Origin of the sequence: Nocardia sp. NPDC059236, from assembly GCF_042754085.1 — a bacterium.
In the GTDB taxonomy this organism is placed as follows: Bacteria; Actinomycetota; Actinomycetes; order Mycobacteriales; family Mycobacteriaceae; genus Nocardia.
The window spans coordinates 115,343-173,013 of the sequence record NZ_JBHZAF010000014.1 but is presented as its reverse complement, the minus strand read 5'-3'; the positions used below and the strand labels follow the sequence as shown (position 1 = coordinate 173,013).

The 57,671-nt window shown below is 69.3% G+C and carries 35 protein-coding genes (1 of these 35 cut by a window edge); 28 read left to right on the top strand and 7 right to left on the bottom strand.

What is annotated here, in order from left to right:
- The 11 genes from rpsH to ACFXIV_RS31795 all read left to right on the top strand — a co-directional run.
- Window positions 1-231, top strand: the 3' portion of a protein-coding gene (gene rpsH, locus ACFXIV_RS31845; protein ID WP_364605592.1) for a 30S ribosomal protein S8. Its footprint begins 168 nt before the window's first position; the window shows 231 of its 399 coding nt (coding positions 169-399); its start codon lies beyond the left edge, outside the window; its stop codon occupies window positions 229-231.
- Window positions 232-245: 14 nt separating this feature from the next.
- Window positions 246-785 (top strand): 50S ribosomal protein L6, encoded by a 540-nt coding sequence (gene rplF, locus ACFXIV_RS31840; RefSeq protein WP_379394497.1) that lies wholly within the window; start codon window positions 246-248, stop codon window positions 783-785.
- A gap of 3 nt (window positions 786-788) precedes the next feature.
- The gene (gene rplR / locus ACFXIV_RS31835; protein WP_040855278.1) at window positions 789-1,196 is read left to right on the top strand and encodes a 50S ribosomal protein L18; all 408 of its coding nucleotides are present in this window, start codon (window positions 789-791) and stop codon (window positions 1,194-1,196) included.
- Window positions 1,197-1,227: 31 nt separating this feature from the next.
- The gene (rpsE, locus tag ACFXIV_RS31830; protein ID WP_379394499.1) at window positions 1,228-1,872 is read left to right on the top strand and encodes a 30S ribosomal protein S5; all 645 of its coding nucleotides are present in this window, start codon (window positions 1,228-1,230) and stop codon (window positions 1,870-1,872) included.
- 1 nt (window position 1,873) lies between these two features.
- Complete coding sequence (gene rpmD, locus ACFXIV_RS31825) at window positions 1,874-2,059, top strand: 50S ribosomal protein L30 (protein WP_364605587.1); 186 nt, start codon at window positions 1,874-1,876, stop codon at window positions 2,057-2,059.
- Complete coding sequence (rplO, locus tag ACFXIV_RS31820) at window positions 2,056-2,499, top strand: 50S ribosomal protein L15 (protein ID WP_379394501.1); 444 nt, start codon at window positions 2,056-2,058, stop codon at window positions 2,497-2,499. The genes rpmD and rplO overlap by 4 nt, the downstream gene beginning before the upstream one ends.
- A gap of 168 nt (window positions 2,500-2,667) precedes the next feature.
- Complete coding sequence (gene secY / locus ACFXIV_RS31815) at window positions 2,668-3,990, top strand: preprotein translocase subunit SecY (protein WP_379394503.1); 1,323 nt, start codon at window positions 2,668-2,670, stop codon at window positions 3,988-3,990.
- Window positions 3,987-4,532: an adenylate kinase gene (locus tag ACFXIV_RS31810; RefSeq protein ID WP_356996993.1), complete on the top strand. Its 546-nt coding sequence runs from the start codon at window positions 3,987-3,989 to the stop codon at window positions 4,530-4,532. The genes secY and ACFXIV_RS31810 overlap by 4 nt, the downstream gene beginning before the upstream one ends.
- The gene (gene map / locus ACFXIV_RS31805) at window positions 4,533-5,333 is read left to right on the top strand and encodes a type I methionyl aminopeptidase (RefSeq protein ID WP_354830504.1); all 801 of its coding nucleotides are present in this window, start codon (window positions 4,533-4,535) and stop codon (window positions 5,331-5,333) included. It abuts the gene before it with no gap.
- A 263-nt stretch (window positions 5,334-5,596) separates the two neighbouring features.
- Window positions 5,597-6,010, top strand: a complete 414-nt coding sequence (locus tag ACFXIV_RS31800) for a nuclear transport factor 2 family protein (RefSeq protein ID WP_379394505.1) — start codon at window positions 5,597-5,599, stop codon at window positions 6,008-6,010.
- 52 nt (window positions 6,011-6,062) lie between these two features.
- A complete protein-coding gene (locus ACFXIV_RS31795) occupies window positions 6,063-6,881 on the top strand; it encodes an SDR family NAD(P)-dependent oxidoreductase (protein ID WP_379394507.1) in 819 nt (272 codons plus the stop codon).
- A 9-nt stretch (window positions 6,882-6,890) separates the two neighbouring features.
- Here ACFXIV_RS31795 and ACFXIV_RS31790 read toward each other — a convergent pair whose 3' ends face one another.
- Together ACFXIV_RS31790 and dtd are read right to left on the bottom strand one after the other, a co-directional pair.
- Complete coding sequence (locus ACFXIV_RS31790) at window positions 6,891-7,490, bottom strand: AAA family ATPase (RefSeq protein WP_379394509.1); 600 nt, start codon at window positions 7,488-7,490, stop codon at window positions 6,891-6,893.
- A 36-nt stretch (window positions 7,491-7,526) separates the two neighbouring features.
- Entirely contained in the window at window positions 7,527-7,970 is a 444-nt protein-coding gene (gene dtd, locus ACFXIV_RS31785; protein ID WP_379394511.1) for a D-aminoacyl-tRNA deacylase, read from the bottom strand.
- Window positions 7,971-8,127: 157 nt separating this feature from the next.
- On the opposite strand from dtd, the gene ACFXIV_RS31780 reads away from it, so the two are divergent.
- From ACFXIV_RS31780 to ACFXIV_RS31715, 14 genes are all read left to right on the top strand, one after another.
- The gene (locus ACFXIV_RS31780) at window positions 8,128-10,158 is read left to right on the top strand and encodes a hypothetical protein (RefSeq protein ID WP_379421368.1); all 2,031 of its coding nucleotides are present in this window, start codon (window positions 8,128-8,130) and stop codon (window positions 10,156-10,158) included.
- Window positions 10,155-10,943 (top strand): ESX secretion-associated protein EspG, encoded by a 789-nt coding sequence (locus tag ACFXIV_RS31775; protein ID WP_379394515.1) that lies wholly within the window; start codon window positions 10,155-10,157, stop codon window positions 10,941-10,943. The genes ACFXIV_RS31780 and ACFXIV_RS31775 overlap by 4 nt, the downstream gene beginning before the upstream one ends.
- The gene (locus ACFXIV_RS31770; RefSeq protein WP_379394517.1) at window positions 10,940-11,383 is read left to right on the top strand and encodes a hypothetical protein; all 444 of its coding nucleotides are present in this window, start codon (window positions 10,940-10,942) and stop codon (window positions 11,381-11,383) included. The genes ACFXIV_RS31775 and ACFXIV_RS31770 overlap by 4 nt, the downstream gene beginning before the upstream one ends.
- The gene (locus ACFXIV_RS31765; protein WP_379394519.1) at window positions 11,380-11,877 is read left to right on the top strand and encodes a YbaB/EbfC family nucleoid-associated protein; all 498 of its coding nucleotides are present in this window, start codon (window positions 11,380-11,382) and stop codon (window positions 11,875-11,877) included. Before ACFXIV_RS31770 ends, ACFXIV_RS31765 begins: the two co-directional genes overlap by 4 nt.
- A gap of 29 nt (window positions 11,878-11,906) precedes the next feature.
- Window positions 11,907-37,064: a toxin glutamine deamidase domain-containing protein gene (locus ACFXIV_RS31760; RefSeq protein WP_379394521.1), complete on the top strand. Its 25,158-nt coding sequence runs from the start codon at window positions 11,907-11,909 to the stop codon at window positions 37,062-37,064.
- 110 nt (window positions 37,065-37,174) lie between these two features.
- On the top strand, window positions 37,175-37,456 hold the full coding sequence (locus ACFXIV_RS31755) for a hypothetical protein (RefSeq protein WP_379394523.1): 282 nt from the start codon (window positions 37,175-37,177) through the stop codon (window positions 37,454-37,456).
- A gap of 22 nt (window positions 37,457-37,478) precedes the next feature.
- Window positions 37,479-39,020, top strand: a complete 1,542-nt coding sequence (locus ACFXIV_RS31750; RefSeq protein ID WP_379394525.1) for a hypothetical protein — start codon at window positions 37,479-37,481, stop codon at window positions 39,018-39,020.
- Between the two features lie 75 nt (window positions 39,021-39,095).
- Entirely contained in the window at window positions 39,096-40,955 is a 1,860-nt protein-coding gene (locus ACFXIV_RS31745; protein WP_379394527.1) for a hypothetical protein, read from the top strand.
- Window positions 40,956-40,959: 4 nt separating this feature from the next.
- Window positions 40,960-41,739, top strand: a complete 780-nt coding sequence (locus ACFXIV_RS31740; RefSeq protein ID WP_379394529.1) for an ESX secretion-associated protein EspG — start codon at window positions 40,960-40,962, stop codon at window positions 41,737-41,739.
- Window positions 41,732-42,094, top strand: a complete 363-nt coding sequence (locus ACFXIV_RS31735; protein WP_379394531.1) for a hypothetical protein — start codon at window positions 41,732-41,734, stop codon at window positions 42,092-42,094. Before ACFXIV_RS31740 ends, ACFXIV_RS31735 begins: the two co-directional genes overlap by 8 nt.
- A 94-nt stretch (window positions 42,095-42,188) precedes the next feature.
- The gene (locus ACFXIV_RS31730; RefSeq protein ID WP_379394533.1) at window positions 42,189-42,539 is read left to right on the top strand and encodes a toxin-antitoxin system YwqK family antitoxin; all 351 of its coding nucleotides are present in this window, start codon (window positions 42,189-42,191) and stop codon (window positions 42,537-42,539) included.
- A 161-nt stretch (window positions 42,540-42,700) separates the two neighbouring features.
- Window positions 42,701-43,018, top strand: coding sequence for a type VII secretion target (locus tag ACFXIV_RS31725; protein WP_379381609.1), 318 nt, complete (start codon window positions 42,701-42,703; stop codon window positions 43,016-43,018).
- Window positions 43,015-44,265: a hypothetical protein gene (locus ACFXIV_RS31720; protein ID WP_379394535.1), complete on the top strand. Its 1,251-nt coding sequence runs from the start codon at window positions 43,015-43,017 to the stop codon at window positions 44,263-44,265. The genes ACFXIV_RS31725 and ACFXIV_RS31720 overlap by 4 nt, the downstream gene beginning before the upstream one ends.
- A gap of 74 nt (window positions 44,266-44,339) precedes the next feature.
- Window positions 44,340-44,657 (top strand): PE family protein, encoded by a 318-nt coding sequence (locus ACFXIV_RS31715; protein ID WP_379394537.1) that lies wholly within the window; start codon window positions 44,340-44,342, stop codon window positions 44,655-44,657.
- Between the two features lie 127 nt (window positions 44,658-44,784).
- On the opposite strand, the gene ACFXIV_RS31710 is transcribed toward ACFXIV_RS31715, so the two are convergent.
- Together ACFXIV_RS31710 and ACFXIV_RS31705 are read right to left on the bottom strand one after the other, a co-directional pair.
- Window positions 44,785-45,243: a hypothetical protein gene (locus tag ACFXIV_RS31710; RefSeq protein WP_379394539.1), complete on the bottom strand. Its 459-nt coding sequence runs from the start codon at window positions 45,241-45,243 to the stop codon at window positions 44,785-44,787.
- A gap of 35 nt (window positions 45,244-45,278) precedes the next feature.
- On the bottom strand, window positions 45,279-53,351 hold the full coding sequence (locus tag ACFXIV_RS31705; protein ID WP_379394541.1) for an alpha/beta hydrolase: 8,073 nt from the start codon (window positions 53,349-53,351) through the stop codon (window positions 45,279-45,281).
- A gap of 238 nt (window positions 53,352-53,589) precedes the next feature.
- Between ACFXIV_RS31705 and ACFXIV_RS31700 the strand changes: the two genes are divergently transcribed.
- Window positions 53,590-54,258, top strand: coding sequence for a hypothetical protein (locus ACFXIV_RS31700; RefSeq protein ID WP_379394542.1), 669 nt, complete (start codon window positions 53,590-53,592; stop codon window positions 54,256-54,258).
- Window position 54,259: 1 nt separating this feature from the next.
- Here ACFXIV_RS31700 and ACFXIV_RS31695 read toward each other — a convergent pair whose 3' ends face one another.
- Both ACFXIV_RS31695 and ACFXIV_RS31690 read right to left on the bottom strand, forming a co-directional pair.
- Window positions 54,260-54,778, bottom strand: coding sequence for a YbaB/EbfC family nucleoid-associated protein (locus tag ACFXIV_RS31695; protein ID WP_379394544.1), 519 nt, complete (start codon window positions 54,776-54,778; stop codon window positions 54,260-54,262).
- 9 nt (window positions 54,779-54,787) lie between these two features.
- The gene (locus ACFXIV_RS31690; RefSeq protein ID WP_379394546.1) at window positions 54,788-55,102 is read right to left on the bottom strand and encodes a hypothetical protein; all 315 of its coding nucleotides are present in this window, start codon (window positions 55,100-55,102) and stop codon (window positions 54,788-54,790) included.
- A 107-nt stretch (window positions 55,103-55,209) separates the two neighbouring features.
- Between ACFXIV_RS31690 and ACFXIV_RS31685 the strand changes: the two genes are divergently transcribed.
- Both ACFXIV_RS31685 and ACFXIV_RS31680 read left to right on the top strand, forming a co-directional pair.
- Window positions 55,210-55,764: a hypothetical protein gene (locus ACFXIV_RS31685; RefSeq protein ID WP_379394548.1), complete on the top strand. Its 555-nt coding sequence runs from the start codon at window positions 55,210-55,212 to the stop codon at window positions 55,762-55,764.
- Window positions 55,765-55,811: 47 nt separating this feature from the next.
- The gene (locus tag ACFXIV_RS31680; protein ID WP_379394550.1) at window positions 55,812-56,159 is read left to right on the top strand and encodes a toxin-antitoxin system YwqK family antitoxin; all 348 of its coding nucleotides are present in this window, start codon (window positions 55,812-55,814) and stop codon (window positions 56,157-56,159) included.
- Between the two features lie 5 nt (window positions 56,160-56,164).
- Here ACFXIV_RS31680 and ACFXIV_RS31675 read toward each other — a convergent pair whose 3' ends face one another.
- Window positions 56,165-57,640, bottom strand: a complete 1,476-nt coding sequence (locus ACFXIV_RS31675) for a hypothetical protein (protein ID WP_379394552.1) — start codon at window positions 57,638-57,640, stop codon at window positions 56,165-56,167.
- Between the last annotated feature and the right edge of the window lie 31 nt (window positions 57,641-57,671).

Sequence of the window (57,671 nt, the reverse complement as noted above, 5' to 3'; positions counted from 1 at the left end):
GGCAAGACCCTGATCGTCGACCTGAAGTACGGCCCGAGCCGTGAGCGTTCCCTGCAGGGTGTGCGCCGCGTGTCGAAGCCGGGCCTCCGGGTCTACGCGAAGTCCACCAACCTGCCCAAGGTGCTCGGCGGCCTGGGCGTGGCGATCATCTCCACGTCCTCGGGTCTGCTCACTGACCGTCAGGCCAAGCAGCAGGGCGTGGGCGGCGAAGTCCTCGCCTACGTCTGGTAAGGGAGGTAGGAACAATGTCGCGTATCGGTAAGAAGCCGATCCCGGTTCCCGCCGGCGTCGAGGTGACGATCGACGGCCAGAGCATCACGGTGAAGGGTTCCAAGGGCACCCTCTCGCACGTGGTCGCCGAGCCGATCACCGTCGCCAAGGCCGAGTCCGGTGAGCTGGAGGTGGTTCGTCCCAACGACGAGCGCCAGAACCGCTCCCTGCACGGTCTGACCCGCACCCTGATCAGCAACATGATCGTGGGTGTGACGCAGGGCTACGAGAAGAAGATGGAAATCTTCGGCGTCGGTTACCGCGTGCAGGCCAAGGGCTCGAACCTCGAGTTCGCCCTGGGCTACAGCCACCCGGTTCCGGTCGACGCGCCCGAGGGCATCACCTTCGTGGTGGAGTCCCCGACCAAGTTCTCGGTGTCCGGCATCGACAAGCAGAAGGTCGGCCAGATCGCCGCGGTGATCCACGGCCTGCGTAAGCCCGATCCGTACAAGGGCAAGGGCATCCGCTACGCCGGCGAGGTCGTTCGCCGCAAGGTCGGAAAGACGGGTAAGTAAGCCATGGCACAAACCGAAAAGCAGAAGGCCGCTCGCAAGCCGATCGGCAAGGACGCCTCGACCGCGCGCCGCCTGTCCAAGACGCGTCGTCACTTCCGTCTGCGCAAGAAGGTCGTCGGCACCACCGCGCGTCCGCGCCTGGTGGTCAACCGCTCCTCGCGCCACATCCACGCCCAGCTGATCGACGACTCCGCCGGCAAGACCATTGCCGCCGCGTCGACCATCGAGGCCGATGTGCGTGCTCTCGAGGGTGACAAGTCCGCCAAGGGCGCCAAGGTCGGCGAGCTGATCGCCGCCCGCGCCAAGGCTGCCGGTGTCGAGGCGGTCGTGTTCGACCGTGGTGGTCACGACTACCACGGCCGTATCGCGGCTCTCGCTGACGCCGCCCGTGAAGGTGGGCTGAAGTTCTGATGATCAACACTGCGAACGGAAGGAACGTCTGATGCCGGGACGTCAGCGGCGCGACGGCGGAAACGGTCCCGCCGGACAGAATGGTGGCAGCGACAACCGCGATCAGCGCGGTGGCGGTCGCGACCGCCGCGGCGGTAGCGACCGTCGCGACAGTGCCGCCGAGAAGAACCAGCTCGAGCGCGTCGTCGCGATCAACCGCGTCTCCAAGGTCGTGAAGGGTGGTCGTCGCTTCAGCTTCACCGCCCTCGTGATCGTCGGTGACGGCAACGGTCTCGTCGGCGTCGGCTACGGCAAGGCCAAGGAAGTTCCTGCGGCCATCCAGAAGGGTGTCGAAGAGGCTCGCAAGAACTTCTTCCGCGTTCCGATGATCGGCTCCACCGTCACCCACCCGGTTCAGGGTGAGGCGGCTGCCGGTGTCGTCATGCTGCGTCCGGCTTCGCCCGGTACCGGTGTGATCGCCGGTGGCGCGTGCCGTGCCGTGCTCGAATGTGCCGGTATCCATGATGTTCTGGCCAAGTCGCTCGGTAGCGACAACGCCATCAACGTTGTGCATGCCACCGTTGCTGCCCTCAAGATGCTGCAGCGTCCCGAAGAGGTTGCCGCGCGCCGCGGTCTGCCGATCGAGGACGTGGCTCCGGCGGGCATGCTGCGTGCGCGTGCGGGACAGGGAGCCTGATATGGCACAGCTGAAAGTCACCCAGATCAAGTCCAGCATCGGCGCCAAGGCGAACCAGCGGGAGTCGCTGCGCACCCTCGGGCTGCGCGGTATCCGTCAGACCGTGGTGCGCGAGGACAACTCGCAGAACCGCGGCCTGATCAACGTCGTGCGCCACCTCGTTGTTGTTGAGGAGGTTTCCGCATGACCATCAAGTTGCACCACCTGCGTCCTGCCCCCGGTGCCAAGACCGAGAAGACCCGTGTGGGTCGCGGTGAGGGCTCGAAGGGCAAGACCGCGGGCCGCGGTACCAAGGGTACGAAGGCCCGCAAGAATGTCCCGGTCCGCTTCGAGGGCGGTCAGATGCCGATTCACATGCGTCTGCCCAAGCTCAAGGGCTTCACCAACCCGTTCCGCACCGAGTACCAGGTCGTGAACGTCGGTGACATCGCCCGCGTGTTCCCCGAGGGCGGCACCATCGGCAAGGCCGAGCTGGTCGCCAACGGCCTCGTTCGCAAGAACGAGCTCGTGAAGGTGCTCGGCGAGGGCGAAATCGCTGTGGCCGTTCAGGTCTCGGCCGACAAGTTCTCCGGCGCCGCCAAGGAGAAGATCACTGCGGCGGGTGGCACTGCCACCGAGCTGGCCTGACGGTAACCTGAAATAGCAATGGCACCGGGCGAGTCGCGAGCTCGCCCGGTGCCGCTGTTAGAGTTCAAGTGTTGTCTGCCAACACCGTCATGGTTCTCGGCGTTTTTCGGCTAAACCAGCCCATCGCTGAATCCGTGGCCTGACCCATGTCGTTAGCCAGGAGGATCTGTGCTTTCCGCCTTCGTGTCGGCTTTCCGGACCCCGGACTTACGGCGGAAGATTCTCTTCACGCTGGGACTGATCGCGCTCTACCGGCTCGGTGCGTCGCTGCCCTCGCCGGGCGTCAGTTACAAGAACGTTCAGGAATGCATCAACCTGGTCAACGGCGGCAATGACGCCGGTATCTACCAGCTGATCAACCTCTTCTCCGGCGGCGCGTTGCTGCAGCTGTCCGTGTTCGCGATCGGCATCATGCCGTACATCACGGCGAGCATCATCATCCAGCTGTTGACCGTCGTCATCCCGCGGTTCGAGGAACTGCGCAAAGAAGGCCAGTCGGGTCAGAACAAGATGACCCAGTACACGCGGTATCTGTCGATCGCGTTGGCCGTGCTGCAGTCGACCGGTCTGGTCGCGCTCGCCTCCCGCGGTCAGCTGCTGCGTGGCTGCCAGAAGGACATCCTGGACGACACCTCGATCTTCGGCATGATCATCATCGTGCTGGTCATGACCGCGGGCGCGGCCCTGGTCATGTGGTTCGGCGAGCAGATCACCGAGCGCGGCATCGGTAACGGCATGTCGCTGTTGATCTTTGCGGGTATCGCGGCGCGAGTTCCGTCGCAGGGCAAGCAGATCTACGACAGCCGTGGCCTGCTCACCACCATTCTGGTCGGTTTCGCCGCATTCGTGGTCATCGTCGGCGTCATCTTCGTCGAGCAGGGCCAGCGCCGGATTCCGGTGCAGTACGCCAAGCGCGTGGTCGGCCGGAAGATGTACGGCGGGTCCTCGACCTATCTGCCGTTGAAGGTGAACCAGGCGGGTGTCATCCCGGTCATCTTCGCCTCCTCGCTGCTGTATCTGCCGAACCTGTTGGCGCAGTTGACCCAGAAGAGTTCCGGTAACCCTGCCAAGTGGCAGGAGCTGATCCAGAAGTACCTGGTCAACCCGAGTAACCCGGTCTACGTGGCGATCTACTTCGCCCTGATCGTGTTCTTCACCTACTTCTATGTCGCGATCACCTTCAATCCGGAGGAGCGCGCGGACGAGATGAAGAAGTTCGGCGGCTTCATCCCCGGCTACCGCCCGGGCAGGCCGACCGCCGATTACCTGAACTTCGTCCTGAGCCGGATCACCCTGCCCGGCTCGCTCTACCTCGGCGCTGTTGCTGTGCTACCGAACCTGCTGCTGGGCATCGGCTCCGCAGGTGGAGGCGTGTCCAGCCTGCCGTTCGGTGGTACCTCCGTGCTGATCATTGTGAGCGTCGGCCTCGATACCGTGAAACAGATCGAGAGCCAGTTGATGAACCGAAACTACGAAGGGTTCCTGAAGTGAGACTCGTACTGCTCGGACCGCCCGGTGCCGGTAAAGGCACCCAGGCCGAACTGTTGTCGGAAAAGCTCGGTGTTCCGCACATCTCCACCGGGAACCTCTTCCGCACGAATATCGCGGAGCAGACTCCGCTGGGCCGCGAGGCGCAGCAGTACCTGGACGCCGGCAACCTGGTCCCGTCGGACGTGACCAACCGCATGGTCGAGGCGCGCATCGCCGAGCCGGACGCCGTCAACGGCTTCATCCTGGACGGCTACCCGCGCACCGTGGATCAGGCCGAGGCGCTGGAGAAGATGCTCAAGGAGGCCGGCAAGGAGCTCGACGCCGTCATCTCCTTCGTGGTCGACGAGGACGTGGTGGTCGAGCGCATGCTGGCCCGCGGCCGCGGCGACGACACCGAAGAGGTCATCCGCAACCGCATGCGCGTCTACCGCGAGGAGACCGAGCCGCTGCTGGAGCACTACGACGGGCAGGTCGTCTCGGTCGAGGGTGTCGGCGACGTCGCCGAGGTCAACGAACGGGCGCTGAAGGCCCTGGGTCGCTGAATGGTCTTCGGACGCAAGAGCAAGCGGGTGGTGCCCTTCCGCACCGCCGGTGAACTGGACGCCATGGCGGCGGCCGGCGCTATCGTCGGCCGGGCGCTGGTGGCGGTGCGAGCCGCCGCCGCGCCCGGTGTCTCCACCTGGGAGCTGGACGAGGTGGCCGAGCAGGTCATCCGTGAGGCCGGGGCGATCCCGTCCTTCAAGGGCTACCACGGTTTCCCGGGTTCCATCTGCTCGTCGGTGAACGACCGAGTGGTGCACGGCATCCCGTCCAAGGACGAGGTCCTCGCCGAGGGCGACCTGGTGTCCATCGACTGCGGCGCCATCCTCGAGGGCTGGCACGGCGATTCGGCGTGGACCTTCGGCGTCGGCACCATCATCGAGGCGGACCGCCTGCTCAGCGAGGCGACCCGGCTGTCCATGGAGGCCGGCATCGCCGCCATGCTCCCGGGCAACCGGCTCTCGGACGTCTCGCACGCCATCGAGCAGGGCACCTACGCCGCCGAGAAGCTGCACGACCGCAAGTACGGCATCGTCTCCGGTTACGGTGGCCACGCCATCGGTCGCGAAATGCACATGGACCCGTTCCTGCCCAACGAGGGCGCACCCGGCAAGGGCCCCGAACTCCGCGTCGGCTCCGTCCTCGCCATCGAGCCCATGCTCACCCTCGGCACCACGGAAACCCATGAGCTGGACGACAACTGGACCGTCGTCACCGACGACGGCACCAGAGCCGCCCACTGGGAGCACACGGTCGCGGTCACCGAGAACGGCCCGCGCATCCTGACCCTGCGCCCGGAGTAGGCTCCGCGCACCGCTTTTCCCGCACCCGCTTCAGCCCGGCTGAGGCGGGTGCGGTCGTTTCCGGCCCGCTCTGTCAGCCGGTATCCCCCGATGGTTCCCTCGAGATGACCGATTCGCGAAGTCTGCCAATGGTTTCCGCAATCGATCTGACCGAAGCGGATCTGCCGCAGGTGGTTTCCGCCTCCGGCCTATGCGAGTTCGTGATACCTGGTATGCGGGATTCTCGCTGTTCGCATGCCCGCACCGCTCGTAGCGTCGACCGTATGAGCAACACGGACAACCGAGAACTCATCCGGGCCGTCTTCGAGCAGCTGGCCCTGGGCAACGGTCGCGCCCTGACCGACGCGATGGCCGACGATTGCCGCTGGACCTTTCCCGGATCGTGGTCCTGGTCGGGCACCTGGGGGCCGAAAACCGCTGTGGTACAGGGTCTCCTGCGTCCCCTCATGGGCCAGTTCGCCGACGCCTACCGCATGGAGGCGGATCTGATCCTGGCCGACGGCGACCGAGTGGTGGTCCAGGCCCGCGGCTACGCCACCACTCTCGCCGGCGAGCCTTACCACCAGACCTACTGCTTGCTGTTCACCATGGCGGACGGCCTGATCACCGAGGTGGTGGAGCACTGCGACACGGCCCTGGTGGAGCGGGTCCTGAAGCTGCTCACGCCCACGTCTTGATCCGCCGGGCGTGGCGGCGGGGACCCGGGGCGGGTTCTGCTTCGATGGAGTGATGGCCGACAGGGTTGTTCTCATCACCGGGACCTCCAGCGGGATCGGGCTGGCGGTCGCCGCCGCGGCGGTGCGGGCGGGGTACAGGACCGTGGCGACACTGCGCAATCTGGACAAGGCCGGGCGGGTCCAGGAAACCGGGGCCGACGTGCGCCGCCTGGATGTCACCGACCCCGCCTCCATCGCCGAGTGCCTGGCGGGCGTGGTCGCCGACTACGGCCGGCTGGACGCCCTGGTCAACAATGCGGGCATCTCGGTGCTCGGCACCCTGGAGCACCTGCCGATGGCGGACATCCGCCGGGCCATGGAAGTCAACTACTTCGGAGTGGTGGAGGTGACCAAGGTTGCCATGCCGCATCTGCGCGCGTCGAAGGGCCGCGTGGTGACGGTGACGAGCGTCGGCGGCGCGGTCGGCCAGCCGTTCAACGAGGCGTACTGCGCGGCGAAATTCGCGGTCGAGGGGTTCATGCAGAGCCTGGAGCCGGTGGCCGCCACGGTCGGCGTCGGGGTGAGTGTCATCGAACCCGGAGCGGTGACAACGGAATTCGTCAACAACGCGCGACTCGACATCCCCGCCGCCATCGACGCCGCCGGTCCCTACGCCCCCGCGCTCCAGGCCTACATCAACCGCACCCGCGGCGCCTACAGCACCGCCCAAACCGCCGACCAGGTCGCCGAGGTGGTCCTGTCCGCCCTCATTGCCTACCCGGTCGTCTTCCGCTGGCAGACTTCGGACTTCGCTCGAGCCTTCGTCGCCGACAGCCTCTCGGACCTCGACGGTTCCATCGTCGCGGGCCTGACTTCGAAGTGGGTCCGCTGACAGCTGGGTTCAGAACAGTCGAATATGCCTGACCCCCACCAGGATCCGCCGTAGCTCGGTGAGCAGTCTGCTGTCGGTGTTCGGGGTCGGGGTAAGGCCGGAGGCGGCGGCGATGTGGTCGGCGACCTCACGCAGCGAGAGCTCGTCGGTGTGGATGTGTTCGGCGAATTCCGGTCGGGCCAGGGCATTCAGGCAATGATCCACCCGGTCGATGGCGAAGCTCTCGTGCCGCAGCCCGCCCAGCGCCCGTTCCCGCAGCCGCCGCACCACCGTCTCCGGACGCGCCATGAGCGCGAAATGCCGTACGTCGTGACCCTTTTCGCGCAACCGCCCGACTGTTTCCGCGAAGTAGACCGGCTCGACCACCGTCATCGGCGCGATCACCGGCCCGCCGTGCTTGCTCAACACCAGATCGAGTGTCTCGAAGACGCCCTGTCGCCAGGCCGGTAGATCCTGGAAGTCGGGCCGAAACTCCTTGGGGATGACCCGGTGCAGCCCGAATCCGACCTCCTCGGGATCGCACACCACACTCCCGGGCAACCGCCGATGCAACTCGAACGCGGTGTGCGTCTTCCCTCCGCCGAAGGGCCCATTGATCCACAGCAGCATGCCCGCCACCCTAGCCGCAGGCGTTGTTGTCCCTGGTCAGCTTTCGAGCAGGATGGTGACGGGGCCGTCGTTGACGAGCTCGACATGCATATGCGCCCCGAACCGTCCGGTGGCGACCGTCGCACCGAGTGCGCGCAGGGCGGCGGCGAAGGTGTCCACCAGCGGTTCCGCGACCGGCCCGGGAGCGGCGGCGTTCCACGAGGGGCGACGGCCCTTGGTGGTATCGGCGTAGAGGGTGAACTGACTGATCACCAGGATGGGCGCGGACAGATCGGCGGCGGAGCGTTCCCCGTCCAGAATCCGTAGTCGGAACAGTTTGTCGGCCAGCGTTTTCGCGGTGCTCTCGGTATCGGAGTGGGTAACCCCGACCAGCGCCACCAATCCCTGGGGCGCGCCGTGCGCGGCGGGATCGATCCGCCCGACGACCTCGCCGTCCACGCTCACCTGCGCCGATGTCACCCGCTGCACCAGTACCCGCATGACTGTCGATCTTCTCAGACTGCCCGTTCGCGCCCGCGGGGCTATCCTCGAGCAGCCACACATGCCCCGAATTTCCTTGTGCGCCATCGGGAGTTCACGACAGTAGGCTGTGCTGGCACGGATAGCGGAAAACTGGGCGGAGCGACAGTAGTTACCGATGGCAGACGATAACAAAGACAAGACAGCCTGGCCGGGACTCAGGAGTCAGGCCGATACCGGGGCCCTGAAATACGATCCGGGTTCCGCAGAGCAGGGCGCGCAGTACGTCGCCGGCATGATCGATCTGTTCCTTTATCTGAAGCAGCAAGCGGGCGGGGCGGGTCTCGAGTCGCTCGAGAAGATCGGCACGCTGACCTCGGGCGGTCTGATGACCAACGCGTTCAATGCCGCCGGTAAGACGCTGTTCGACGTCCTCGACACGCACGTGGCCATCCTCACCGACATGGGTAAGACCTTCGAGGCGGCCGGCCGTGCCTATCTGTCTGCCGACCATGCTTCGGCCGACAATTTCCGGTACCAGAACACGCCGATGCCGACGACGGCCCGCGACCTGGGCTTGAAGCCGCCGGGCAAGAAGAGCGCCGACGATGTCGATGACGACACCGACCTCCCCGACGATCTGAACAAGTTCAAGAAGGATACGGGGAAGGCCAAGCAGGGGGTCGACGTCAGCATCGAGCACAAGGAGTGGCTCGGCTGGAAGGACCTCTACGACCTCGGTCAGGCCATGAAGCCCGGTCCCTACGCCAGCGCCGGGGATATGTGGAAGTGGGTCGGGGATCAGATCGAGCGCCACGCCAGCGACTTCCACAACAACATCGTGGGGCTCAGCGGGTCGTGGTCGAGTCCCAACGACACCGGCGGCGTGCAAGCCGCTCAGAACGCGGTGAAGACATATGTCACCGATCTCGGCGCTATTGCCGACGTGGTCAAAACCACCGGCGAACTGCTGAACTACACGGCGAACTGGATGAAATGCACGGCGGAGTGCATGCCGCAGACGCCGAAAGAGCCCCCGCACTGCCGGAGTCAGATGGGTGACTACCGCGACGAGTGGCAGCAGACCTACCACGATCCCTTGCAGGACACCGCGGCGACGCTGCCGGTGATCTGCTCCCCGACGATGCTGCCACCGCAGAAGCCCAGCGATGACAAGGGCGGTAAGGACAACGGCGGTAAGGACAACGGCGGCAAAGATAACGGCGGCAAAGACAACGGCGGCAAAGACAACACCGGCGGAGACAACGGCGGCAAAGACAACACCGGCGGTGCCAACACTGGCGGTGCCAACACTGGCGGTGCCAATGCTGGTGGTGTCAACACCGGCGGTGCCAATACCGGTGGTGCCAACACCGGCAGCCAGTACAAGCCCCCGAACATTCCGCCTCTGCAGAACACGCCCGACCCGCATGCCGCCAACCCGGCCGGGTCGAATCCGAACGGCACCAACCCCAGCGGGCAGAATCCCAACGGCGCCAACCCATCCGGCACGAATCCGAATTCCGGTGTCCCCGTCACGTCCGTGCCGCAGGCGTCCAACACCTCGAGCGGCGGCAGTTCCGGGCAGGACGGGCTGTCGTCGATCGCCGGCATGCTGAGCTCGCTGGCGAGTGCGGGCTCGACCGGCCTGCAGGGTCTGTCGTCCCTGGGCACGACGCTGCAGCAGCTGCAATCCGCGCTCGGCACCGGTGATATCGCCAAACTGGCGGAGGCGCTGGGGGTTCCGCAGGACACGGTGACCAATGCGCTCACCGCGCTCGAGGGGTCGCCGGACAAGCTGAACGAGCTGAAGCAATTGCTCGGTCTGCCGACGGACACCGCGCAGCCCGCCGCCGCGCTGCCGGGCGATACCACGCCCGCCGGTGGCGCGGCGATCGCCCCCGCCTCCGGGCAAGTGGTGGCGACGCCGTCGATTCCGGGTGGCGTGCCGCCGTTGACACCGGGTGGCGTGCTGCCCTTGGCGCCGGGCGCGTTGCCGTTCGCGCCGGAGGAGCCGTCGTTCACCAACCTGTTCAGCCGTGCGGGCTTGGATGGTGAACTCGCCCAACCCGTTCTGGGTGTGGCGGCCGCACCCGCCGCGGCGGTGATGACCGAGGGCGTGACCGCCGGGGCCGAACCCGCGCCGGTGGACTTCGTCGATTCGCTGGCACACACCCTCGAGGCGCATGCGCCGGTGATCGAGTCGTGAAATGGGAGTTCACCGACCTCGAATTCAAGGTGTTGTGCAACCGCTTCGGTGACGGTCGGATGCCCTCGCCCTTGGTCTACACCAGTCGCACCATGCTCGCCAACGACTACGAGCGCGAACTCGCGGTGACTCGCGCCAAGCTCGATGCCGAGCTCGGCCAGGACTTCGGTGTGGGGTTCGAGGTGGTCGTACGTCCGGAGGTGTGGGTCGGCGTACACGCCTGGGTGGACGACGATTTCGACAATCCGGCCCGCCGCATGCGGTTGCACGCCGCACGGCGCGGTCGACGGGCCTTCGTGATCAAGCAGGAGCCCGGGGAAACGCTCGAACACAGCGGGAATATCACAATGCTCGAGTGCGAACCGGAGCTCATGCCCGCGGTGCTCATTGCGCAACTGCCGCATCGCGAGGCGGGCTGGCGGCCCGCGGTCTCGATCGTGAAGGAGGCGTCCGAGCCGGATCCGTACGCCAGCCCGCAGTCCGGAGCCTTCGACACCTTCGAGGAAACACTCGAATCGCGCAGTCTCGCATTCCTTTCCACGCCGGCCGAGTTGACCGGAGCCGTCCGCGTGGTGCAGGGCCGATCGAAATACGGCCCGCGCGGGATGACGTTGTCGACCCTGCTGTGGCGGGATCTGCCGGACGACGGTCGCTACCTGATCGACCTGGATCCCGAGACCCCCATTGCCGTCGGCGTCGATGGGCAACGGTTCGCCGAGTATCTCGGCGGCTGCATCGATCGCATACTGCAGCAGATGGAATGGCGGGGCGAGGACGAGATGTGATCGAGGGGGAGGGCGCGGTAGCCGCGGCTCGTGCCCTCGCGCTCGAATCGGCACTGTCCGTTAACATTCCGGCCACGGTCTGGTTGCCCTGGGCTGCCAAGGTCGACATCATGAGCGGCAGTCGGTTGGAGTCCTACCATGATTTGCTGATCACGGCGTCGCAGCGCACTGGCGACGTCCGCGATGGCATCAACGGCGTGGTGAACAACTTCGGCGCTCAGGCGGACGCGCTCGGCACGCCGTGGGGCAATGATTCGCTCGGCAACCAGTTCGCGAATGGCGACCAGGGCTACCTGGCCAGCAAGAAGAACATTCTCGAGGGCGCGACCAATATGGCCGGGACCTTCGCGAATTTTTCGAAGTCGCAGAAGGATTCGGCCGACAAGCTGGAGGCGACCGAAGAGGCCAACCGCGAGGGCTTCCAGCAGGCCGCGCAATGAGCAACGAACGCCAGAAGGCCGAGCTGGCCGAGATCCTCGACGGCTTCGGCGAGCAGATGCGCCTCATCACCCAACTGCAGCGTGAGCGCGCGGCGCTGACCGCCTCGGTCACGGTCCGCAAGCGGGTGACGGTCACGGTGAACGCCGACGGCACCGTGATCGAGACCAAATTCTCCTCCGACATCGAGGATCTCGACTACCCGGAGATCGCCCGCGCGGTCACCGACGCCGCCCAGCAGGCGGCCGCCGAGGTGGCCCGCCGCGGCCGCGACATCATGGCGCCGGTCTCGCAGAACCGCAAGCGTCTGCCCACCCTCGCCGACCTGGTGCCCGGCATGCCCGATCTGAGCAAGGAACTCGCGATTCCGGAGCCGCCAGTGGTGTCGACCGCGCCGCCGAAGTCCGCGGAGCGCCTGGGCGGCTACCAGGCTTCGAACGCGAATAGCGATGCGGCGCAGCCGCGACGGGGCGGGGCCACCGATTCCGGATGGTGATACGACCGCGCCGGGCGAGGTAGCCGACCATGGCTCTCGAACTGCCCTCTGAACTCGAATGGCTGGGCTGGATCGTCGGGGTCGAATGGCCCCAGGGCAACGAAGACCAGATGTGGGACCTGGCCACTTACTGGAAGACCGCGGCCGACGGCCTGCGCGACCAGGTCTCGGGTATGGACGCGGCCAAATCCGCCACGCTGGCCGCGTACGTGGACGGTGACGGCCGAGACCAGATGGCCAAGCAGTTCGATCTGATGGCCGGCGTCGGCGGAAAACAGGACGGCAACACCTCCATCCTGGATCTGGCGGGTTTCTTCGATCAGCTGGGTGATTCGGTGCACGACACCGGCACCGAGATCGAGTCGACCAAGCTGATGTTCTACTCGTCGCTGGCCATGCTGGCGTTCGAGATGGCCGCGGCGTGGATCTTCCCGCCCACCGCGCCGGCCGCGGAGGCGGCGGCGCAGGCGGCCACCCGCATCGCCGTGCGCATCATCGGCAGGGAGGCGGTCGAGCGCATCGCCGAGTACGTCGGCAAGCTGGTGGGCTCGTCGCTGGCGAAATTCATGCTGCGGCACTTCGTTCTCGACGCCGGGCTGGGCGTGCTCCAGGAAGTGGGCATCGAGGGTTACCAGATCGCGGCCGGGCACCGCAGCGGCTTCGACTGGGGCAAGATCGGCGTCACCGCGGTGAGTTCGGCCGCGGGCGGTATCGCCGGTGGCAAGGTCGGCAAGGCGCTGGGCGAGCACTTCGAGGGCTCGGCCATGAACCACTACCTGAGTGCGGCCATCACCGGCACCAGCGCCGGATTGGCCGGTGCGGGAGCGGGATTTCTGGCGGGGACCGGCGCGCAGTTCGGGCTCGACGCCTATCAGCACGGCTGGGGCGACGCCTGGAAGAACATGGGCAACGCCTTCACCAATTTCGACCCGCGCATGCTCACCGCCGGTGTCTCCAATGGCGGCCTGTCCGGACTGAATCACACTGCCTCCCATAGCTTCTGGGAGCCGCGCGTCTCCGCGTGGAAGGCGGGCGTGCCCTCGGATCTGGCGAATGTCGGTGCGCGCCCGGACGGTTCGGGCGTCAATCCCGGTGACACGGGTGGCCACACCGGCGGCGATACGGGCCACACGGGTGGCGGCGATGTCGGCAACACCGGTGGCGGCGACGGCGGCCGCACCAGCGACACCGGCGGACCCAATACGCACGCGGCCGGATTCGAAGGCGACAGCAGCGATCCCACCGCCAATGCCCGGCCCACCGGCGACGGCAGCACCGCACATCCCGAGGGCGGCGACACCGGTGGCGTCGGCGGCGGCGACGGCCGTGCGTCCGACCGTGGCGCGCCGACCGACGATCCGTCGGCCACCGGCGGCGGTGACCACGGCCAGGCCCACACACCGCAGGACACCACCTCCCACACCCCCGCCGACAGCACCTCCGGCGACACCCACGGCAGCCAACCGCACGCGGGCGCCCTCGAAACCAGCGGCACCTCGGTCGATTCCGGCGTCCAGGCGGGCAAGCACGAAACCCCCGCCCCCACTGCCGATTCCACCTCCAACGGCCCCGGCCCCACCCAGAACTCCGCCGCTCCCGCCGCCCAGACCTCGTCGGGCCCCGCGCAATCGTCGTCCGGCCCGGCGCAATCCTCGGCGCCCGCCGACTCGCGGGGCGCCTCTTCGTCGGCCCCCGCCGCCGACCCGAAGGCGTCCTCGAGCACCTCCACCGCCTCGGATTCCAGTGCCCAGCCCTCGGACTCCGGCTCGCGCGCCGGTGACGCGGGTGCGCAGGCGGATTCAGGCCCCCACGACACGCCCGCCTCCGCGCCCCAGTCCGATTCGAACGGGTCGAGCCACGGCCTCGCGCCCCAGAGCGCCCCGGCGGCGGCCCCGCACGACGCGTCCGGTGCCGCGCCCGCCTCCGGTCCGACCGACACCCCGATCGCCGCCGCCTCCAACACGGCCGCCCCGGCGGCGCCCGCCGTGGCGGGCGACCGCCCGGGTGTCATGGCCTCCGCCGCACCCGCCGCCCACACCGCGGCCCCCCAGCATGGCGGTGCCGCACCGGAACCGCGTTCCGAGACACCGCGTTCCGACGCTCCGCGCTCGGATACGCCGCGCGCCGGTGGCTCCGGGGACCGGCCCGCCCCGGCTCGCGCCGGTGACCCCGCGGGCGCTCGGCCCGACGGCCGCCCGGAATCGACGCGCCCCCAGGCGGGTACGGACGCCCGCCCCCAGACCGGCACCGACGCCCGCTCGGGCGCACCCGAGGCCCGCCCCGGCGAGGAACCGTCCGCAGCCCACCCGAACTCCGCCGAGCCCGGCCACGAGCCGACCACCCCGGAGCGCGGCACGACGCCCGTCGACGCCGATCACCCTGTGGCCGAGCGCGATTCCGCTCCCATCGAGGACACCGAACACCCTGCACCCGGGCGCGAACCCGATCCGTCCCAGCCCGAGGCCCCGGTGGAATCCGACCCCCGCGCTGGCGTGGCTCCCGAGCCCACCCCCACTCACGACGCGACCGCTCCCGCCGAGCACCCTGCGGAACAGCCGGATTCGCGAGAGGGCGCAACCCACGAGGGCGCAGACTCCGGCACTCCGCGCACGGACGACGAGCTACACGATCCCGCGGTCAACCACGACGACCCCACTGTCAACCACGACGACCCCACTGTCGTCCATGACGATCCGGCTGTCGTTCATGATGATCCGGCTGTCGTTCATGATGATCCGGCTGTCGTTCATGATGATCAGGCTGTCGCCCAAGATGATCCGGAGCACCCGGCCGCAACGGATCACGAGCCTTCGGGTTCGCGTCCCGACGAGTCCGAGCCCGCCGCACGTCCCGAATCCGAGGACATGCCCGCGCCGGAGCGCGAGACAGATTCGCGCACTGACGATTCCGCTCCGGCGGCCGACGACAGCCGCCCGAACGGCGACGACAGCCGCCCCGCCGAAGCCGAGTCGCGCAGCCGCGAGGATCAGCCCTCCGAAGCGGCCGAACGACCGGAATCATCCGCACCGCGGCAGGATCCGTCCGAGGAGCACGCGCCCGCCGAACGTCCGCGCGACGAGCACACCGCCCGCCCGGCGGGTGAACACCGCGCCGGGGACGGCTCGGCGCGACCGGGCGAGCGCGAGCACGACGGCACGCCCTCCGACGACCACCACGACTCCGGCACACCCGACGACGCTCTCCTCGTCGCCCCGCTCCCGCTCGGCGACCACCCGGTCCCGCGCGCCGCGGAGCACACCACCCGGCACACGCCGGAAGGCGGACGCCCGCACGAGACCACCGGCGACCAATCCCGCGGCCGAGACGATCACACCGAGCCGCCCGCGGAAAGCCGCGCGGGCCGGCCCGAACGCGGCGACGGTGCGGCCGAGCACCCGGGCAAGCTGGACGAGCCCTCCGATGCGACCGCCGCGCACCATGATTCGGCGGAGCCCGCACCGGAGGAGGAGCAGCCCGGTAACTGCGGCGCCATGTCGCTGGAGCTGGCGCGACAGCTGACCGGCAATGATTCGATCATCGTGCCCGAGCACGAGATCGGCCCCGAAGGCATGACCGCCAAGCAGCTGGTGGCCGCGGCGGGCGGCAAGCTGCGCACCTACGCCGACCACGACGCCATCGCGGACCGCCTGCGTGAGCTGGGCCCGGGTTCCGCCGCCCTGGTCGTCGACCACTACGCCGGTCCCGCCGACGAGCACGGCGTGGGCGCGCACGCCTACCTGCTGGTCAACGAGGGCGGCGAGATCATGGTCAAGGATCCGGCCGCGGGCCGCGAGCACGGCCACCCGCCCATCGTCCCGGTGGAGACCAAGGGCATCCACGCCATCATGTTCAAGGCGGACGGCAAGGCGCTGGATCCGCTCAGCATGCGCACCCGCCACGGTCTCGATCCGAAGTTCGCACCCCATGCGCACCCCGAGAACGAGCAGGCCGCAACGGATTCCGGCAAGCGGCCGAAGGTCGACGAGACCGTCGCCCCCGAGGAGCTCGCCCGCATCGGCAAGGAGCCGGAGCCCGCCGAATCGCACCACCATCAGCCGGGCGATGACGAACACGACGGCGGCGGGGGCCATCAAGCCGACCACACCGACCACGCGGAAGGCGAGCCATACAGGGCCCCGACGGCCGGTGAGCCCATGGAGCATCCGGTCACCCTGACGGATGAACTCTCCGATCCCGGTCCGGCGCAACACGTCCACGACCCCGGATTCGAAGAGGACAAGACCCGGGGCGCGGTGCTCGAGCAGATCGATCCGAACGACACGACCCGAGTCACCAAGGGCGAAGACGGCCTTATCAATTCGATCGACGGCAAGCCCGTCCACGAGTACTTGGGCGATCTCTCCAACGCCCGCGCCAAGATTCACGCGGCGAACCGGCTCGAGGGCGACGGGCCGTGCAGCGCCCTCGCGATCGACCTGCGTACCGGTGAGATCACCGAGGCCGTGAACGGTAGCCGGACCGACCTGATCGACGAGGAACACCTCCATCCGCTGCTGCGCGAGAACCACCGCGCCCTCGGCGACTGGAAACACCCGGTGCTGAAGGCCGAGGACGAACCGGCCACCCGGAAGGTCAAGGGCCAGCCGGAACCCCAGCCGGTGGTCTTCGAGGGCCGCGCCCACTTCGACGAACCCCTGCGGCACGCCGAGGTCAAGGCCGTCAACGAGCTGCTGTGGGCGCGCCAGCGGGCCCACGACGAGCAGTGGCGCAACACCCATGGCGAGGATTCCGACCCGCCGCCGCTGGGTCGGGATGTGCTCGGGGAGCTGCGTTTCGACCCGCGCTGGCTCGCCGACACGAAACGCAACGCCCTCGGCGGCGAGGCCCCGGCGTGTGCCAACTGCCATTCGATGCTGCGCGACGTCCCCAGCTACAGCGGCCGAAACCTGTTCGTCCCGGGGGACTACCGCCTCGAGGCCGAGGGCGGCACGGTCGCGCCGCACCGCGATCCCATCGAGACCCCGCACGTCGACGCCGCGTCCGAGGCCCCGAAGCCTGGTGACCCGGACAACGGTGACGGGCCCGACGGTTCGGGCACCACCGGCCGCGAACCCGGCGGCGACGACCCGGCCCCTGGCGCGACCCCGCACAAACCCGGCGGCCCCGAATCCGACGACAGCGGCGCGCAACGCGAGCCGGACAACTCCGAGCAGACCGCCGATCACACCGGCAAGACCACGATGTCGGAGACTCCCATACGCCCCGAACCCACACGGCGCGAACCGGATTCGCCGGATCCGGATGCCGTCCGCCCGGAGCAGCGCGCCGTGCGCGAGCTCGTCTACCCGGTCGTGAGCGACTCGCACTACGTGGACTCGCGCTACCTGTCCGAGGGCACCGACCCGCGGCTGGTGTCGGTCGCGGAAGTGTTGGCGCAGACCGACACCGGCCGTGCCGCCCTCGACACCCTGCGCGCGGCCGGGATCTCGGTCCGCATGGTCGACGGCGCGGGCGCACCGCACGTCGACTCCTACGATCCGGTCCGGCGCGAACTGACCATCGACACCCACGAGCGCGGTGAGCTCGATCAGGCCGCGGCCCTGGTGACCGCCGCCGCGCACCTGGACTCCCCGCACCCCGCCGCCGAACCCGGCAGCCCCGAGCAGCTGCGGCGCGCGGCCGAATCCTTCGCCAGGGAAGCCGAATTCGCGCAGGAGTTGCGCGATGCCGAATACGAGCCGCCGCGCGGCCCGCTCAGCGAACTCGCCGACGCCACCTACATGGACAGCGTCCGCGACACCTATCAGCGCGCCGCCGACGAGGCCGTGGAGCAGGCGCGCGCCGCGAATCCCGAACTGTCGCAGGACCAGGCGCGTCGCATAGCCCACGAGGCCGGTGTCGAGGCGCTGCTCGCCGACGATCGCTTCACCGGCGGCCCCGGCGAGGATCACCCGGAGGCGCTCGCCCGGCACTATGGCGAACCGCCCGCCCCGAGTCACGTCACCGATCCCGCGCACGAGTCCGCACCCGCGCATCCGGACCAGCCCGAATCGGCACGCCCCCAGCAGGATCGGGCCCCGGAGGCCGCCGACGAGGTCTTCCACGCCAAACAGACCGCGATGAGCCACGAGCACGGCAGCGATATCTCGCGCTGGGCGCTCGAGACGCTGGACCGGCACGGCGTCGACATCCGCATGACCGACGATCCGGCCGCCGCCGTCGGCAATGGCGAGAAGGGCCGCTCCGATCGCGGTCCGCTGGCCGGATACGATCCCGCCACCAATACCGTTGTGCTGCACAGCCAGTCGTCCCCGGTCGAGCACGCGGCGGAGCTGGTCCGCGCGGCCTCCGAGGCGGAGGCGTACGCCCGGGCCGAGGGCCCGCTGGAGCGCCTTACCCTGGCCCGTGACGACTATGTGCGCAGCATGCTGGCCCGGCAGGCCGAGGCGCTCGCCCTGGGCTACGAGCACAACCGCACCGCGGGCGGCGGAGACCGTTCCCGGACGCGGCCGTCCGATCCGCTCGAGCGCGCCTACCGCCGGGCCCGCGACGAGGCGTTGAGCCAGGTCCGCGACGCCTACAAGGACTCGAACCAGGTCACCGAGCGCATGCTCGAGGCCGCGGCCTACCGCGCCGCTGTGCGCGAGGTGATGTACCGGCTGGCCGGGGACGGCCCGCGGGTGGAGGGTCGCGATCCCGCGACCGCGCACGCCGCGGCCTGGGATCGCGCCCACGGCATCCCGACCGGTGAGGATCCGGTGCGACCGCCGCGACCGCCGCGCAAGACCGCGGAGGCCATCCGCGATCGGGCCGAGGGCTACGAGAACGAGATCGAGCAGCTGCGCGCCATGCGCGAGGCGGGCACCCCGATCCCGGTCGGTCCGGCCGAGCACGCCTACCGGCACGCGCAGACCGAGGCCGCGAGCCGGCCGCACGCCTCGGAGTCCAGCGTGCGGGAGGCCGGGCTGACCGCGCTGCGCCGCTACCTGGACGACGTTGGTCTGTCGCGCGCCGAGGCCGTCATGGACGTGGTGCGCTCCTTCGGCGAGCCCGGCGAATCCCGTTGGGGCCACCCGAACCTGCACGATCTGTTCAATCCGGGCGATGCCGTGCACCATCCGGGTCCCGGCGAACCGCGGCACAGCGCCGAGGCGGATCGGGCCATGTCCCGGCGCGCCTCCGACGGCGAGATGAAGCGTGGCTCGAAGCGCCTCACCGACCATGTGGTCGAGGCCCTCAACACCACCGGCAGCGCCCGCAGCCTGGTCGTGTACGCGGGTGAGGGCGGGCACATGCGGGCCCTGCAGGAGCTGGGCGAATCGCATCCGAGGCTGCGTAATTCCCTGTGGGACACCTGGACCCGGATCGAGTACCGGGAAGTCGCCCCCGACGGGACGGTGCGCGGGATCTACGCCAGTGAGGCCGAAGGGCCCATGCGCCGCCCGTCGACGAGCGAGGCGCTGGGCGAGATGCTCGCCCACTACCTCAGCTACCGCGAGGACGGCCGGGTGCACGTCGGATTCGACGAGTGGATCCGCGGTTTGGGCGACGGCGCCTTCGAACTGGCCCACCGTCCGGGCGCCAAGCTGCCGCGCGGTGCGGACCGGCACGCGCTGAAGCTGTCCGACAACTTCGTGACCGAGGGTCACCGGGTCGTCGAGCGCAATCGTTACCTGGGCTATCCGCATCCGGCGCAGGTCGCCCACGACCTGATGACCCGGCGGGTGTCGCTGGGCGCGCTGGGCGCGGACAACTACCGGTACCGCGCGCCGGACCGCTACGACCTGCACGAGTTCAAGGTCGGCACCACGACCCTGAACATGTGGCTGGAACGTGACGGCGAGGGCGGCTGGCGGGTGCCCGGGCCCACCGGGCGCGGCGGTGCCTCGGACGCGCTGGCACATCGCTTCCAGGGCATGGGCGATCGGGATCCGGTCAAGCTGTCCAACCGGATTCGCGACATGCTGCTGGACGGCTCGGCCCCGCTGCGCCCCACCGACCCGGAGCCGCACCGTCCGCTGTGGAAGCGCGTGGCCGACCGGTTCACCGGCCGCGGGTCCGATCCGGTGGAGGCGGGTCCGCGCGCCCAGGAGGCGCCCGCCGAGCAGCCGCGCCAGGACGGTCCGGCCCAGCGTCGCGGTCCGTTCGCGGCGCCGCACCCGGTCGAGGATCCGGCCGCGCACGATTCCGGCGCGCAGCACGAGAACGACCGTGCGACACCGGATTCCGAGGGGCACGATCATGCCCCGGACTGGTCGCCGCATCCGGACGACACCTGGTCGACCCTGGACCACACGGGCATCGCCGACAAGCTCCGGGACGATCACGGCGTCAAGGTCACGAGCTACGACGAGCGCCTCGGCCGGGAGGTCGAGGGCTTCGCCGACCACTACGACGTGGAGGCGCTACGCGAGTACGCCCGCGCCGTCGACGACATGTTCGAGGCCGTCCCGGGCGCCCGGGTGGGCGAGGTCCACGTCGGACCCATCGAGGAGTCGGGTGTTTTCGCCGAGACCACGCCCGGACGCATCGAGAACGGTCGGATCCAGACCGACCGGATCACCCTGAACAGCCGTTTCGCCGACGATCCCGCCGAGCTCGCCCGGCAGGTGGCGCAGGCCGAGGACGCCGGGCATCTCGCCCCGGGATCGGCGCAGCGGCCGGTGTATTCGACGATCGTGCACGAGTTCGCGCACGCCCTGGACTTCTCGGGCGGCCTCGACGCCCGGCACCAGGCGTTCGACGCCATGCTGCGCCACTATGCCGAAACCCGCGGCACCCTCGACGGTTTCGAGGAATGGTTCAACGACCAGCCCGGCACCGCCTTCGACCATGAGGGCAACTGGGATCCGGAAGAGGCGCTGGCCGAGGCGTACACCGACGACGTCCTCAATGGCGCGGCCGCCTCCGAACAGTCGAAGGTGCTCAGCCAGGCCCTCATCGACGCCCACACCGCGCGGATGGAAGGCACGACCCACGAGGGCACCCACTCGGGCGCGGACGACACCCACACCGCCGAACCCGCTCAGCGCCAAGGCCTCCCCGACGAGGAGGGCACCCCGCCGCCCCGCAGCGAATGGCTGGATCGCCAGCTGGCGGTCAACGCCGACTGGCTCGCGGGCGAGTACCGCCGCAATGCCGAATTCCTGCGCGAGGCGGCCGAGAACTTCGAGCCCGGCACCGCCGCCCGCCGCGACCTCGACGCTGACGTCGCCGACGCCGAGGCCCGCGCCGAAATCTTCGCCCACAAGGCCGATATCGCCTGGGAGCGGGCCGGTGGCCGCCCCGAACAACCCGACCCCAATGCCTCGGACCCCAACGCGACGACCCAGCAACTCCCGCCACAAGGTTCGTCGGCCCAGGATCCGAATGCGGCAACTCAGCAGTTGCCGCATCAGGGTTCGACGGTCCATGACCCGAATGCGGCGACGCAGGAGCTGCCGCCGCAGGGTTCGACAGTGCACGATCCGAATGCCGCGACACAAGAGCTGCCCGTTCATGATCCGAATGCGGCGACGCAGGAGTTGCCGGTTCACGATCCGAACGCCGCGACACAAGAGCTGCCCGTTCATGATCCGAATGCGGCGACGCAGGAGTTGCCGGTTCACGATCCGAACGCCGCGACGCAGGAGCTGGCGCGGCCGGGCTCGTCGGTGCCGCAGGATCCGGTCGACGCCTCTCCGGCCCTGCGCGCGGCCGCGGATTACCTGCTGCGCAACGAGCCCCCCATGGGCGCCCGCAGTCACACCCCCGCCGAGCGTGAGTACGGCCGCCAGCTGAGCGAGGCCCTGGGCGTGCGCGAGACCGTGGGCGGCCGCCGTGATCCGCTCTCTGCCTTCCGCGACATCGCCGAGAAGGCCCGCGCCCGTGGCCATTTCGGCGACCCCGAGGGCGATGTGCCCTCGCGCCCCATGCGCGCCGAGGACTACGCCCCCATCTCGAACCAGGAGCGCTTCGACTCCCGGCAGCGCACCGAGTTGCCCCCGGGTCCGAAGCCGGACCCGCGGCCGCTGGAGCCGTGGTCGGAGGTGAATCGTTCTCCGGCGCAAGATCAACCGCGCGCCCTCACCCTCGACGAGCTGCGCCGAGAGCTCGCCGCCGAGCTGGGGCTGACCCCCGAGGACCTGAGCCCCGAGCACCTGTCCCAGGTCGTCGGCGACATGCAGTACCGGAACATGTTGCGCGCCGGTGCGATCGAGGCGCTCAGCGACGCGGTCGATTGGCATGCCAATGCCGGAAACCCGCAGGAGCGCCGGCGATTCGCGTACACCCGTGACGAATGGGCGCGACTGCTCGGCGTGGACCCCGACCGCGTCCTGCCCGAGCACGCCGCGCGGACCCTCGCCGAGCTGCGCGACGAAACCCTGCGCCGCGCTTCGGATGTCGCGGACCTGATGGCCGCCACCCACCATGTCGAGGATCCGGCCGCCGGTCACCACCTGGTGCTGGAGTCCGACGGTCACCGGGTGCACGTGAAGGTCACCGAGGACGAGCACGGCAACCGCCACGTCGAGGTCGTCGACCGCCCCGACCTGCCCGCTCCGCCCAAGGAGCCCACGCCCGAGCCCGAGAAGCCGGGCATCGTGAAGCGCGTCCTGCGACGGCTGTTCAGCCCCTTCAAGGGCGACTATCCGAAGTACCCCTCCGGCTCCGGCAATGACAGCAAGGGCCAGGGCGAGCTGATCAACTTCGCCGGCGACGTCATCCACGACATCGCCCATGTCGAGGTGCACGAGGTCGAGGAGGCCAACCCGGCGCGTATCGCCAAGGAGGCGGCCACCATCCTCAAGGTGCGCGAGCAGATGCCGCTGCTCAAGCATCTGACGAGCAAGATCGCCGACGTGTCCGCCGACATCGTCCCGATGCGGACCCGCGACGGCGGCGAATACCAGCCCTGGCGCACCGAGGTCGATCATCAGCGGAGCTGGGAGGAGCGGCTCGACCACCAGGAGAGCATCGATCTCTACCGGGAGAATCACCCCGACGATTACGAGGTTCCCCCCGCGCCCGAGCGGGATCCGAACTCCGAACTGCAGGCGCCGCCCGAACGGCAGCTGGCCGACGACGTGCCGCAGCCGCTGGTCGGTGCGATCGACGCCCGCGACGCCGCCCTCGCCGACCTGGTGCGGCTGGCCCACCGCCACGGCATCGACCTCACCGATGCCGACCCGGCCACCCTGCACCGCGCGGTCGATCACGCGACCTACGAGCTCATGCGCCGCGCCGGTGCCATCGAGGCCCTGCGGGACGCCTCCGAGCGCTACAACGAGGAGGCGGCGCTCGTTCCCTTCCGGGAAGTCAGCTTCACCAACAAGGATCCGCTGGGCCGCTACGTCCGTGAGTTGTGGGAGGTCAGGGAGCGCGACGCCCAGCAGCAGCGAGCCGATGCCCGCCGCGCGCGCGACGGCGTCTCTCCCGACGATCCGGACCCGTATTACCTGCCACGCAAGAACCGCGTCACCGCGCTGGATTCACACGGCGTCAACAATGGCGGTGAGTGGGCCCGCCACTTCGACGATCCCGAACCGGAATTCGTGCAGAGCGAGGAGGGCCGTCTCTTCGAGGACGCCCTGAATCGCGATCAGATCCGCGAGGAGCGCTCGAACTGGGCGCAACTGCTCGGGGTCGGCCTGGACGAGCTCACCCCGACCGCGAACGATCCGCACCGGCTCGCGCACACCATCGCGGACCTGCGCATGCAGGTGCGCGACGATGCCGCCGGACTGCACGAATTCGCCGAGGCGGCAGAGCATTTCCTGCGCCTGGACGCCGAGGCTCGCGACCTGACCGATCAGCTCGGCGATCGCACCGCGCACGCCTGGCTGGATGCCCACGACGGCACCATGCTCGAGGACGGTGTCGGCCTGCGCCCGGGCGAGCGCCCCGGCGACCCGAACCGCCTGGTCGTGATTCGCGGTGACAATGACCACGAGGCGCGTCTGGCCGATGCGCTGGCCGCCCACCCGGATCTGGGCGAACTGCTCAATCGCGGTGAGCTGCAACTGGATTACCGCGTCATCGGCCTGGACGCGGACGGCCACATCGTGGTCCGCGAGGCCGAGGCTCCGCAGGCCCGCTTCCACGAGGTGGAGGTGGACGGCGAACGCACCCCGGTACTCATGGTGCGCGAGGACAACGAGCCGTGGCGGGTGGTGCAGCCCGAGCAGGGCACGCACGATCCGGCGACGGTGGCCCACGAGGCCGAGACGGTCGTGACCGAACCGCAGCGGAGCGCGCCCCGCGATCCGGATGTCGTTCGCGCCGAACGCAACGAAGTCGCCGCGCGACTCTCGATCGACCACATGAAGCTGGGCCCCGAGCATCTCGAGGCCACGCTCGAGGCGCTGCGGCACGACAATGCCCTGCGCGCCGCGCAGATCGAGGGCATGGCGGATTTCATCCGCAGCGGCGATGCCATCGAGAACTTCCACGAGCTCGATCGCCGGCTCAACAACCTCGCCCACTCCATCGGCGTGGATCCGGATCATCTGACGCCGGAGCGGCTGGCCGAGGCCATGGGCGATCCGAATGTGAAGAAGGCCGCGCGCATCCAGCGGCTCGAGGATCTGCTCGACTACGCGAAGACGCTGCGCGACACCACCGACGGCAAGGCCGTGCTGGCGGCGCGGGACCGCCTGGCCGAGCGTCTCGGCGTCGACCCCGAGGACCTGTACGGGAAGAAGCACGTCAAGGACGAGAACAAGGAGATCGTCGGCTACGGGCCGGATTCCAAGAGCACCAAGCCCAAAGCCGTGCTCCGTGCAATCAACGATGTACTCGAACGGTCCGCCGATCGGCCCGAGCTGCTCGCCGCGCTGGCCGAATACGCCCACACCATCGCCGAATTGGATCCCTTCCGCAAGGGGATGCGCTTCGACCCGAGCGCCGATCCGCGCGCCGCGGACGGTGTGGTCCGGATCTACGACGAGAACGCCCCCGCGTTGCTGAAGAGGTTGATGAGCGGGTCCATCGGTGAGCCGTTGGTCGCCGAGAATCCGTCACGGGCGGAGGCCGTCTGGTCGCGGCTGCTCGGGGTGGACGTTCACGACGTCAACCGCCTGGTGAAGCTGTACCGCGACGAGTTGCCCGGCCTGCACGACCGGCTCTCGCCCGCCCAGATGGACAAGGTGCTGCGCTCGGTGCTGGAGCGCGAACAGACCGACGCCCAGAAGCGCGCACTGACCGATGATGACAAGCATGCGGTGCACGCCGAGTACGTGGCGAGCATGGAGCCCGGACAGCGTCCGATGTCCGAGGCCGAGCTGTTCGAGGTGGTCAAGGAGATTCGGCACGACCGCTACGCCGAGGTCTACGAGGTCTACCGCGACGGCAAGATCGAGAAGCACGAGCATCCCAAGTCGAACGAACTGTCCGGGATCATCGACGGCCTGCGCGAGGAGATCCGCTCTCGCGAAGCCGATATCGACGCGCTGGGCCGGTTGGCCGCCGAGCACAATCACCTCACCACCCCGTGGACCCCCGAATCGCCGCGTACCCCGCGCGAACTCGCCGCGGATCTGGCCGAGGCCCGCCACCAGCTGCTCATCGCGAGTGACAACCGCGCGCACGCCATGGGCCGAATGTGGTTGCAGGACAACCGGCCGCTGTCCGAGAGCGATCTGACGCCCGAGCGGATCCACGGCACCACCGAATACCTGCGGACCCGCAATGCGGACGAGGGCGGCACGCTGCCCAACTTCGAGCCGCGGATCAATGATCTCGCGCGCGCCGCGCACGAGTTCAACCAGGCCCAGGACCGGGTGCGGGAGCTGGAGTCGCGGTTGCGCTCGGCGGTCGAGGCCGATGCCGGGCCGCTGGAGACACCGGTCGAGGTATGGCAGCGCGAAGTCGACACCGCGCGTGCCGAACTGGTCGACGCGGTCGACGCCGCCTCCGGCAACTGGAATTCGAGCGATCTGGATCGGGTCATCCGCCAGGTCGAGCGCATGTCCAATGTCCCCCGCGATTCCGCCTCGCTCTGGACCGATGAGCAGATCCCGGTCCGGGACGCGGTGCACCGCTACCAGACCGCCCGCGATTTCCTCGGCGCGGCCGAACACGACGCGCTCGAGTCGGCCCGCGCGGCCGAGACGCCCGAACAGCGCGCCACCCGCGAACTCGGGTATGCGCGGCAGGATCTGGCCCTCGCCGAGGCGGCCCGCGACAATGCCATGGCGGGCCTGCCCGTCACCGAGCCGGAGCTCACCCGCGCCTGGGTGGAGGCGACCCGGGAGGAGTTGGGCGGCAGGACCTTCGGCCAGCTCACGCCAGCGGAGCGCGCCCGCCTGGCCCTGGCCGAGGCCGTCGAACACCATCTCGACACCCAGGATCGCGTCTCCCGCTGGGAGGCCCAGGTCGATCACCTCGCGGCCGAGGCGGCCATTGCCGCCGACACCCCGCGGGCCGCCGCGGCCCGCGCCCTGGACTCCGCGCGCACCGCCCTCGACGAGGCCATCACCCGGCTGGAGTCCGAGACCGGTCTGCGCGTCTCGGACTCCGACCTGACCTCCGTCGACAACGCCCGGATCACCTTCGAGGCCCTCGACGCCGCTGTCCCGCCGCACCCAGACGGTGACCGCCACGACGCCGTCACGGCCCTGCGCACCGCCGCCGAGAACTTCCACCGCGCGGACGCTTTCAACGACTTCATCAAGGAGCACACCCCGCCTGACCCCGTCCCGGACCCACGCGAGGCCTACGCGAAGCCGCCCGAACCCGAATCGACCACGCAGGTCGTCGATCCGCGCGAGGCGTACGCGAAAACCACCGAGCCCGAGTCGGGTACGAAGCCCACCGACCCGCGCGAGGCGTTCCGCAAGCCGCCCGAATCGGATCCCGGCGACCCGAGCGGCTCGACGTCGAAGACCGATCCGAACGATCCCGGCGACCCGAGTGACTCGGGTGCGAAGTCCGACCCGAATGACCCTGGCGACCCGAGTGGCTCCGGTGCGAAGACCGATCCCTCCGGTCCGGGTGACCCGTCGGATCCGCAGCAGTCGGATCCCGGCGGTACCGACTCCGGGGGCGGGGATTCCGGTGGCGGACACCATGGTTCGGACCCGGCCGCGGGCTGGGAGCCGGACGGACTCCCCGAGCAGCACGTGCCCGTCGACGCCCGCGTCGAGGCCCGCATCACCGAGCTCATGGGCAATGCGGTCGAGGCGGACCGCGCGGCCGCGGCCGCGCATCAGGGGCTGCGGGACCTGGCGCGGGAGATGGGCATGCAGGCCCTGCGCAACGACGAGACCCTGACCTCGGAACAACGGGCCGAACGCCTGCGCGAGCTGGAGACCCGCCTGGCTGATATGACGCCGAGCGAGCTCTCGAACTACATCTTCGATGCCGACAGGGTCGAGATCGCGGACTTCCAGGAGATGCTGAAGGCCGAGGGCGTTCCCGCCGGGAACCACGGTTCGTACTGGGAGAAGGTGGCGGCCTCCGATATCCGCCGCGCCGAGCTGACCGAGATCCGCCGTATCACCGGCGCACACCGCGACGCCTACCGCGCGCACACCGAAGAGGCGTCCCGCCTGCGCGAGCAGGCGCACCTCATGGCCGTCGACGACGTCCTGGAAAACATCACCTCCGACCGGAGGGGCCCGGGCGTCGGCCTGGCCTCCGACCCGACCAGGCTCGTGGTGGTCACCCACCACGACGATCCCGGCGTCGTGATCGGCCCCAAGATCCGCGAAGACATGGCCGCGCGGGGCGTTCCGGTCGAGGACCGCATTGTCCACGTCGACGACGACGGCACCATCACCGTCCAAAAGGTCCGCCCCGCAACCGATCCCGGCCCCCACAGCCCCACCCCGACCGACCCGCGCACCGCCTGGTCGCGTGGCGAGGGCCCCTTCGAACGCGATCCGAACGCGGGCCAGCACGGCCCGACCAACGGCACCGAGGAGAAGGGCCCCGCCGGTAATGCCGACCCCGTGGGCGGCAAGGATCCCGCAGCCGAGTCGAATCCTGTTCAGGAGCAACGGACCCTGGCTCCGGGGGAGTGGCCCCCGGCCGGTCCGGCCGAGCACTTCGTGATCGAGGATCCACAGGTCCGCGCGGAAATCCTCGATCTGCACGAGCGCGCCACCCACGCTTGGGAGGCGGCCGAGCAGACCCGCGCCACGTTGGACGACCTGGCCCGCGGCCTGGGCATCGAGCCCACCGGTATGTCGGCGCGGGAACTGGAAAGCGCTGTCGCCCAGGCCCTCACGGCCGAGGAGGCCCGTGTCGCCGAGGTGATGCAGCGCAATGTCCCGCCGGGCGCGGGCAACGGCCTGGCCGAGTACATGGAGGTCGAACGCCCTGCGGCCATTCAGCGCGGCGGCGAGCTGGGCCGCCTGCGCGCCATCGCGGGCAGCGAGTTCACCCGGTTGCACAACCAGACCGAAGAGGCGATGAATCTGCGCTCGCAGCTTCATTTCCGAGCCGCCGACGTGGTCCTGGAATCCATGGCCGACACGGTGGTGGGCAAGGGCGTCGGCCTGGTCGGCGATCCGGCGAAGCTCCTGGTCGTCAGCCCCCTCGACGACCCGGGCGTGGTCATCGGCGACAAGATCCGCAACGATATGGCCGCCCGTGGCACGGAGATCGACTACCGCCGCGTCCGCGTGGCCGACGACGGCACCATCACCGTCCAACCCGTCCGTCCCCCTGACGAGCCCGGCACCCCGGTCGCCGCGGGCAGCGAACCCAACCGACCCCCGGGCGGCGGTGGCCCGTCCGCGCCTACGCCGCGTCCCGCGGCCCCGCGCGGCCCCGACCCGCGCGCGGCTTGGTCCCGAGGCGAGGGCCCGTTCCAGCGCGACCCCAATACCGGCGGCGAGGAAGAACCACCGACCGGAGGCAACAACGCGGTCCCGCCGTCGGATCCCACCAAACCCGGTGCGCCGGGCGCGAAGTCGGAGCCGACCACGCCGCGTCCTGCGGCCCCGCGGGGCCCCGATCCGCGTCAAGCCTGGTCGCGCGGCGAGGATCCCAGCACCCCGCGTGCCGAGAACGACCCCAAGGCCACCTCCACCCCGGAGGAGCGGACCACGCAGGTCGTGGTGCGCGAGAAGCAAACCCAGACCACGCCGGACCCGGTCCAGGAAGCGAAGACCGAGACCGCGCCGGTCCAGGGACACGAGGGAACGACCGAGACCGCGCCGGTGCAGCAGGAGGCGACGCAGAACGCGCCCGTGCCGCTGCACGAGGCGACGACGCAGACCATGCCGGTCGCGGTGCACGAAGGTGATCGGGTGATCGATCCGGTCGCGGCCTCGCCCGCCCTGGCGGTGGTCGCGCAGCATCTGAGCGAGCATCAGGTGCTGTCGACCGGTCGTCCGCGCGGCATGGAAGAGGGGGCCTACGCGGTCCGCCTGGCGGATGCCCTCGGTCTCCGGGAGGCGTTGTCCCATCAGCGCGATCCGCTCGGCGCTCTGCAGCGGCTGGCCGAAACCGCCCGGGAGAACGGGCATTTCGGCGACCCGGACCACAATCGTCCGCCCACGCCCATGTCCCGCGACGATCTCGCGGGCCCGCAGCCGCACGAGGGAGAGCATCCCCAACTTGCCGCCGGCGATCCGGCACTCACGACCCCGGTCCGCGATCTCCCGTTGGAGCCGTGGTCGCAGGTGGAGCGCGGGGGATCGGACGAGGCCCGTCTGATGTCACCGGAGGAACTGCGCGCCGAACTGATCTCCCGCCTCGGCCTGTCGGACAACGATGTGGCGGACCTGCCGCGGGTGGCCGGTGAGATGCAGTACCGGAACGTCCTGCGCGCCGGCGCCGTCGAGGCCCTGGCCCACGTCCTGCACCTGCACGACGAGGCCACCCGGCCGGAGGAGCGCGCCCGGCTCGCCGAGCAGCGCGACGACTGGGCCCGCCTGCTCGGCGTCGACACCGCGTACCTCGAGCCCGCGACCCGTGTCGACGTGCTCGACGACCTCATGCGCGAAACCCTGCGCCGCGCCTCGGATGTCGCGGACCTGGTGGCCGTCAGCCACTACCGCCCGGACCCCGTCGAGGGCCCGCACCTGGTGCTGGAGGCCGAGGGCGACCGCGTCTTCGTCCGACTGGCCGAGGGCCCCGACGGTACCCGCGTCGCCGAGGTCGTGAGGCGGCCCGCGTTGCCCGAGCCGCACGCACCCGTCGCACCCCGCGAGCCGGAGGCCCCGCGCGGCCGACTGCGCAAACTGTGGGACCGCCTGACCGGCGACTACCTCGGCCATGCCCCGAAGTACCCCTCCGGGTCCGGCAATGACAGCAAGTACCAGGCCTTCTGGGCGGTCGAGGTCGGCTACGCCTCGCACAACGAGGTGCTGATCGGCACCAAGGACAAGTTCAACCCGATCCGCATCGTCAAGGAAGCCGCGACGCTGTGGAAGGACCGCGAGAAGCTGCCGTTCGTGCGGCGCTTCAGCCGCCTGGTCGCCGACATCTCGCCCGAAGTGCTGCCCATGCACACCCGCGACGGCCGCGAGTACCAGCCCTGGCTGAGCGAGACCGACAACGCCCGGCATTGGCAGGAAGTGGCCGAGCACGACGAGAGCGTGCGGCTGTTCCTCGAGAGCCACCCCGAGTTCGCCCACGTGGAGGAGGTGCTGCCGCCCGCCGAGTTGCCGCCCGAACTGCCGCCGATCACCGAACGCGAGCTGGGTGCGGCCCTGCCGCAGCCGGTGGCCGAGGCCATCGTGGCCCGGGACGCCGCGCTCACCGATCTGGTGAAAACGGCACGGGAACAGGGCGTTCGCCTGTCCGACGCGAGCCCGGCGACGCTGCGCCGCCTGGTGGACGAGCGGACCTACGAACTCGTGCGCCGCGCCGGTGCGATCGAGGCGCTGCGCGATGCCGCGCAGCGGTTCAACCTCGAGGACGCCCGCGTTCCGTTCCGCCCGGTCAGCTTCCTCGACAAGGATCCGCTGGGCCGCTATCAGCTCGATATGCATCACGCCGATCAGGCCGTGCTGGCCGAGCAGCGGCTGGCTGCCCTGCACGAGGAGATCCGCGGTCAGGACCTGACCCAGGAGGAGATCTGGGCGCTGGAACGCAAGGCCGGCATTCCGGAGACCACCGCGCTGGAGTGGCAGGGCGCGGCCAATGGCGGTGAGCCCGGCCGGGATTTCGAGGATCCCGATGCGGATCTCGAGCACAGCCCCGTGGGCCAGCTGTTCGATCACGCCCTGCAGCGTGACCAGATGCGCGACGAACGTGGCAACTGGGCACAGATGCTCGGGGTTGACCTGGACCTGCTCACCCCCGAGCACCTCGACCACACCCTCGCCGAGCTGCGCATGCAGGCCCGCGAGGATCTGGACCGGCTCAACCGGCTGTCGGACGCGGTGGATCATTACCTCGACGCCGACTCGACCATGGTCGACCGCGCCACGGACTTCGCCGACGGCCACATCCGCGCCTGGATGGAGACCCTCGACGGCGGGATGGTCGACCGCGGCGTCGGTCTCGCGCCGGGCGAGCATGCCGGAGATCCCAAGCGGCTCCTGGTGATTCGCGGCATCCGCGATCATGACATCCAGCTGATCCGGACCCTGTCCGAGCACCCGGAGCTCGCCGACCGCCTCAACTCCGGCGCGATGCGTCCCGAGTACCTCGCCATCGACGTGGACGGGCACGGCAACGCCAAACTGGACTCGTTGGCGACCCCGCAGGCCCGCTATCACGAAATCGACACTCCCGAAGGCAAACTGGGCGTGCTCATGCTCCGCGACGGTGACGAGCCGTGGCGAGTGGTGTCCCATCCGCTGGAAGAGGCGGGACCGCATACGATCGAGAACACCGAGCACACCGTCCCGCGTGATCCGAATGTCGTTCGGGCGGAACGCGATGCGCTCGCCGATCGGCTCGCGATCGAATACGGCGAGCTCGGCCCCGAACAGCTCCGGGCCACCGTCGAGGCGCTGCGCCACGACAATGCCCTGCGGGCCGCGCAGATCGAGGGCATGGCGGACTTCGTCCGCACCACCGACGCCATCGACAACTTCCACGCGATGGAGAAGCCGCTCGGCCAGCTCGCGAACCGGGTGGGGCTGGGTGATCCCCGCGAGCTCACCCCGGAGCGGATCGCGCAGGCGCTGACCGATCCGGATGTGAACGCGGTCCGCCGCTGGCTGCGAAAGCTGCGGCGCGAGCAGGGCATCGGCGATCTGATCGACTACGCCAATGTGCTGCGCGACGGTGACAAGAAGGCCGTGCTCGCCGCCCGTGACCGGCTGGCCATCCGGCTCGGCCTCGACCCGAAGGACCTGTCCGCCGAGAAGTTCGCCAAGGACAAGGCCACCGGCCTGGTCGTCGACTACCGGTCCGATCCGGAGAGCACCGACCCCAAGAAGCTGGCGCACGCGATCAACGAGGTGCTGAAGCGCTCCGAGGATCGGCCCGAGTTGCTGGCGGCCCTCGCCGACTATGTCGGGGAGCTGGGCGAACTCGATCCCTTCCGCGACGGCCTGCGCTTCGATCCGTCGCAGGATCCGCGCCTGGCCGCCGGCGTGCTGCCGATCCACGATCCGAAGCCCCCCGCGCGCCTGCGCGCCATGCTGCACGAATCCCTGTTCGAGCCGGCGCGTTCCGACAATCCGTCGGGGGCGGCGGACGTATGGTCGCGGTTGCTCGGGGTGGACAGATTCAATATCGATCGCACCGTCAAGCTCTACGAGACCCATCAGCGCGGGCTGCACGACCGGATGTCCCCGGACAAGATGCGCGATGCCCTGCACGCCGCGCACGAGGCCGCCAAGGTCGACGCGGGCTATCAGGCCTACCGGGACAGCATGCCCACCGGGCGCGAGCCGCTCACCCACGAGCAGTTCGTCGACCTGCTGCAGAACGCCCGCAAGGCCCGCTTGGCCGAGGTGTTCGAGGCCTACCGCGACGGCAAGATCGACAAGCACGAACGGCTGTCGCTGTCGCAGATGTCCAAGGTCGTCGACACCATGCGCGAGGAGGTGCGGGCGCGCACGGCCGATATCGACGAGCTGGAGCGCCTGGCCGCCGAGCACAACAGCCTGACCGCGCCGGAAATCGAAGCGCCGCAACGGTCCCCGCGCGAAGTGGCCGCGGAGCTGGCCACCGCTCGCACCGAGCTGGAGCAGGCCGACGCCCACCGCGAATACGCGATCGGCCGGGTATGGCTCGAGAACAACCGTGCCATCGAGCATTCCGATCTCACGCCGGGCCGGCTGTCGGGCACCGTCGACTACCTGGCGGCCCGCACTCGCGACGAAGGCGGCGAACTGCCGGGCGCGCGGCAGCGCATCGACGATCTGGCCTCGGCCGCAGCGGATTACACGAAGGCCGCGGACCGGGTCGCCCAACTCGAGGCCGAGCTGGGCACCGCCGTGGACCGCGCCGCGGCCGGACCGGGACAGACTCCGGTCGAGGTGTGGCGACAGGAAGTCGACGCCGCCCACAGCGATCTGCAACGGGAGATCGCCGAGAACCCGGCGGCGGGCGGCCGCACCCCGGACCGGGTGATCGCCATGGTCGACGGCTTGCTGCGGGTGCCGGCGGGCGAGCACTCGGTGTGGACCGAGGAGACCGCCCGGCTGCGGGACGCGGTGCAGCGCTACCGGACCGCGCAGGAGTTCCTGGCGCACGCCGAGACCGACGCCCCGGCCCGCCACCTGGCGAACGAGACCCCCGGCGACCGCGCCCACCGCGAACTCGACACGGCCCGAAGGGATCTCGAGACCGCCACGGCCAATCGTGATCTGGCCGCGTCCGGCCTGCCGTACACCGACGATCAGCTCACCCCGGAGTGGGTCCGCGAGACGCGCGAGGGGCTGGCCACCAAGCTGCACGCGAACATGACGGTGGACGAACGCGCCCGCCTTGCGCTGGCCGAGGCGGCCGACCGCTACCACGAGGCCCACGACCGGGTGGGCCGTTGGGAGACCGAACTCCGCCGTCTCGAGGTGGAATCCATGGCGGCGGGCGATTCGCTGCCAGCGGCCGCCGAGCGGGCGCGCACCGCCGCCCACGCCGCCCTCACCGAGGCACTCGGCGAGCTGCACCGCCGCACCGGCCTCGAGGTCTCCGAAGCCGACCTGACCCCGTCCCGGTACGAGGCCACCCTCGCCGGACTCGATCCGCGGGCCGCGCTGGTAGCGAACGTCGACCCCCACAACGTCTTCCACGCCTTGCGCGATGCCGTCACCCGCGTCCACCGCGCCGACGAGTTCGCCCGCTGGGTCGAGGGTGAGCCCGAGCCGGCCACCACCCACACCCGAACCCTCCCGGACGGTGGCATCCCGGCTCACGAGCGCACCCTGCCCGACGGAGGGACCCCGCCGCTCGCGCGCACCCTACCCTTGGGCGGTGCGAAGCACGACCCCGCGCTGGGTGCCGCGGCGGCACACGAGAATTCGGGCACGGAGCACGGAAAGCGCGTGACCGAACACGAGCAGAAGCCGCCGACCGAGCAGCGCGAGCAGACTCCGCAGCCGAATCAGGAAGGGGGCGGGTCGAAGCCGCCGGGCGGCGACGAGACCCCGGGCGGTTTGGCCGACGGGGACGACGACCACGGTTCCGGCGATCACTCCGGGGGCGAGCCGTACAAGGCCCCGACCGCCGGTGAGCCGATGGAACATCCGGTCACCCTGACCGATGACCTCTCCGATCCCGGTCGGCCCCAGCACATCGACGATCCCGGGTATCTCGCCGACCAGGCCCGCGGCGCGATCGTGGAGGAGATCGATCCGCACGACAGCAGCCGAGTTCTACTGCGGGACGGACTGATTCGGGCCATCGACGGCAAGCCCGTGCACGAGTACATCGAGGATCTCGCCCGGGCCCGCGCCGAGCACCACGCGGAATACCGCTACAGCGGCAAGCAGCTGGAAGGTCCGGTCAGCGCCCTCGCCATCGACCTGCGGACCGGCCTGATCACCGAGGGCATCAACGGCTTCCCGTTCGACGTGATCGACGACGAGCACCTGCACCCCCTGCTGCGCGAGAATTTCCGTGCGCTCGGTGACTGGCAGCACCCGGTCATGGAGTCCGAGGGCAAGATCCTGCAGGCGAAGCTCACCGATGAGAACGGTAACCAGATCCGGGATGCCAAGGGGCAGCCGGTCAAGGGCGACGTCATCAACCAGGGCCGTGCACACTTCGACGCGCCCTTGCGGCACGCTGAGGTGAAGGCGGTCAACGAACTGCTGTGGGAGCGCCAGCGCGCCCACGAGGCCCGATGGCGCGCACAGCACGGCGAGGATTCCACGCCGCCGCCCCTGGGCCGCGAGGTACTCGGCGAACTTCGCTTCAGCCCGCGCTGGCTCACCAAGACCAAGACCTGGAACATCGGTGATCCCTCCGCGGCCTGCGCCAACTGCCACTCGATGCTGCACGGCGTCCCCAGCTACACCGGCCGACTGCCCTACACCCCGAAGGACTACCGGCTGGCGGGCAACGAGATCGAACCGCATGTCGATCCCATCGGCGACACCGAGACCCCTCTCGGCCAGGAGCCCCCCGTCGCCAAGGCCGAGCCGCCGAAATCCGCTGCGCCGCAACCCGGTGACGACGAGGCCGACGGCACGCCGCCCGAAAACCGTGAGCCAGGCGGCGACGACCCAACCCCGGGCGTGAGTCCCCGCAAGCCCGGCGGCCCCGAAACCGGTGACGGCGGAGCCGCTCTCGAACCCGAGCCGCAAAAACCTGCAACCCCGGCACCGCCGGTGATCCTGCACGAATCGGGCCTGCCCGAACGCACACCGGTCCAGGAACAGGTCCAACCGCAACCTGTTGTGGAACAGGCCCAACCGCAGCCGGTGGTCGAGGAGCAGGCCGAGCAGCAGCAACAGCCGGTGGCCGAGGGCGATGCGCAGGGCAAGGAGCCCGGGCATCGCGTTCCGTTGGTGAAGCCGGAGGCCGAGCAGGGCCCACAGGTCGGACCCGAGCCGGAGGCCGAAAACGCCTCGCCTCCGGGCGATCCCGGCGATCCGGACCAGAACGAGCCCGAGCCGCAGCCGCGCGACGAATGGCGCAACCCGGGCTGGCGCTCGCACGTGCCGCATCCGGTGCACCCGTTCAACCCGACGTTCCCGCAGTACACGCCGCAGCCCTCCCAGCAGGCTGCCCCGTGGACTCTGCCGCCGGACAACGGTGATCCGAACCAGACCGGTGGACCGAATCAGCCGACGGGCCCGAACCATCCGGGCGGCCCCAACTACCCGGGTGGCCCGAATTACCCCGGCGGCCCGAACTATCCGGGCGGTCCGGGCTCGGGCCCGGGCGGCTCGATGCCTCCGGGCGGCGCCCCGCACATGCCGACCGATCCCGGCATGCCCCAGGGGCCCACCCAGCCGACCCCGCCGCACATTCCGACCCCGCCGGGCGATTGGCCGCAGATCCCGGGCCTGCCCAACGGCGAGAACGGCTGGCCGCAGGTTCCCGGGACGCCCGCGAACAATTCGGGCCGGCCGCAGATCCCGGGCACGCCGTGGAGTCAGCCGGGCTGGCCGCAGTCCCAGAACCCCTCGAATACCGCTGGCACACCGCAGAATCCGGGCGGCTGGCCGCAGCAGCACGACGGTGCGCCGCACACCCCGGCGGGGCCCAATGGCAACGGCCCGCACGCCCCCGGCGGTCCGAACGGCCCGGGCGGCCACCCGTCCACCCCGAACGGCCGGCCGCCCAACGGTTTCATACCGTCCAGCCCCGACCCGGGCACGCCGTGGAACGGCGCACCCGCCAATGGATCCGGCGCGAACGGCATGCCCGGTGGAATGCCGGGCGGCCCCATGGGCGGCGCGCCCGGTGGCCAGCAGGGTGCGGCGGGCAACAGCCGCGGCAAGAACACCAGCCGCTTCCCGCGCGCCACGGCACCGGGCTCCGGCAACGGCAGCCACGGCATCTACCTCCGGTCGCATTCCGGATTCGGGGAATTCGCGACCCTGGACCCGGGCACCGGCGCCCTGCAATCCGCACCGGTGGGCGCGGGCTCGCTGGCGGGCGTCTACGACCATGTGGAAGGTCTGGCCGTGATGTTCTACCGTGACCGGAACTCCGGTCTGGTGCTGCGCATCGGTGATCAGGCCTTCGAGGTGGACCGCCTGGGCGCGGACGTGCACTGGGAGCGCACCCAGCACGGCTACAACCGACTGCTGGTCGGCGTGGCCGGAACCGCACAGTGTGAGCTGCGCTATCGCAGTGTGCCCGCGGATGCCGATCTGGGCCTGCTGATCCGCGACGTCCTCGCCGATCCGGACCGCCGGGCGGGCATCTTCGGATGACCACCCAGCACTCGAACGTGTGAGTTCGCCGATTTTTATGGTTTCGGCAACCGCACGGACATTCGCGATATGTGATGCTGACGGTTGGTTTTCGACGGAGGAGGGTGGACGTGCGCGGTAGCCGTCCGAGCGAGGAGCAGTTGCGGCACAGTTTCGAGTCCGCGCTGGCCGGTGCCCGGCAGGGACTCGGCGTGCGCAGCGCGACCGGCCTCGACGCTCCCACCAAGGAGGCCCTGTGGGCCATCGCCCGCTCCCACCCCGATATCCCGGACGCCATGATCGCCGCCGCCGAGCGATCCTTCGCCGGCCAGCTGGACGGCAGTAATGCCGATCGCTGGCGCGCGGAGATGTCCCGACGGATCGCCGAATTCGATGCGGCGACCGAGAGCTAGTGGCGGCACAGGAGACGATCGCGTGACGATTTCGCAGGAGAACAACGGAAACCCGGCCGCGACACCGGAATCCGCCCCGGGCGAGGACGCCCCGGACTTCGACGGTCTGGCCGCCGTCATCGGCGTCGAGGAACCCGATGCCGAGGCCGCCCCCGATATCGGCTTCAGCATGACCGCCGCCGAACCGGATATCCCGCAGCGGGCCCGCGCCCTGGCGCACCGCATCGCCCAGCAGCTGCGCGACCAGGGCCCGGAGGGCTGGACGCGGGTGCACGCCGCCTTCTCGCTCACCGTGAGCGGTCACCGCGCGCGCATCGACTACTCCGACGACGAGCAGCGCCACGCGCAGCTGCCCGCCACCCCGGAGATCATGGACCTGGTGGTCCAACACCGCAGGCTCGCAGCCGAACTGGGCGACCCGTGGTGGCGGCTGGAACTGCGGGTGACCGCGGCGGGCGAGCTCACCGTCGACCACGACTACGGCGACGAGCCCTTTCCGGCCGACCAGATGCTCGCGCCCCAGGACTATCTGGCCGATCTGGTGGCCTTCCCCCGCGACAGCCTGCCGACCTGGCTGGCCGCCCTGCTGCGCCACGACGACCGCCAGTCCCGGACACCGCACCAGGCCGCGGCCGCGGCGCGCGCCGATCGGGAATCCGGCTATTTCCCAACGGTTTCGGAGAACGACTTCCCGAATCTGCCGGTGCTGTGGGCGCGTTGGGCCGCCATCGCCGCCGCGTTCGTGGCGGTCGGCTCCGAATGGGGTCCGCGCGTGCTCCCGTCCTTCGGCTGGTTCGAGGGCTCGCGCCGCTCGGGCGCGTCCCTCTACCTGCTGCCCGGCGGTCGCGCCGTGCTGTCCGGTGGCGTCTGGAACGCCCCGGAACTGGCGGCCGCCTACGACAATCAGACCCCGCTGCCGAACCTGTACGCCGGCGCCCCGGCGTGGGTCGCCAACCCGGTGCTGAACACCCGGGCCAGCGGCGGCATGCTGACCTTCTGCTACTGGTGGGAGCGCGGCCGCTGGTATCGCGGCGCGTCACCGGCCGCCGCCGACCTCGCCCCCGCGGTTCCCGGCATCTGGACCGCCGCCACCGTCGTCGGGGTGATCAGCGATCTGGTCGCTGCCGACCCGACCGACGAACAGCGTTCCGCGGTGGCCGAATTCGTCGCCGCCGCCGAGCGTCGGGACGTCACCCAGGCCGTGCTGGAGGCTGCGTTCGGCGAGCGCGATCTGGACGCCGCCCACTACCAGCTGGCCATGGCCGGGGTGTCGCGCATCGGCCCGGAACCGCTGCCGGAGCCGGAGGCGCTGGACGCCGTGCGCCACCACCTCCGCACCGAGGACATCGACACCACCGCCTATCCGCTCGATCGGCTGCGCGCGGAACGCCTTCCGGTCGGCTGGATGGTCTATGTCCCCACCGAATCCGAGGAGCCGGTCATCGACCGTGCCCTCTACTACGTCGCCGACGATGGCGTGGTGGAGGCGACGACCTCCAGCATGCCCGCGTCGGTCTACCTGCCGGGCCTGGAAAAGCGTTTCCGCCAACGACATTCGCAGTGAAGCGGGTCGGATGAATGGGGAATGTGTGTCGGCGGCCCGTAATCTTTCATGCGTTGGTCGAGTTAGGAGCGGTACATGGGTGACGGCAACAAGTTCTACAACCCTTGGCGCGATCTTTCCGTGGACTCGCACGCGAAACACGACCGCCTGCAGCTGGATCCGGGTTCGGCCGAGGCGGGCGCCAAGTACGCCGCCGAGGCCATCACCTCGCTGAACGCGGCCAAGGGCTACACCTACCTTCTCAACCAGTACACGGGCTTCAGCGACAACAGCATCCTGCAGTCGGCGCTGAACCTGGAGGACCGGTTCGCCAAGGAGGGCGGGCGGGTCGGCGGCATCATCGACGACTACATCACGATGCTGAACTCCATGGGCGACACCTTCGTGGCCGCGGGCAAGACCTACCGGATGACCGACGACCAATCGAAGTCGGACTTCGACACCATCAAGACCCAGGCGAATAAGGACATGACGTTCGACGGCATCCCGCTCGACGGCGCGACGGCCCTGGACAGCTGGTCGGACTCGTCCTCCCCGACACCCTCCGACGCGAACGGCATGGGTGACATGGCCGCGGTCGGGAAGGCGACCTCGGGCCGCTACACCGATGCCATCGGTTCCGAGGACCCGTCCCATCACGACGGCAAATGGTTCTTCGATGTGGGCCAGGGCATCCATCCGACGCCGATCGCCGACCGCAGCGCGCTGTGGAAGTGGATCGCGCAGGTGATCTCCTCGTCCTTCGAGACCCTCTCCGGCTGCGTCAAACGCCTGGAGTCCGACGGCCACTGGACGGGCAAGGGCGCCGATGCCGCGGTCGCGGCATCGCAGCAGTTCGAGGCCCAGGCCAAGGCGTTCTCGACGGATCTGTACGCGATATCCGAGAACCTGCTCTACACCGCGACCTGGCTGAGCCAGACCAAGGCGGCCATGCCGACGATCTGGGACGACAGCTACCGCGGGACCTCGACCGAGACCTACATCATCAATACCGGCACGGCCGCCTTCACCGCGTGGTACATCCCGGGAATCGGCAACTCCAGCACCACGATTCCGATCCTGGTGGATCCGACCGCTCCGCCGAAGAACGACAACTCGGGATCCCCGCGCAACGACTACACCGGGCCCGGGCCCTATAACAAGAGCGGCGGCCCGCGCGGCAATGTTTCGCCGAGCGGTCCGGGGGGCGGCGCCGGTGACCCGAGCGCGAAGAAGCCGGGCGGCAAGACCGATCCCAAGGGCGCTCATCCGGGCAAGGACGATCCGAAGAACAAGGACGCCAAGGACCCGAACGGCAAGGATGCCAAGGATCCCAACGGCAAGGACGCCAAGGATCCCAACGGCGGCAAGACCGACCCGACGGGTAAGAACCCGAACGGCACGTCACCGAACGGCTCGAATCCCGATGGCACCAACTCGAATTCGTCGAATCCGAGCTCCTCGTCGAATTCGGGTCAGTCCGCGCTCTCGGGCCTGCAGAGTGCGCTGCAGTCGATGACGTCGCAGGGGTCGCAGACCACCGACCAGAAGAAGGCACAGGACCTGAAGGACGCGCTGAAGGATTCCCCGCTGACCAATCTGCTCGACAATCTCAAGGCGCCGGGGGGCGGTTCCCCCGGCGGTGGCGGCCCGGGCGGCTCCCCGATCAAGCCGCTGGCCGAGGTGGCCAACGCCCGGCTGTTCCCCCGTGCGGCCGCGGCGGAGGAAGCGATCGACGGCAGTATCGCCGGAGCCGCCCGCGCGGGTGTGGCTTCCGGTTCCGCCGCGGGCGGCATGGGCGGTGGCGGCATGGGCGGCATGGGCCACGGCGGTGGCGGTGCGCACGGTGGCCAGGGCAAGGAGCACAAGCGTCCCGAGTTCCTGGACTCCAGCGAATACCTGGACGAGGCGATGGGCACCGCTCCCATCGTCGCGAAGCCCGTGGTCGAGGGCTGAATCCGTGCTTCGGACCTGGAAGTTCACCGATCTCGAGTTCCTGTCGCTGTGGCAGGGCCTGGAGGAGGAGTTCCTGCCGTACCCGCTGACCTTCGCCAGCCGAACCGAGTGGTGGGACGACCATCTGGCGAACATGGCGCGCGCCCGGGAGAGTCTGCGGACCCGCGAGGCCGACTACGCCGCGGTGCTGCAGGCGATGCTGATGCCGGAGGTGCGCGTCGAGGTGGAGGGCTGGGACGGCCGGGAGCTGCTCTCCGCGTCCGCCCGCATCCGCCTGCTGGGCGTCCGGTCGGGCGACGCCGGCTATCTGCTGGTGCAGCATCCGGGCGAAACCTACCGGCACGGCAGCGGTTTCACGCTCTCGGAGTTCTATGCCGAGGAGCTGGCCGAACGGGTGGTGGCGGCGCTGCCGGACACCCCGGCGGGCCGCGACTTCGGTGATCTGGTGCTCGCCGAGACCGAGGACACCGACGACACCGACTACGACTTCGGCATGTCGCCCGCGCACGAAACCCTGGAGGGCACGGTCGTCACCCGCGCCGCCGACTTCCTAGCGGCCCCCGCGCCGACCATGGGCACCATCGATGTGGTGCAGGGCCGTTCGCGTTTCGGCCCGCGCGGCATCGCCCGCTACCGCCTGGAGTGGCGCGACCTGGAGGACGACGGTCGCTATGTGGTCACCGGCGAGCATCCCCCGGTGGCCGCCGCGGCCGACCGCCGCCGCCTGGTGACCACCCTGAATGCCCATATCACCGAGGTGGTGCAGGTGATCGCCGATGAGTGAAGGAAACAGCGTGCCCGTGGCATCCTCGGACTTCCCGACCGAGTTCACGCTGTCCTCGCGGACCGGCTCGATCGTGGTGACCACCACGGAACAGGGCCTGCCCCGGGCGCTTTCGGTGGAACGCGATCGTCTGCGCGAGGACCCGGAGCTGCTGGCCGCGGAGATCCTGCGCCTGTGCCGCCAGTCCGCGGCCCGCGCCGGGATCGAGCGCCGCGCCCAATTGAAGGCCGCCGGTCTGGCGCCCGAACTGCTGGCCCTGACCGGCCTGCCGACCACGGAGGAGGTGACCCGCCAGGAATATGTCGAGGAACAGGAGTACGAGACGGAACCCGACAGCTGGCTGCGCCCGATCTGAGCCGATCCGGTCCGCGCCCGCCCATCCGGTTAGGGTGGTCCCGTTCGACCCTAGGCCGACCGGCCGTGTCATGACCCCCGCGACGGAGTAGACGATGCGAATCAGCCGCGATCAGGTGGAGCTCGACGACTACGGGCGCATCTGCTACGAGGACGAGCCCTACACCGGCGAGGTCGAGAAGTACGCGGACAACGGGCAACTGGTGCTGTTGTTCACCTACGACGACGGCGTCGAGGACGGACCCCAGCACGAGTGGTGGCCGGACGGCAGCAAGCGGTCCGAGGGCGTGACCCGCATGGGCTCCGCGGTGGGGGAGTGGCAGTACTGGTACGAGAACGGCCACCTCAAGGAGCGGGTGGTGCTCGACGACCAGGGCCGGGTGCTGGTCCGGCAGCGCTGGAACGCCACCGGTGAACAGACCATGGACAAGACGACCCGCCGATGACCAAATTCACGGTGCGGCAACATCATCCGCTACGAGCCGGGTAACCTGCGGAATACTTGGCGTTCACCGGATCGTTGGGCTGTTCGTGAACTCTTCGCTATACCGGGCGAATATCCGCTCTGTATAGTTCAATTCGAAATGATCTTCCTGATGGGGGTCTCATGAGCCACCTCGTTGCCACACCGGACGCGATTCGCGCCTACGGAGAGGCCTCGGCCACGATGGCGAGCGCTGTCGCCGGTGCCGCCGCGGTCGACCAGGTCGCCACGGTCGCCGGGCTGGTGCCGGTGTTCGGGCTGATCGGTCAGGACTTCTTGCTGAGTTATGCAGGCGCACAGGGCAATCACCTGACGTCGGTCGCCGAACTCGCCGCCGTGCACGCGGGGACGGCGGTCACCGCCTACGAGGCGGCGGCCGATTACGAAGCCGTCGACGACGCCGCCGGAGTCGATTTCCTCTCCCTATCGCGGGACCTGTGAGTACGCCCTTCGACCAGGGCTCGACCGGAGCCGTGCAGGCCACGCCTGCTGCGGCGAGCGCCCAGTCGGTGGCGGATGCCTTGCGCGACACCAACTTCGCGCCACTGCTGGACAGCCCGGTCGGCGATGTCCTGCAGACGCTGGGCCTGCCCGCGCTGCCACAGCTGCCGGCCATGCCCCCGCTGCCGGATATGCCGCCGCTGCCGACCCTGGATCTGACCGCGCTCACCAAGCCGCTCACCGATCTGGCGTCCGCGTTCGGCACCGGCCAGCTGGGTCAGGGGCTGGACGCGTCGAAGATGCTCTCCGGCGTCTCGAGCGCGCTGCAGCAGGTGATGTCGATCGCCCAGTCGGTCATGTCGCTGGCCGGCTCGAATTCGTGGCAGGGCTCCGGCGCGACCGGCGCGGCCGAGAAGGGCACCGCGGCCCAGACCAACGCGCTGGAGCTGGAAGGCCAGAACCTGCACCAGAAGACGGTCATGGCCGGCGCGGCGACCTCGGTGGCCACCGGCGCGGCCCTGATGTCGGCCATCATCACCAAGTTCGTCACCGGTGTCACGGTGGCGGCACCGTTCATCGGCACCCCGCCCGGGCAGGCGTTCCTGCTGTCCCTGGCCAGCGAGACGGCCGCGGAGGCGACCGCGGTGGTGGCCAAGACCCGCACCGAGATGACGGTGCACAGCGCCAATATGACCACGGCCGGACAGAAGGTGAAGGTCACCGACGCCCCGAAGGGCGTGGACTCGCTCTCGCAGGTGTCGCAGCTGCTGGGCCTGATCTCCCCGCTGAGCAGCGCCGCGAGCACGGGTGTGCAGCAGCTGCAGCAGCTCCAGTCCATCAGCCAGACCTCCGACGTGCAGCCGACGCCTGATCCGGAACCGGTTGCCGCGCCGACGGATTCGGGCGGACTCGGTGGTGGCGGTCTCGCGCCGATGGGCGGTCTGGGTGGCCTGGGCACGTCCTCGACGCCGCTCGGCCAGGCCAGCCCCCGCACCATGAGCGCGACCACCACGCCGCCGGTCCCCGTGCCCGCACCGATGCCGGCCACCGGCGCGCCCGGCATGGGTGGTGGCATGGTGCCGCCCATGGGCGCCGGCGCGGCCGCACAGGCCGGTGACGCCGATGAAGAAGTGCGCACCAACATGGTCACCGCCGAGCACGGCGACGAGGTCGTCGGCGAGCTGGGCTACACCGGTGTCCCGGTGGTCGGCGCGGTCGGCACCAACGGCCCGCGCCCGGCCCAGTGATCGCCGAGGGCACCGAAACCGGGTCGTTGTATGTCCGGGCGACACGGTAGGATTCGCCCGGAAAGGGAGGGACAATGAGCGAATTCAATTTGGGCGGTGTGCGTTTCGACGCGGACACGGTGCTGGCCGCCGCCGCCGACCTGGAAGCCATGGCCGACCGCCTGGAAACCGCCCTGGGCGCGGACACCCCGGCGCTCTCGGTGCCCGCCGCCGGCTCCGACAAGGTGTCCCTGGCCGCAGCCGACACGCTCACCGCCGTCGGCACATCCTTCGTGTCGCAGAGTGGTCTCGGCGTGGACGAGCTACGCAAGCTGGCCGCCGTCGTGCGCAATCAGGCGACTACCTTCGGTCAGGTCGAGACCGACAACTCCACGGACTTCACCAACCTCTGAGCAGAACTCGGTGCCGGACCGCGTGATCGCGGGGGTCCGATCGGGTGCTCGATGCGGGCGGAGCCCCAGCGGTCTCGAGGGGTTTCAGGGGTGAACCCCTGAGAGCCCCCGAGAGTTGGGGTTGCGCCTACGGATGCTCGAGGTGGGCGGGAAGCGGTTCCGCCGCTTCCGCTTCCGACTCGAAGGGCGGAGTCGATCCGGCCAGGCTGAGGTACCCGTTCACGCTCTGGGTGAGGGCGAAACCGAACCCGTCGGGGGTGCGCGCGTACCCGACGCGCGGGAACTCGTCGGGCTCGGAGCTCGTCGGCCAGCCCAGTTCGCTCCAAGCCCGCAGCATCAGATCGAAATAACGATCCGATGTCTCGGGCGTGGTGCCGAGCACCCAGTACCTGATGTCCAGGAATCGCAGCGGGTTGTCGGGATCGCTGTCGTCCCAGGTCAGCGTGACGCCGCGATGGAACACCGCCTTGGGCAGGTCCGGATGGCGGACTGTCAGCGACAGCTCCGCGGGCAGCGCGCGCAACGTCTCGCCGAGGTGCCGTAACAGTTGTGCGCGGGCGGCACTCTGCGTTGTCGCCGTTGGCATTCGGTCCTCGTTTCCTCGATTCGAAGGGTGCGCGCTCAGCGCAGCCGGTGCGCATTGCCGGTCAGTATCATGCCCAGGATCCGGTACGACTCGTGGGCGGCGCTGAAGTAGTTCTTGCCGCCATGGTCGTCCGGATTCCAGCCCAGACGAGTCTGGGTGGGCCTGGTGTCGGACTCGAAAACCCTAGCGCCGAACTCCGGATCGCTGGGTTTGGGACCGTGGGTGGGCGGCATCAGCTCGAGAGAGTCGTACTCGGCCATGGTCGCGAAGACGTGGTCGCCGATCTCGGCTGGGCCGACGCCGGTCAGTCGCAGATCCCCAACATTGGTGACACCGGTGCCGATGCTGCCGATGAAAACCAGCGCGTCGGTATTCAATTCGTATCCGTGCCCGGCCGCGTGCCCGGCAGTGACGCCACCGTACGAATGCGCGATGGTGGTGGTGTTCGCGGGCGGTCCCTGATGGGTGGCCCGCAGCCCGTCGTGGAACTCCCGCAGCTTCGCCGCACCGCCCTCGGCGTGCCCGGAATGCATGCCCTGGACCAGCGAATTCGGATTGTTGTAGGCGCCGAACAGGATCACCGACGTCTCCGCGTTCGGATCGATCGCCAGGGCGGCCTGCCGCACCTGCGCCAGTGTCTCGAGCGCGTAGCCGACACCACTGCGCCGCCGGAACGCACCGGCCACTTCAATGGCCACGTTCTGGGCGGTATCCGGATCGCCCAGAGAGTAGATGTACTGGAGCTTCTCGTCGATATACGACAGGTGGACGGCGGGCATACCCTCCTCGGCCGGCAGGCCGAGATAGTTCTCCCGCATATCCCGAATGATGTCCAGGCGGTCCTGGATCCGCTTCCGCTCGGCCAGCACCTGCGGTGTCTCCGGCTCGGCCTGGGCCCGCAGCATCTCCTGCTCGGCCTGGTGCCGCAGCATATCGAAGGTTTGCCGGTTGTACCGATCGCGGTCGGCATGCGGTATGCCGTCGCGGTTTCCGATGAATGGGTCCGCGCGATGCCAGGCGTCCTTCTCCTCGGGGGAGAGAGTCTGCCACTCGTGGTGCAGTTGCTGTGGATCGGTCGGCAGCCGGTGGTCCGGATCGGTAGGGAGCCCGATGTCCGGCACCGGCGTGTGGTCGGGATATTCCTCCGTACTCGGCGGCCACCGGAACCAGCGTTCCCCGGTCCGGACATCCTCGACCATGTGATGGTCGCCCACGAGCCGCAGCGGTCCCGAGCCCGTCGCATGGTGTGCCTGTGCGAGATGCTCGGCCATCTCGGCTCGGTAGACCAGGTGGGTCTTCATGATGGCGCCGTGGGTGGGAATGGACAGATAATCGAGCGCGTCGGCGGCCCGGCGTTCGAGGCGCACCGTCTCGACGTATTCCAGATCAGCAGCGGACAATTCGGGGTCGCGACGGCCGACGTCGGTGAGCAGCTCGTCAACGTGCCCGCGCGCATGCTCGGTCAGGTAGTCGGCGATGATCCGTCGCCGGTCGGCCGCACCCGGTGTGCCCTCCCGCAATCCGAGTTGTTCGACCAGGGCCAGCGCTTCGCGACGAGTGGCGGCGTGGTTCTCCGGCAGCCTTTCGGCCAGTTCGCGCAACTGGCGGATGCGGCCGAGATCGTGCGGGGTGGGCGCGGCGTGGTGATCGACCGGTCCCGGTCGCAGGATGCCCGGATCCGGTATGCGCGCCTGATCGATCAGCCGCGCCAGGTCCGGATCATGCTGGGCCAGTAGCCGTTCCACGGTGGGCGCGTGCTCCGGATCGTGCAATCCGAGGTGGTACATCAGATCGTTGAGATCGCGGCGCAGGGGATCCATGACATGAGGCTTGGCACGCGCCGCGACGCCCTCGCCGATCTGCTCGACCAGCACGCGAAGTTCGGCGAAGCGGCCGCCCAGATGCGAGGTCATCCGGGTGGGTCGATCGTCGACCGGATCGATGACCACGTTCTCGTCCTGCGCCAGCCGGATCTCGGCCAGCTCGTGCGCGACGGCCCGAACGACATCCTGGTCCCGGGCATGCGGGGAAACCTTGACGTCGTACCCGGTGATGTGCCCGGATTCGTCTGTCCGCGCGTGGAATTCGGCGACGGCATTGCCGGTGGTCGGGCCGACGCCCACGGTGATGTCGATCGGGCGGCCGTCGTGCGTCATCTCGAATCGACCGGTGTCGTGGTTCCACGCCACGCCCTCGGGCTCGATGAGCCGCAGATTGCCCTCGACCTTGCCGACCACGGATTCCGGTGTCAGATCCGGCATCCCGGCCGGGCGCGCGTCACCGCGGAATTCGCCGACCGGACTCGCCGTGCCGTGCTCGGCCGTCGGATCCGCATGCGGAGGCTCGACCGGCTCGCCGGTGTGTGAAGCCTCAACGGAGTGAACGGGTTCCGCTGTCGGCGGGAGCCCGCGGGGTTCGGGTGGTCCACCCGGCGGATCCAGGGCAGCGTGCGATGGGCGGTATTCATCGACGAGGTTCTCGGGTCCCGAGGGGAAGTCGGCGTAGCGGCCACTGAAGTTGTGGCATTCGCCCATGCTGTGGTTGCAGTTGGCGCAGTACGGGGTGGCCTTCGGTGCGTCGCCCTCGAACGGTTTGTAGGTCTGGGAATACATTTCGCCCAGGGCTTCCGGGCCGGTGGGCATCTCGGGCAGCCCTTGCCTGCGGAGTTCCACGTTCGCCCGCTCCCGCGCCCACAGCGCCGCATTGGCGGCCTTGACTTCGGCGTGGCCCCAGGGCCGGTCGAAGTGCGGGTAGGGCCGAACCCCTTCGGGGTAGCCGGGATAGGTTTTGCTCTCGGGTCGGCCGTCGCGGCTCAGGTTGGGATAGCCACCCTCCGGCCGCGCCAGCCCGGCGGCCTTCATCGCGTCGATATTGGCCTGCAGCGTGGGATGGCGCTCGTCCTTCGGGACGACCTCGTTCTGCTTGCCGTTGATCCCTTCGTAGGCGATACCGGTCCGCAGGTCGACCACCGCGGCGGTGACGTTGCCGTGCGACTTCGGACCCACGTAGGTGCCGTCGGCCTGAGCCTTGGCCACTCGCTTCTGTGTCTTGACCGGCTTCTCGCCCGGCTGCTGCGAGAACTCATCGGCGGCGGCACGGATCTTGGCGGCCCGCTCGCGCGCGATCTTGTCGACATGCTCCTCGACGGGCTTGCCGTCGACGGTGGCGATGAGTTCGCCGATCTTCCCGATGCCACCAGGATGCTCGTTCAGGTCCGCGAGCGGCTTGGTGTCCGTGGTGGTCGGGGCCGCCTCATGATCGTGCGTGTGCACAGTCTGCGGATGTAGGTATGCCTCAGGGATATTCGGGTGCGCGTGACCCGCATCGTGCCCGCCGTGCTCTTCGAGCTCGTAGCGGTGCGCGAGCTGAGCATCGTGCTCGGTCAGCAGTCGGCGCACGGTGTCGGCATGGGTGGGATCGTGCATGCCGAGGTGGTCGGCGAGCTCGCGCAGGTCCCGGCGCAAACGCGGAAGTTCGTGCGCGTGCGCCGGATCGGCGTTCGCGCGGTCGATGTGCTCGGTGAGCACCCGCATTTCGGCGAACCGGCCGCCCAGGTGGCTGGTCATCGTCGAGGGGCGATCATTGTGCGGGTCGACGAGGATGTGCGGGTCCTGTGCCAGCCGGATCTCGGCCAGTTCGTGTGCGAGCGCACGCGGCACGTCCACGTCGCGTGCGCGTTCCGAGAGCACCACCTCGTAGCCGGAACCGTCTGCCCGCGCATGGAATTCGGCCACGTTGCCGTCTCTGGTGGCGCCGGCCCGGACGTCGACGGTGCGGCCGTCGGGGAGCCGGAAGTGCTGTTCGTCGTGGTTCCACACGACGTCCTCCGGGGCGATGTGCCCCAGATTCTCCCGGATCTGCTCGTGGACGAATTCCGGTTGGAGGTGCTCCGTGCCCTCGCGGGCATCGCCGTGGAAGTCGCCGATCGGGCTCGCGTTCCCGTGCTCGTGTGTCCCGGGGGCGTCCGGCTCGTAGGAGATGGTCCAGCGATGCTCGGGCTGTGGCGGCGAGTATTCGGCCATCCGCTCGTGCGGCAACTTGTTGCTGCCGCCCGCGTCGATTGTGTAGTAGTAGTCCCGGTTTCCGGGATGCTCGAAATCCTTTTCCTCGATGAGCTCGAACGGGTTCGCACCTTCCCGGTGCGCCCCTTCCAGCGCCTCCCACAGCTTGGTGCCCAGAATGTGGTAGCGAGTACCGGGATCGCCGCCGACCTTGTCGGGTTTCATGTCCCACTGGACCTCGACGCGTCCGCCGGGCGCGAGGATCTCCGAAAGATGCCCGGCGATGGCGTGATACGCCGCATCCGGGAGTTTGGCGCTGACATTGTTGATGAAGACCCGCGCGATATCACCGCCGAGCAGGTGGCCATTGCCCAGCATGTCGCCGTACACCATGACGGTGCCGGGTTCCATGAGCGGCCCGGCGTCGAGCAGGCCCAGATCACGGCGGCGCTGGGCGCCGATCGCGGCATCCGCGAGTTCGGTCTTGATGATCAGCCCGCCGCCGGCGCGGTCGGCCGCCGGGGTCATCTCGACCGCGAATGCGCCGCGGCCGACACCGACATCGATGGTGTGACCACCCGCCGCGGCCGCGGGAACCGAGGGCCGTGGCTGGCGCTCGATGGGCTCGTTGTGCTCGCCGAACCGATACTGCTCCAGCGGAAGCCGATGCTGTGGCTGCGGGCGGGGCATCACCTCGACCGTGGACAGGCCGTCCACCGCATCGTGCAGGACGACCGTGTACTCGACATTGAGCCCGTGCTCGGCCGCCGCGCGGTTGGCGCGGTCGATGCCGCGCAGGAAGTCCGTGAGGGTGGTGTGCTCGCCGCCGACGTCCATCCGCCCGGTCGCGTGATCGATGGTGGCGGTGATGCGGTCGGGCGCGGTCGCGAAAGCATCGGCGGCGGCGTGCATCTGCGCGAAGCGTTCCGGGCCGAGGGCATCGCGCGCCGCCTGCGGCATGCCGTCGTGGAAGCCGTCGATGGTCCGATGGATGGCAGCGGCCTGCTCCGGGCCGCGCAGGGTCGGATGGTTGATGGCCGCATTGATTGGATTGAGCGCCTTCAGCAGGCCGGGCACCTGGCCCCGGGCGGGCCTGGCCTCCTCCTCGAAGAGCCGCTCGAATACGCGCCGCGAAAGCTCCTCGCGCATCCGGCCGTTCAAGCCCTGCTCCTCGGCGCGCAACAGATCGCCGGCGTGCTCGCCGGTCATCAGTTCACGCAGCCGGGCGAGATGATTCTCCGCGGCGTGCTGGAATTCGTCCTCGGTGAGGTGCTGGTTGAAGGTCGGCCGATCGGAGAGCACGCCCGCCTGTTCGAGCGCTATCCGGTGCGCGAGGTCCGGATCGTGCGCGGCCAGTAAGCGTTCCACGGTCGGTGCGTGTGCCGGATCGTGGAATCCGAGGTGGTCCATGAGATCGTGCAGGTCATGGCGCAGCCCGGGCAGCTCGGCGGCCCGGGCCGGATCCATGACGGCCCGATCGATATGGGCGGTGAGCGTGCGCAATTCGGCGAAGCGGCCGCCCAGGTGCGTGGACATGCGGGTGGGCCGATCGTCCCGCGGATCGATCAGGATGTCGTCGTCCTGCGACAGGCGGATCTCGGCCATTTCGTGTGCGAGCGCGCGCACGACGTCCTCGTTGCGAGCCTTGTTCGACACCCGCACGTCGTAACCGTCCGCGCTGGGCCCGAATTCGGCCACATGCCCGTTCGAGGTCTCACCGACCTCGATCCGCACGATGCGCCCGTTCGACAGGACGAAGTGGTTCTCGTCCGGATTCCAGGCCACCCCTTCGGGGGCGATGAGTCGCAGATTGTCCTGAATCTGCTTGTGCACGACATCGGGCGTGAGATCGCCCTCGGTACGGGCATCTCCATGGAAATCGCCGACCGGACCCGCCGCGGCGACGTCGTATCTGCGTGGGTCCGCGGGTCGGGCGCGGTCCGCGTGCTGGGGCGGGTCGACGGGAATCGGGAGGATGGTCGCCCCGTCGGGGTGCGCGTTGGGCGAATTCGCGTGATCACCGGGCGATTCGTGGTGATCGCCGGGGCGCGTGGGCTCGCCGGACAGGTTCAGGAAATCGTTCGGTCCGCTCGCGTGCGCGTCCACGTGCTGCTCGTGGTCGCCGGTGGCCGGCTCGGCGCGCGGTGCGGTCGGTTCGACGCCGGTGCGGGTCGCCTGCACCGGGGCGTCCGGCCGGGTGGCGCGGTCGACCCCGGCGCGAGTGTCGGGGGTCCTGGGCGAGCTGCCGTCCGTGGGCTTGGGCGCCGTGCCGTCGGCCGGCCTGGCGGTGCTGCCATCCGTCGGGATCCGGAGCGGATCGCGCGGTGCGACAGGCGATTTGGCCGGGTCGCCCGCCGGTGCGCGAGTCTCGCCGGGTGCGCCGTGCGTGGACGAGGTCGTCGCGCCCTTGGCGGGTTCGCCGTCGGCGCGGGTGGTTCCGTCGTTCGAGAAGTTAGTCGCGGTCGTGGAATTCGCACCGCTGGACGGATCCGAGGTGTGGTCCGAGACGGATTCCGGTGTGCGCGCATCCACCCCGGTGTCATGTGTACGAGCCGGATCCATCGCGGCCGTCGCGTCTCCGGCACGATGCTCCGGAGTGCCGCTCGCGTCGGGCCGCGCCGCGTCGCCGGATGGCGAGCCCGAGTGGTCGCCGACCGACTGGGTGTCGGCCGAACGCTGCGACGGGGAATCAGTTGCGCCGCCGTTGTCCTGCGCGTTCGCGTCCAGTCGCTCGCGCCTGCCGTCGGAGGTGAACGAGCCGTTGTTGTCGGACCGGTTGGAGTCGCCACCGTGGTCGGCCTGCTGGTCGTGTGCATGGTCGACGGGTGCCGGGTCGGCCGCCGTCGGGGCACTGGCCGCATGCAGCTGGGGGCCACCGGCCTGCTGACTGTTGTCGCCGCTCCGCTCGCCGGTCGAATCGCCCGGATTCCCGTGCTGTCCGTTGGTGCTGGGGTCGGCGGGGGTGCCGTGTTGTCCGTTGGCGTTCGGGTCGGCGGGGGTGCCGTGTTGTCCGTTGGCGTTCGGGTCGGCGGGGGTGCCATGCTGTCCGTTGGCGTTCGGGTCCGCGGGAGTGCCGTGCTGTCCGGCACTCGGGTCCCCGGCCGTATTGTGCCCGTTTCCGTTGGCGTCGGCTCCGGGGGTGTGCCCGTCCGGGGTGGTGCCCGGTTGGTCGAATGTGGCGGGTTTGGTGGTGGTTTCACCGGGGAGATGCGTGCTGCCGTCGCCGGTGTCGTGCCCCCGCATCGGGCCGTTGTGGTTGGTGTCGCCGTTGTATCCGTGCAGGCCGCTGGGTCCCGCCCCGCCGAACGCGCCGCCGGTCATGGAGCGCGGGTCGAAGCTCCAGTCGCCGTTGACCAGTCCATTGGCGAGCCAGCCCGCTCCGGCGCCGCCCACCCCGGCGGTCGCGCCGGTGAGCGCGCCGTTGAACGCGCCCTTCCAGCCGCCCATTTCGGTGGGCAGGGCGTGGTTCGCGCCGAAGCCGATCGCGCCGCCCGCTCCGCCGGACAGTCCGGCGACCAGTGCGTTCTTCCCGATCGCGCCCCAGTCGAAGCCGTGCCCGTGCCCGTCCAGATTCTGGATGGACTCGACCAGCAGTTCCTGCGCGGTGGACTGGATGACGGAAGTCACCGCGCCCTGGCCGATCTCGTAGATGAGCTTCGGCAGGACCTGCTTCAGCAGCGCATTGGTGATCCGGCCTTCGATCATGCTCTCGATCCGCCTGACGAACCCCTCGCCCAGCTCACGGAACGCGATGCGCGCCGAGGCGAATACCGCGGCCTCCGATTCGGGCGCGAACGGCCCGGTGGCCGCGGCCCAGGCGAGCTCGCCCAGCAGCCACCCGCCCGCGATATAGAAGTTGAGCTTGGCCGACTGCAGTTGATCGCCGAATCCGTCGGCGGCCGTGGACAGCTGGCGGTAGTTGTCGCCGAATTCCTTGACCGAGCCGTGCCCGGAGTCGTCCCCGTAGCGCAGCGGCTTTAGCCATTTGATGATCTCTTCGCCGCCGGTGCCGTCCGGATAGGCCTTGTCGAGCGCACCGAGCAGGTGGTCGAGGTCCTGCAGTAGGTCGTCGGCCTGTCCCGCAACCGATTCCAGGTCACGGGCCATCTGCCACATGGTGTCTTCGTTGCCATGCGGCCATTCGGAGCCCACCAACCAGCTCAGCCATTCGAGCCACGATGGAAACTCCAGCGCCACAGGCCACCTCACGCCGGTCGGTTCTGATCTTGGCGAGACCGACTGTGCCACAAGGAAGCAGGTGAACTCAACACGAACGCCAGATGAGTTGCCGGTGACCGGCCCGGGTACACCCGGCGGTGATAGGGTCCGGCGGGAAGGAGGCCGCATGGGCGAGATTTCGGGAGCGCGGGCAGAACTGGACCGGCTGGGTGCGGTCCTGCGTGCGCAGCTGGTCGAGCTCATCACCGACCTGGCCCCGGAAACCAACCTCCGCCTGCTGTTTCTCGACGAGCCGACGATCGTCGGATGGAGCGAGCCGCCGCGCTACCAGTACTCGGGCCTGATCCGCGGCGAGCGTCCCGCGACCGTCTCGGCCGCAGATATCGCCCGGCGCGCGGCCGCTCTCCTCGGCGCGGCGGGCTGGGAAGTCGGTGAGGCGCAGGACTCCACCGGTCCGAAACCCGCCGTGGTGGTCACCGGTCAGCGTGACGGCATCGACATCGAAGTGCGTGTGGGCGACCATACTTCGGCGGTGATGTTCAGCGGCCGGACCCCGGCGCTGGCGCTCCGCGACCCGGAGGAGTTCCGGCTGCCGGACCCGGTACGCACTCCCGAGACCCTGTCTCCCGGCTTCGTCCTCTGCTACGAGTGCGGCGGCCTGGGCTTCTGCCCGGAATGCGGTGGCCGGGGTCGGCTGCCCGACGGGGAGATGTGTCCCGAATGCTATGGGGCCCGAGTCTGCCCGATCTGCCAGGGCGCAGGCCAGCTCCTGATCTCGGAGCTGTCGCCATACCAGCGCACCCACTATCCCGAATTGCGCGGGACCTCCGAGTAATTCACCACCCCGAGTCGGTGGCTCCCCGATTCTCCTGCCCCTCGGCCCACGCCTCGTAGCCGACGGCATTGCCGAAGTCGGGCGCGGCCTCGCGAAGCTGAGACAGTCGTTCCCGTGACTGCGGGGGAGCGAGCGAGGCGGGTTCGATGGTCGGCGCCCGGGATTCGAGATCCGGCATGCCTTCGATCAGATCCGACAGTTTGGGCATGCGTGCGCGCTCGTCCCGCAACGGCTGCAACAGTTCTCGCCCCTGCCGCGCCACGTCGAGCGCGGCGCTCTGCGCGGCGGTCGTCGTCGCCTTCGCGATTTCGTCGTAGGTCAGTTCGCCGATATCGGAGGAGAAGCGCGTCGCGATCACCACCCCGTCCGCGTTCACGGTGACCCGCACACGTCCACCCGCCGCGGTGCCGGTGGCGGTGAGCTGGGTGCGCTGGCGTGATGCCTCGGCGATCGCCCGCAACTGCGTGGTGAGTTCCTCGACGATTCCGGCCTTCGCGACTTCCCCGTTGTGCCCGGTCATTTCGCCGACCTACGCGAACGTGTCGAAATTGCCGTGCTCCATGGTGTCGAGCTGATTGGCGGATTTGGTCAGCCCGCCGTGCAGATTGTCGAAGGAGTTCGCCAGGTTCTCGGTGCCGGTGGCCAGGTTCGCGCTGCTGGTGGCGAATCCCTTGGCGCCGTCGGCGAATTTGCCGCCGAAATCGTCATCGCCCCATGCCGCGGCTCCCGGCGAGACCGCCTCCCGGGCACTGTCGGCCATCGACTGCAATCGTGCTCGGATGTCTCCGGCGAAACCCGCGGCATCGCGCACCGCTTCCGGATGGACCTGCAATCTCCCGGCCATAAGATCGACTGTCCCACAACCGATCAGTGAACACAACATGAACAAGACGTGCCGCCGCCCGCCTGGCAAGATCGATCCCGCACCCGTACCCGGCCGAAGGAGCCCGCATGCCCGACACCCTCCCGCTGGCCAGAACCAACGCCGAGGCCCGTCTCTACCTCACCCTGCAACCCTGCCCCACCTGCGGCGAGACCCGCTGCCAGTTCCGCAGCGCCGTCATCACCGTCGACGGTGACCTGGCCAGCCGCTACACCGGCGACTGCCCGTCGTGCGGCACGCCGCGCGCCTACGAGTTCCGCCTCCCCGCCGAGGTCTTGCCCCCGCCCGCCGACTCCGTCCGCTTCGGCCTGGACAACCCCTCCGAACTCCTCGACCCCGGCGTGTGGCTCTGGTACTCCGACGTCTGCATCCGTCAGGTCCCGCCCACGCCCGCGGGCCTCGATGCCCGCGCCGAGCGCGCCGCCCGCCACACCCTGTCCACCGCTCTGGCCGCGGTCGAGGAGACCTTGAAATTCCTCCCGCCCACCGCCGACCGAATCCCCGCCCCGGCCTTCACCTCCGCGCAGGGCCGCACCACCTACAACACCGAACCCGGCCGCTTCACTCGCCCCCGCCTGGAAGCCCTCCGCGACACCTACGCCGCTGCCCTCGCCGACCGCTGACCGGCGATTCGATAGGTTTGGGCGAAGACCGCCGGCGAGAGGGACACATGAACAGGATCGACTACCGCGTGAGTCGCCGTGAGATCGCAACCGACGACGATCTCCGCCTGACGTTTCGCGGTGAGCCCTTCACCGGTGAGGCAGTCGAAACCATCGGCGACCAACTCCTGTTCCAGGTCTTCTACGTCGACGGCATCCCCCACGGCCCCGATCGCGAATGGTGGGCCGACGGCCCCCTCAAGTCCGAAGGTCAAGTCAATTACGGCACGCCGGTAGGCATCTGGCGCACCTGGCACCACAATGGCCAACTCGCGAGCGAGCAGGAATTCGACGACGAGGGCGACCCCATCGCGACCCGTAAGTGGGACGAGTCCGGCAACCCGATCCAGTCCTGACCCGCTCAGCTACCGGTAATCACACGAATGGCCACGTCCTGGGCGGCATTGCTGACCTCGCCGACTCGAAATCCACGACTCGTAATGTGCTCTACGAGTTCCAGCTCCGGTGGCAGATCGTGCTTGTGCAGATAATGAGCCACCGCCCCCGCCCAAACCCACACGCCATCCGTCCGAAAGTTCAGCGGCACATCCCGATCCGCAGGCGCGAACTCATCCTGCTCGAAACTCCTGGCCGCCAGCACAATCGGCGCAGACTCCAAGTACGCCAACACTGCAGTCCGCGTATTTCCCTCCACCGCAGGACGATCCGCCACCGGACGTCCGTCAGCGTCCTTGCCGTCATAAACCTTCGCCATTCGCGGCGGTCGCACAGCAGCCGGCTCCGGCGCAATCCTGGTGGTTGCTTCGACCTCCGATGCTGGAACGGCGGCCGCGAAGGGATTCGGTGCGGGTGACGCGGGCGCGAAGGGGTTCGGCGAAGGCGTCGCGGGCGCGAACGGATTCGAACCGGGTACGGGCTGCGCCACAGGCGCAAAAGGATTCGATCCGGGAGTCGGTGCGAATGGGTTCGCGCCGGGTGGCGGCACGAACCCCGGCGTATAGCCCGGCCTCGGCTGAGCCATCAGCCGCGGCCGCGCCAACTGCGCCACCAGCCCCGCCACGGTCGCGGCGAAGGACAGCAACAGCGTGAGCATCGTCAACCAGAACCCGGCACCCGCGTACTCCCAGAAGTTCAGTCCCCCCAGGGCGAACGCGATACTCAGCCCGCTGATCGCATTCGCGAAGATCAACGCGGCAGCTGCACCACTGGCCGCTCGCACGGCCGCGTTCCGCACCCCCGCGCCGGCCAGTAAGGCGATGGCCACGACAACGACGGCGATCAATCCCACTGAGAAATGCACGGCGGGCAACGGAACAGAGCCGTCATTGCCCTCCCATATGGATATGACATGGGAGGAACGTCGCACCAACGCGGGGAACGAACTCCAGAGATTCACCGCCGCCGCGACCAGCAGGAGAACGGCCCCCACCCGATCCGCCGCCCCACCACCGAGCTCCTGCGCCGCCCCACGTCCCGCCACCGCAGCATCCCGCAACCCACTGACCAAAGCCGCGATGCCAACCAACATCACCAGCATGATCACCCAGAATCCGAACCCCGGTGACACATGATCCCCGAACTGGCGCGCATAGCCCACCACATCACCCGACGCCATCTGCGCCATCAGCCCACCCGCAAACGCCGCCGCCCAAAACAACACCCGCCGCCGAGCCCCCACCCCCGCAGCAAGCAACGTCCCAACCACCCCGCCACCCATCACCATGAGCACATACGGCACAGCAGTGAAGTAGTCAGTAGCCCGCATCCCATGCCCGTTGCTCTTCCAGACATAGATGTCCCAACTGCCATGCAGCCCAATAGACATCACAGGCAGCCAGAACATCGCAAACGTCAACACCGCCGCCGCAAGCAGCAAGACCCCGGTGATCCGTCCGACGCCCCGTGCT

Excerpts from the sequence above, each read along its gene's own strand:
- rpmD (WP_364605587.1), top strand. The coding sequence starts at position 1,874 with ATGGCACAGCTGAAAGTCACCCAGATCAAGTCCAGCATCGGCGCCAAG.
- ACFXIV_RS31735 (WP_379394531.1), top strand. The coding sequence starts at position 41,732 with ATGAGTGAAGGAAACAGCGTGCCCGTGGCATCCTCGGACTTCCCGACC.
- ACFXIV_RS31790 (WP_379394509.1), bottom strand. The coding sequence starts at position 7,490 with ATGCTGCTGTGGATCAATGGGCCCTTCGGCGGAGGGAAGACGCACACC.
- rplO (WP_379394501.1), top strand. The coding sequence starts at position 2,056 with ATGACCATCAAGTTGCACCACCTGCGTCCTGCCCCCGGTGCCAAGACC.
- ACFXIV_RS31680 (WP_379394550.1), top strand. The coding sequence starts at position 55,812 with ATGAACAGGATCGACTACCGCGTGAGTCGCCGTGAGATCGCAACCGAC.
- dtd (WP_379394511.1), bottom strand. The coding sequence starts at position 7,970 with ATGCGGGTACTGGTGCAGCGGGTGACATCGGCGCAGGTGAGCGTGGAC.
- ACFXIV_RS31700 (WP_379394542.1), top strand. The coding sequence starts at position 53,590 with ATGGGCGAGATTTCGGGAGCGCGGGCAGAACTGGACCGGCTGGGTGCG.
- ACFXIV_RS31730 (WP_379394533.1), top strand. The coding sequence starts at position 42,189 with ATGCGAATCAGCCGCGATCAGGTGGAGCTCGACGACTACGGGCGCATC.
- ACFXIV_RS31710 (WP_379394539.1), bottom strand. The coding sequence starts at position 45,243 with ATGCCAACGGCGACAACGCAGAGTGCCGCCCGCGCACAACTGTTACGG.
- ACFXIV_RS31695 (WP_379394544.1), bottom strand. The coding sequence starts at position 54,778 with ATGACCGGGCACAACGGGGAAGTCGCGAAGGCCGGAATCGTCGAGGAA.
- ACFXIV_RS31725 (WP_379381609.1), top strand. The coding sequence starts at position 42,701 with ATGAGCCACCTCGTTGCCACACCGGACGCGATTCGCGCCTACGGAGAG.
- ACFXIV_RS31800 (WP_379394505.1), top strand. The coding sequence starts at position 5,597 with ATGAGCAACACGGACAACCGAGAACTCATCCGGGCCGTCTTCGAGCAG.
- ACFXIV_RS31745 (WP_379394527.1), top strand. The coding sequence starts at position 39,096 with ATGGGTGACGGCAACAAGTTCTACAACCCTTGGCGCGATCTTTCCGTG.
- ACFXIV_RS31795 (WP_379394507.1), top strand. The coding sequence starts at position 6,063 with ATGGCCGACAGGGTTGTTCTCATCACCGGGACCTCCAGCGGGATCGGG.
- ACFXIV_RS31760 (WP_379394521.1), top strand. The coding sequence starts at position 11,907 with ATGGCTCTCGAACTGCCCTCTGAACTCGAATGGCTGGGCTGGATCGTC.
- ACFXIV_RS31765 (WP_379394519.1), top strand. The coding sequence starts at position 11,380 with ATGAGCAACGAACGCCAGAAGGCCGAGCTGGCCGAGATCCTCGACGGC.
- ACFXIV_RS31715 (WP_379394537.1), top strand. The coding sequence starts at position 44,340 with ATGAGCGAATTCAATTTGGGCGGTGTGCGTTTCGACGCGGACACGGTG.
- rpsE (WP_379394499.1), top strand. The coding sequence starts at position 1,228 with ATGCCGGGACGTCAGCGGCGCGACGGCGGAAACGGTCCCGCCGGACAG.
- map (WP_354830504.1), top strand. The coding sequence starts at position 4,533 with ATGGTCTTCGGACGCAAGAGCAAGCGGGTGGTGCCCTTCCGCACCGCC.
- ACFXIV_RS31780 (WP_379421368.1), top strand. The coding sequence starts at position 8,128 with ATGGCAGACGATAACAAAGACAAGACAGCCTGGCCGGGACTCAGGAGT.
- ACFXIV_RS31690 (WP_379394546.1), bottom strand. The coding sequence starts at position 55,102 with ATGGCCGGGAGATTGCAGGTCCATCCGGAAGCGGTGCGCGATGCCGCG.
- rplF (WP_379394497.1), top strand. The coding sequence starts at position 246 with ATGTCGCGTATCGGTAAGAAGCCGATCCCGGTTCCCGCCGGCGTCGAG.
- rplR (WP_040855278.1), top strand. The coding sequence starts at position 789 with ATGGCACAAACCGAAAAGCAGAAGGCCGCTCGCAAGCCGATCGGCAAG.
- ACFXIV_RS31685 (WP_379394548.1), top strand. The coding sequence starts at position 55,210 with ATGCCCGACACCCTCCCGCTGGCCAGAACCAACGCCGAGGCCCGTCTC.
- ACFXIV_RS31705 (WP_379394541.1), bottom strand. The coding sequence starts at position 53,351 with ATGGCCCGTGACCTGGAATCGGTTGCGGGACAGGCCGACGACCTACTG.